The sequence below is a fragment of the Ensifer sp. GW101-20A05 genome, assembly GCF_059424735.1.
In genome coordinates this window covers 286,022-341,052 of sequence record NZ_JBWKZT010000005.1, presented here as the reverse complement: position 1 = coordinate 341,052, position 55,031 = coordinate 286,022, and the positions used below count along the sequence as shown (strand labels likewise).

Sequence of the window (55,031 nt, the reverse complement as noted above, 5' to 3'; positions counted from 1 at the left end):
CGCATCGCTGCGGGGTTTTTTGTTGCCTACTCGTCGTCGTCCATCAGCCCCGTCAGCCGCATGCCATCGATCCAGGTGGCGCTGTCCTTGCGGATCACCCGGCGCGGACGGATGCCGCAACGCTGGCGCACTTCCTCCGCCAACCGCTCAGAATGAGTGACGATCCAGATCTGGCTTTCGCGCGAAGCGCTGGCGACCATGTCGGCGAGCGCCGGCAGCATGTCCGGATGCAGGCTCGTCTCCGGCTCGTTCAGCGCAATGAACCGGGGCCGGCGATAGGAAAGCAGCGCCGCCGCCAGCGCCAGGAACCGCATCTGCCCATCCGACAGCTCGCGCGGCGAAAACGGCCGGTTGGGGAAATCCGGAAAGACCAGCGAAAACTCGGCAAACTGTCCCGGTTCGGGAACGTCGAGATAGGCGCCGCCGAAGGCGTCGGCGACCGCTCGATCGAGATCAACCGTATCCTCACGTGTGTGCCTGAGCGTCGCAAACACCGCAGCCATGTTGACACCCGTCTCGTCAAGCATCGGCGCCGTCACGGCGAGGCAAGGCAACCGCAACGGCGAATCGCGATCGGTGCGGAAGCCATGGAAGAACCGCCATTGGTCGACCGCGCGGCGAAAGGTGCCGACCTCCGGATAGTGGCCGGCATCGCCGAGCAGCGAGATCGCCGTTTCCGAGGTCAGAGCCGTTTCCGGATAGTCCTCCATCCGCCCGCGGTCGCCGCGCACGAAGATGCCGGGGCCGGACCGCTTCATCATCGTCACGGGACGGCGGCCGGTTTCAACGGTCAGTTCCTCTTCCTTGACCTGGGGCTCATAGGCAAACCCTGCGGCCGCCAAAGGCGGACGCAGCCCGGCCTCGATGCGGTAGCGAAAGGTGATCGCCCGCTCCTCATCCAGCAACTCGGTCTCGAGCCTTATGCGCGCCGGCTTGTCGGCGCGGCGGCGGCCACTCCAGAGCGCCGACGACATCCCGCCCTCCTCCGCGATCTCGCGCGCCAGAGTGCCGCGCGTCGCCGACTGCACGAGTTGAAGCGCACGATAGAGATTGGACTTGCCGACGCCGTTCTCGCCGATGAACAGGTTGACGCCCGTCAGATCCATGCGGATCGACTTCAACGAACGGTAGTTTTCGGCAAACATGGATTGAAGCTGCATGCCCAAGACCTAGCCGATCCGCCGCACGGCGTGAAGCCCGGCAGGCATGGCGCGGCTGATCGCTAGAGCGCGACCTCTGCTTGCAACCGGGGCTGGAACGCCACGTCCGCGTCCATGGCCAGATCGAACACCGTGTGCCGCTCGAGCGCCTTCGTCACCTCGCCAGGCTCACCTTCCAGCGCCTCCGGCGGGATCAGGTTGCCGATGCGGAAATCGAAGAAGTCGCCCTTCTTGTTGAGCAGCTCGTGGAACACGGTCATGTCGCGCAGTTCCGTCGACCATTTGGCGAACCAGTAGAACAGGCCGGAATTGCGGGCGCTCATGTGCACCGGCAGGATCGGCAGGCCGTATTTGCGCGCAAAGCCCACCGCAGACGTCTTCCACGGCCGCTCGTTGAGGCAGCCGTCCGCCCAATAGGCGATGCGCCCGGAAGGGAAGAGCACCGTCGCCTTGCCCTCGCCGATCGCCCGGTTGGTCACCTGCAGCGTCTCGCGGGCCTTCAGCTTGCTCTTGTGCTCCTCGCGCCATTCGACCGGGATGACCATCTCGACAAAGCGTGGATTGACGCGGATGGCGTCGCGATTGGCGAAGAACATCATGTCCGGCCGCCGTGTCTTGAGCAGGTCGAAAACAGCGATACCGTCGGCAATGCCGGTCGGATGGTTGCTGACGAGCAGGAAGCCGCCCTTGGCCGGAATGCGCTCGGCCCGGTCGACCCGCACCTCCAGCGAGAGAAGCGAACTCAGATGTTCGAAGGCCTGGAAGCCGGGCATGTTGGCGACCGCATCGGCGAACTCGTGCGCCTTGCGGTAGTTCAGCAACGCGTAGAGAAAAGGTCGCATCAACGGCCACATCGGGCTCTTGACGATGCGCTGCCCGCGCTCGGCAATCAGGGTGTCAACGATGTGACCAGGTTTTCCCTGTGAGACCAGGGCGAGTACTTCAGCAAAATGCGCGAATCCGTTCACCGAATCCCGTCCCACCATAGTCCGATCCGATTCTTTCCGGCTGACCATCGCAATTCTATATGATCGAAGAATGACAGATTCCAAGGGCGCATTAGCAAAAACATAAGATGCGTCAGGGCATTGTCGCCGATGGACCAACTTGGGAAGCGACAATGAACGAGCTCCTCGTCATCGGCCATCCGGAACTCCTTGCCGAACGCCAACGTTGGCTCAATGGGCTCATGCGGGAGCGGCGCCTCTCCGACAACACCGTCGAGGCCTATGAGCGCGACACCCGTCAATTCCTGACATTCCTGACCGGCCATCTGGCCGGGCCGCCGCGCCTTTCCGACATCCGGACGCTGCGGCCGGCGGATCTGCGCGGCTTCCTCGCCCAGCGCCGCAAGGGTGGCGCCGGTGCACGCACGCTCGGCCGTGGCCTCGCCGGTTTGCGCTCCTTCCTGCGCTTTCTCGAACGCAATGGCCTTGCGAACGCAGCAGGTGCCGCCGCCGTGCGCTCGCCGAAGCAGCCGAAATCCCTGCCGAAGCCGCTGACCGACCGAGAGGCGCTGAACGTCGTGACCTCGGAGGCGCAGCTTGCCGAGGAGCCCTGGATCGCCGCGCGCAATGCCGCGGTGCTGACCCTGCTCTATGGCTGCGGCCTGCGCATTTCCGAAGCGCTCGGGCTGACATCGGGCGATTTCGCCGACTCGCCCTCGTCGCTGCGCATCATCGGCAAAGGCGGCAAGACGCGGCTCGTGCCATTGATTCAGGCTGCGCGTGAAGCCGTCGCAGCCTATATCAAACTCTGCCCCTATCAGCCGCCTGCTGATGAACCGTTGTTTCGTGGTGCCCGTGGCGCCAAGCTGCAGCCGGCAATCATCCAGCGGGAAATGCAGAAGCTGCGCGGGGCCCTCGGCCTGCCGGACACGGCAACGCCGCATGCGCTGCGACACTCCTTCGCCACCCATCTGCTGGCCGGCGGCGGCGATCTGCGAACCATCCAGGAACTGCTCGGCCACGCCAGCCTGTCGACCACGCAGGTCTATACCGGTGTCGATTCCGCGCGGCTTCTGGAAATCTACGATCGCGCCCATCCGCGCGCCTGATTTTCGGCGAAACGATGGATTAACCATGCCCTTTAAGGAAGCCGTGACCGGCCCGGCCCTAGGGTTCAGCAACGACCGTCCGACCGTCGGGGAACAATGATGACCGCCTTTGCGAGACCTGATCGAAACCTGCCCCGCAACCTGCTTGCGCGGGTCGCTGACGATACGCTTTGGCTCATTGCCCTCTTGCATGTTGTTCTTGCCGCCAGCCTCGTCGTTGCACTCTTCTTCGTTGCGGAAGCCGATGCGCAGGAAGCCGAATGCGGCGGCTCGAATGTGCTCACCGCCCTTGCCAAGTCGGATCCGACCAAATTCGCCGCACTCGAAGCGGAAGCCGCCGCCGTGCCGAACGGCAAAGGCATCTTCTGGAAGATCGAGAAGGACGGCATCGCGGCCTCCTGGCTGCTCGGCACCATGCACGTGACCGATCCGCGCGTACTGGCGTTGCCTGCCGAGGCGCCGGCCGCTTTCGAAGCAGCCTCAACCGTCATCGTCGAATCGGACGAGATCGTCGACGAGAAGAAATCGGCCGCCGCGATCCTGATGCGGCCCGACCTCACCATGTTTCCGGACAACAAGACGATCGCCGATTTCCTGGAGCCCGGCGATCGCGAACAGCTCGAAGCGGGCCTCAAAGCCCGCGGCATTCCGCTGACGCTCGTTGCGCGCATGAAACCCTGGATGATCGCGAGCTTCGTCGCGTTGCCCGCCTGCGAGATCAGCCGCAAGGCGACCGGCGCCTCCTTCCTCGACAAGAAGATTGCCGAGGATGCGGTCAGCCAGGGCAAAACGCTCAAGGGCCTGGAGACGCTGATCGAACAGCTCGCAGCGATGGATTCGCTTCCGACAGAACTGCACCTGCGCGCGCTGATCGAGACGCTGGCGCTCGGCAAGACGATCGACGACGTCTTCGCGACAATGACCGATCTCTACCTTTCCGGCGACACCGGCATGATCATGCCGATGATGAGATCCGTTTCCGACAAGGGCTCCGCCGAGGATTTCGGCTATGCCGATTTCGAGCAGCGCATCATCGTCGACCGCAACAAGACGATGGCGACACGTGCCGAACCGATCCTGAAGGACGGCGGCGCTTTCATGGCGGTCGGAGCGCTGCACCTTCCGGGCAAGGAAGGTCTTGTCGAACTGCTCCGCGCCCAGGGCTTCACGGTCACGCGCGCCAACTGACTGGCGGGCGTTCAAGCCGGAGACTGATCAGCCAATCTGACCGCCCGGACCCGCCACCCGGGCCAGAAGCGTCGGCACGATCACCTTGTGAAACGGTGTGACCGCCGCCAGGTAAACCCGCCCGAGCGTATTGTGCCTGCGGACGAGCGTGGTGACGCCGACGATCTGGTTGACCGCGGATCCCGCCCTGACATCCACGACGATGCGAAAATCGAGATGCTTGTCGTCGAAACCGAGCACCACTTCGTCGTCGCTTTTCGACAGCACTGGAAACGCCCCGACCAGCCCGAAGCGACCCGGTTTCGGCGCTGCCGATTTCAGGCCAATGAGCGAGACCACGCGGTTGCGCAGGCGCAGCAGTTCGCGAATCCATCGCGGCGAACGGCCAAGCGAACGTTCGGCCGCTTCCGCAGCGGTCACGCCCTTGCCGTCGAGCGCGAGCTCGAATCGGTCGGCCCAATCGGCGTCGGGTAGATGCCGGTTCGGCAACGAGGTGGCCACGGCTCTCGGATTCATGTTTCCTCCTGACGCCACGGCGTCGCTTGTCCTTTGAGACATGATTGCGCCCTCCGTCGTGCCTGGACAGGAGACCGCTTGTCGCAGCCCTCGGTCCAATCGTCACACCCAGTCTGCCGCCGGGGCCGTCATTCGCCGATGCGGTGAGGCCCCTTCCCTTCGCGCCGACAAGCTGCATAACTCAAGCTGAGCGTTGCAAATTCTGGAGATGGACAATGGAAACCAGCCACGACACACGCGAACTCGAAATGGTCGTGCTGATGACGCCGGACATGGCGAATTTCAGCGGCAAGGTCCATGGCGGCGCGCTGCTCAATCTCCTGGATCGCGTGGCGTTCTCATGCGCCTCGCGCTATTCGCAGCAATATGCGGTGACGCTTTCGGTCGACCAGGTGACCTTCCGCCAGCCCATCCACGTCGGCGAGCTCGTCACCTTCCGTGCCGCGGTCAACAATGCCGGCCGCACCTCGATGGAAATCGGCATCCGCGTCGAGGCCGAGAACATCAGGAGTGGCGAGCGGCGACACACCAACTCCTGTTACTTCACGATGGTCGCGGTCGACGCCGACGGCGCGCCGACGCCCGTACCTCCGCTGAACACTGACACCGCCGACCGCAAGCGCCGGCAGCGCGCGGCCGAAGCACGACGCAGCCTCAGGCGGGAGTTCGAGGAGCGCTTCCACGCGCTCCGATCTGCTTCTGAAGAATGAGAGATAGTCGCCATCCGCCACGAAATCTCCGGGGGGGATGTCAGCGAACGCTGACGCGGCACTGGTGAAAGCGCCGCAACAACAGCCGGCGTGTTGAAGCGCGCGGCTGGAACAAGGGGGCCGCTTGCTGCAGCCCCCTCGCTGGATCATTACATGTGGATCGGCTTGAAGAAGGTCGAAAGAGCCGCTTCCTTGACCGCTTCCGACATGGTCGGATGCGCGTGGCAGGTGCGGCCGAGGTCTTCCGACGAACCGCCGAACTCCATCAGCACGGCGATTTCGTGGATCATCTCGCCGGCGCCGAAGCCGACGATGTGGCCGCCGAGAACCCGGTCGGTTTCCTTGTCGGCGAGGATCTTCACGAAGCCGTCGGTGGCAAGCATGGCGCGCGCGCGGCCATTGGCGGTGAAGGGGAACTTGCCGACCTTGTAGGCGACGCCCGCAGCCTTCAGCTCTTCCTCGGTCTTGCCGACGGAGGCGACTTCCGGCTGGGTGTAGACGACGCTCGGGATGACGTCATAGTTCACGTGGCCGGCCTGTCCGGCGAGAATCTCGGCAACCGCGACGCCTTCGTCTTCCGCCTTGTGGGCGAGCATCGGGCCGCGCACGACGTCACCGATCGCGTAGATGCCGGTAACGCTCGTCTGGTAGTGATGGTCGATCTCGACACGACCGCGCTGGTCCATGACGACGCCGGCCTTATCGAGGCCAAGACCATCGGTGTAAGGCTTGCGGCCGGTGGCAATCAGCACCACGTCGGCATCGAGCGTCACGGCGTCGCCGCCCTTGACCGGCTCGAAGGTCACCTTGGCGCCCTTGCCGTCCTTGACGACGCCGGTCACCTTGGCGCCCAGCTTGAAGTCCATGCCCTGCTTCGCGAGCATGCGCTGGAACTGCTTGGCAACTTCGCCGTCCATGCCGCCGAGGATGGTATCGAGATATTCGACAACCGTAACCTTGGCGCCGAGGCGCGCCCAGACCGAGCCGAGCTCGAGGCCGATGACGCCGCCGCCGACGACGATCATGTTGGCCGGGACCTTTTCGAGCGCGATGCCGCCGGTCGAGGAGATGATCACCTTCTCGTCGATATCGACCTGAACGCCCGGAATGCCGGCGACGTCGGAGCCGGTGGCGATCACGATGTTCTTGGTTTCGAGGATCTGCTCCTCGCCCTTGTCGTTGGTGACCGAAACCTTGCCCTGACCGAGAACCTTGCCGGTGCCCTGGATGCCGTCGATCTTGTTCTTCTTGAACAGGAACGAGACGCCCTCGACGTTGGACTTAACGGTCGCGTCCTTGTGGGCCAACATCTTTTCGAGGTTCAGCTTCGGTGCTGCGACTTCGACGCCAAGCGCGTCGACGCCATGGGCGACCTGATGGAACACCTCCGAAGCATGCAGTAGCGCCTTCGACGGGATGCAGCCGATGTTGAGGCAGGTGCCGCCATAGGTGGCGCGCTTCTCGACGACGGCCACCTTCAGGCCGAGCTGAGCCGCCTTGATGGCGCAGACATAGCCGCCGGGGCCGCTGCCGATAACGATGAGATCATAAGCCATTAGAATATCCTTCCTTCAGGGCGGTTACCGCCCGCCGCTGACATTGAGAATTGCCCCCGTCACATAAGTCGCCTTGTCTGACAGGAGGTAGAGAACCGCGTCAGCGACTTCCTCGGCGGTGCCGGGTCGCTGAACGGGAATGGTGGGAGCAAGATCGCGCGCCCGGTCCGGCAGGCCGCCGGAGGCATGGATCTCGGTATCGATGACGCCGGGACGGATCGCATTGACGCGAATGCCCTCGGTCGCAACCTCGCGCGCAAGGCCGATGGTGAAGGTGTCGATCGCACCCTTCGAGGCGGCGTAGTCGACATATTGTGCCGGCGAGCCGAGCACGGCTGCGGCCGAGGAGATGTTGACGATGGCGCCACCCTTGCCGCCGTAGCGCGTCGACATGCGCCGAACCGCTTCCGCCGCGCAGCGAATGGAGCCGGTGACGTTAATGCGGAACATCCGCTCCAGCCGCTCGACCGACATCTCGTCGATCCGCGCGGTCGGCCCAACGATGCCGGCATTGTTGACGAGGCCATCCAGCCGGCCGAAGGCCGCATCGACGGCAGCGAACATCGCCTGGATATCCGCCTCCGAGCCGACATCGCCCTGAACCGCAATCGCCGAGCCGCCGGCCGCTTCGATCGCGCCGACAACCGCATCTGCCGCATCACGGTTCGTCGCGTAGTTGACTGCGACACGCCAGCCGGCTTTCGCCGCGGCGACACAAACCGCCGCGCCGATACCGCGGCTACCGCCTGTCACGAGAAGAACGGGGCCTGCGCTCATGCGGCGCATCCCTTGAGGGTGAAAGAATCCCAGCTGTCGGCCTCGGCCTTGCCCTTGCCCCAGGCGCTCGATGCTCTGAGGGAAGGCCCGAAATCGGGAAGCAGCAACTGCTCGGCCGCCTGTTCGGCTTCACCAGGGATCTCGCTGATCGCACCGGCCTTGTCGAGCGCATAGACGACGCCCTGCCATACCGTGCAGGCGCGCAGTTCCTCGCCGGTCGCGTCACCCTCCGGGCAATTGTGCATGATCAGCCCCGTGGCGCGTTCCGGCTCTCCCGCCGGCATCACGACGCCGTCGAGCAGAAGCCCGGGTTTGAGCACCGCCACCTTGAAGTGGTTGCTGGTCGCCGCACTTGCCGAGCCGACCGGCTCGAAGCGCAGCTCATAGCCGCCGTCACGATCGGCGTAGATCGCGTGCGACTGCTTGCAATCGGCAGCGGCAGCCGGCGCTGCAAGCGCGGTGCAGAACAGCATCAAGATGAAGCGACCGGAGATCATGATCAGGCTGCCTTCTCCGTCGCGAGCCTGAGACCAAGCGCAATGAAGACCACGCCGCTGGCGCGGTCGATCCACTTGCTGGCGCGGGTGAAGGCGGCGCGCATCCGCGGCGTCGTCATGAACAGGCTGACGCCGACGAACCAGAGGATCAGGCAGGTGGCCATGACCAGCCCATAGCCGAACTTGACGAGGATCGGCGTGTGGGCGCTGACGACGGTCGAGAAGATCGACAGGAAGAAGAATACCGGCTTCGGATTGAGCGCATTGGCGGCAAAGCCGAGGCCGAAAGCCTTGGCGGTCGACTGGCCCTTGGCCGGCTCATTGCCTTCCGCGCGCTCGACCTTGATCTCCGTCTGGCCGGCACGGAGCGCCTTGATGCCGATATAGATCAGGTAAGCGACGCCGCACCATTTGACGATGTTGAAGAGGTAGATCGACTGCGAAATGATCAGCCCCAGACCGAGGATCGTGTAAGTCACATGGAACATCAGCGAGGTGCCGATGCCGAAGGACGTGATGATGGCCGGGCGCCGGCCATGCACGATCGACTGGCGCATGACCATGGCCAGATCGGCGCCGGGAGAGACGATCGCAAAGGCGAAGATCGCCATCAGCGATGCGAGTTCTAGGAGATATTGGCTCATGGTTGTGCGACCGGTGCGTTGAAGGCCCAGACGTGGCCGAAGGGATCCTGGATGCGCGCGTAACGTGCGTGCCAGAAGGTATCCTGCGGCTCCAGAACTGTCGATGCCCCGGCGGCGATCGCCCGGTCATAGGCTGCATCGACGTCGGCGGCATCAGGCAGATTGATGTTGATGGCGACGCTCGCACCACCGACCGTCTTCGGCGAAAGAACGTTCGAGCCGAATTCGGGAAATTCGTCGTGCAGCATGATCTCGCCGCCGAAGAGCGCGAGATTGGAATGCATCACGCGCTTGCGATCCTCCGCCAGCTGGCAAAAGGTGTGTTGGGCACCAAAGGCCTTCTCGTAAAAGGCGATCGCCGCGATGCCGTCCTTGACGCAGAGAGGCACCTGGATCGGCGGAACGTTTGGTTCGGATGCCATGCGAGTTCCTCCGTTCAGATCAGAATACCCGCAATCATCAGCAGGAGCCCGACCGCCGAAACGGTCCAGACGGCGGAGCGAACCAATCCGAGGCCGCCAATATAAATCGGCAGGTAGGCGGCTCTTGCCCAGAACCAGATCCCCACGCCCCATTGGGTGAGCGGTCCGCTCCGTCCGGAGAATTCTATCACGACCGCAAGGGCGATGAAGACCGGATAGGTCTCGTGAAAATTGCGCAGCGCCCGTCCCGCCCGCCCGGTAAAGACATTGGGCTCCGGCACGACGTCGCGATTGGTATCAGCTTCGATGACGCCGTGCTGCAGGCGATAGGCGCCCGCCTGCGCCATCATATAGGCGAAGGCGAGAACGGCACTCCAGAGCAGGTAGGTCAGTTCGAACGACATCGATGCGATCCGGAGAAGCGCGGCGCAGAAAGAAGCGGGGGCTGCAATCGCCCCCGCCCAACTCTTAGAGATCGAGAACCAGACGCTCCGGATCCTCGAGGCTTTCCTTGACGCGGACGAGGAAGGTCACGGCTTCCTTGCCGTCGACGATGCGGTGATCGTACGAGAGCGCGAGGTACATCATCGGGCGGATGACGACCTGGCCGCCGATGGCGACCGGACGGTCCTGGATCTTGTGCATGCCGAGAATGCCCGACTGCGGCGCGTTGAGGATCGGCGAGGACATCAGCGAACCGTAGACGCCGCCGTTGGAGATGGTGAAGGTACCGCCCTGCATGTCGGCCATCGACAGCGCGCCATCACGCGCAGCCTTGCCGAGACGGCCGATGTCCTTCTCGATCTCGGCGATCGACATCTGGTCGGCATCGCGCACGATCGGAACGACAAGGCCCTTGTCGGTGCCGACGGCGACGCCGATGTGGCAGTAGTTCTTGTAGATGATGTCGGTGCCGTCGATCTCGGCGTTAACAGCCGGGATTTCCTTCAGCGCGTGGGTCACGGCCTTGGTGAAAAAGCCCATGAAGCCGAGCTTCACGCCATGCTTCTTCTCGAAGATGTCCTTGTACTTGTTGCGCAGCGACATGACGGCGCTCATGTCCACCTCGTTGTAGGTGGTGAGCATGGCGGCGGTGTTCTGCGCATCCTTGAGGCGCTTGGCGATCGTCTGGCGCAGGCGGGTCATCTTGACGCGCTCTTCGCGCACGACATCTTCTGCCGTCGACGGCGCACGGGCCTGGACCTTTGCGGGCTCTGCGACAGCAGGGGTCGAGATGCCCTTGGCGACGGCTGCAAGCACGTCACCCTTCAGCACCTGGCCACGCTTGCCGGAGCCATCGAGCTGATCGGCCGACAGGTTGTTTTCGGCGAGCAGCTTCGCGGCAGCCGGTGCCGGCGGCATCGACGAGGCAGCGGGTGCTGCAGCGGCAGCCGGGGCAGCCGGAGCGGCAGCGGCCGGCTCGGCCTTCTTTTCGGCAGCAGCCGCCGGAGCGGCAGCAGCAGCGCCGGCAGCGATCTGGCCGAGCAGCGCGCCGAGACCGACGGTCTCGCCGGCCTGCGCAACGATTTCGGAAAGCGTGCCAGCGGCTGGCGCCGGCACTTCGATCGTCACCTTGTCGGTTTCGAGTTCGAGCAGGGGCTCATCGGCCTTGATGGCATCGCCGACCTTCTTGAACCAGGTGCCGACGGTCGCTTCGCTGACGGATTCGCCGAGGGTGGGAACGCGGATTTCTGTTGCCATGATTTTTGTTCCGTTGATCAGATATCTGTTTCTATTGGCTCAGAGCGTGGGGAGCGTCAGCCCCCCAGCGCGTCCTCGAGGAAGGCGGCAAGCTGCGCCTGGTGCTTCGACATCAGGCCCGTTGCCGGCGAGGCGGCAGCCGGACGGCCGGTGTAGCGCACGCGCTGATACTTGGCGTCGATATGGGCGAGAACCCATTCGAGATAGGGGTCGATGAACGACCAGGCGCCCATGTTCTTCGGCTCTTCCTGGCACCAGACCATCTCCGCGTTGCGGAAGCGGCTGAGCTCGTTGATCAGCGCCTTGGCCGGGAACGGATAGAGCTGTTCGACGCGCAGCAGGTAGACGTCGTCGATGCCGCGCTTCTCGCGCTCTTCGAGCAGGTCGTAGTAGACCTTGCCCGAGCAGAGCACGACGCGACGGATCTTCGAGTCCTTCTGCAGCTTGATCGGACCATCCTTGATCACCTCGGCATCGTCCCACAGCAGGCGGTGGAACGAGCTCTCGCCGGCCATTTCCGACAGACTCGAAACCGCCCGCTTGTGGCGCAGCAGCGACTTCGGCGTCATCAGGACCAGCGGCTTGCGGAAGTCGCGCTTCACCTGCCGGCGCAGGATGTGGAAGTAGTTCGCCGGCGTCGTGACGTTGGCGACCTGCATGTTGTCTTCGGCGCAGAGCTGCAGGAAGCGTTCGAGGCGGGCGGACGAGTGCTCCGGACCCTGGCCCTCATAACCGTGCGGCAGCAGGCAGACGAGACCAGACATGCGCAGCCACTTGCGTTCGCCCGACGAGATGAACTGGTCGAAGACGACCTGTGCACCGTTGGCGAAGTCGCCGAACTGGGCTTCCCAAAGCGTCAACGCGTTCGGACGGGCGAGCGAGTAACCGTATTCGAAGCCGAGGACCGCTTCTTCCGAGAGCATCGAGTTGATGACTTCGTAGCGGGCCTGGGTCGGCGACAGGTTCGCAAGCGGAATGTAGCGCTCTTCGCTCTGCTGATCGTAGAGCACGGAATGACGCTGCGAGAAGGTGCCGCGTTCGCAATCCTGGCCCGAAAGGCGGATCTTGGTGCCTTCGGTGACGAGCGTGCCGAAGGCGAGTGCCTCGGCCATGGCCCAGTCGACGCCTTCGCCGGTCTGGATCATCTGAGCGCGGTTTTCCATGAAGCGCTGGATCGTGCGGTGTGCATTGAAACCGGCCGGGATCTCCGAGATCTTGCGACCGACTTCCTTGAGCTGCTTCATCGGCACCGAGGTCTTGCCGCGGCGCTGTTCGTCCTGGTTGTCGGCCGAGCGCAAGCCCGACCAGACACCATCCAGCCAGTCGGCCTTGTTCGGCTTGTAGGACTGGCCAGCCTCGAACTCCTGCTCGAGGTGAGCGCGCCAGTCGGCCTTCATCTTCTCGACTTCGCCTTCGGACATCAGGCCCTCGGCGACCAGACGGTCGGAGTAGAGCTGGACGACGGTCTTATGGGCGCGGATGACCTTGTACATCTTCGGCTGCGTGAACGCAGGCTCGTCGCCTTCGTTGTGGCCGAAGCGGCGGTAGCAGAACATGTCGATGACGACAGGCTTGTGGAACTTCATCCGGAATTCGGTGGCGATCTTGGCCGCGTAGACGACCGCTTCCGGATCGTCGCCGTTGACGTGGAAGATCGGCGCCTCGATCATCTTGGCGACGTCGGACGGATAGGGCGACGAACGCGAGAAGGCCGGATTGGTGGTGAAGCCAATCTGGTTGTTGATGATGAAATGGACGGTACCGGCAACGCGGTGGCCGCGCAGGCCGGAAAGGCCGAGGATTTCAGCAATCACGCCCTGGCCGGCAAAGGCGGCGTCGCCATGCAGCAAGAGCGGCATGACCTTCGAGCGTTCGCGCAACGGAATGATGTCGCCTTCAAACACGGTCGCCATCTGGTCCTGCTTGGCACGGGCCTTGCCCATGACGACAGGGTTGACGATTTCGAGGTGCGAGGGGTTCGCCGTCAGCGACAGGTGAACCTTGTTGCCATCGAATTCGCGGTCCGAGGAAGCGCCGAGGTGGTACTTCACGTCGCCCGAACCTTCGACGTCGTCAGGCGCGTAGGAGCCGCCCTTGAACTCGTGGAAGATGGCGCGATGCGGCTTGGCCATCACCTGAGACAGCACGTTCAAGCGGCCGCGGTGGGCCATGCCGAGCACGATTTCCTTGAGGCCTTCCTGGCCGCCGCGCTTGATGATCTGCTCGAGTGCCGGGATCAGCGATTCGCCACCGTCGAGACCAAAGCGCTTGGTGCCCTTGTACTTGACGTCGATGAACTGCTCGAAGCCTTCCGACTCGATCAGCTTCTGGAGGATCGCCTTCTTGCCCTCGGGCGTGAACTCGACGCCCTTGTCCGGTCCTTCGATGCGCTCCTGGATCCAGGCCTTCTCTTCCGGGTTGGACATGTGCATGAATTCGACGCCGATCGTCGAGCAGTAGGTGCGCTCGAGGATTTCGACCATTTCGCGAATGCTCGCGTATTCGAGGCCGAGCACGTTGTCGATGAAGATCTTGCGGTCGAGATCCTTCTCCTCAAACCCGTAGTTCGAGGGCGAAAGCTCGTTGTAGTCCTCGACCGGGGCAGCAAGGCCGAGCGGATCGAGCTTGGCATGCAGGTGGCCACGGGCACGATAGGCGCGGATCATCATGATGGCGCGGACGGAATCGCGCGTCGCCTGAAGGATATCTGCCTCGCTCACGGCAGTGCCGGTGGCGACGGCGGCTTCCTCAGCCTTCGCCTTGACCTTCTTCTCGATGACCTTTTCGACCGTGCCCCAATCGCCGTCGAGCGCAGAGACGAGTTCGCCATTGGCCGCGATCGGCCAGTTGTTCTTTTTCCAGGAGGCGCCCTTGGCTGCCTTCACCACATCTTCCGGCCGGTCGGCGAGCGCCTTGAAGAAGGCCTGCCATTCGGCCGAGACGGACGCCGGGTCCGTTTCATAGCGTGCTTGGAGCTGCTCGATATAGGCGGCGTTGGCGCCGTCCAGAAACGAAGTGAGCTGGAATTGCTCGTTGGCCTCTTGCCTTGTCATGGTCTCACGCGGACTGTTCTGTCCGCCTCCTGACTGAAGTTGGGTTGCCGGGTATCCCGGTCGTTCATGTTCGTTCGGCGCGGTTGGCGCCTGGCCTTTCCTACGGCGCCGCGCATCAAAGGGACGCGCCGGGATCGCCGTGGCAGTAGATTGCCGCATATCCTGATCTTCAATCAGCCAAGGAAACACGCGGCAGGCACGCTGTCCGGACCGGAATGGTCCGGCCCGGACAGAAGTCTTGCGATCAGCCCTTGAGGACTTCGACGAGCGTCTTGCCGAGACGGGCCGGCGACGGCGACACGCGGATGCCTGCCTGCTCCATCGCAGCGATCTTGGATTCCGCATCGCCCTTGCCGCCGGAAACGACGGCGCCGGCGTGACCCATTGTGCGGCCCTTCGGCGCGGTACGGCCCGCGATGAAGCCGGCCATCGGCTTCTTGCGGCCCTTCTTGGCTTCGTCGATGAGGAACTGCGCCGCATCCTCTTCGGCCGAGCCGCCGATTTCGCCGATCATGATGATCGAGGTCGTGGCCTCGTCCGCCAGGAACATCTCCAGCACGTCGATGAACTCGGTGCCCTTGACCGGGTCGCCGCCGATGCCGACGGCCGTCGTCTGGCCGAGGCCTTCGTTGGAGGTCTGGAACACGGCTTCATAGGTCAGCGTACCGGAGCGCGAAACGATGCCGACCGAACCCTTGCGGAAGATCGAGCCCGGCATGATGCCGATCTTGCATTCTTCCGGCGTCAGGATACCGGGGCAGTTCGGGCCGAGCAGGCGCGACTTGGAGCGGTCGAGACGAGCCTTGACGCGCACCATGTCGGCAACCGGGATGCCTTCGGTAATGCAGGTGATGAACGGGATTTCCGCATCGATCGCCTCGATGATCGCGTCCGCGGCGCCTGCCGGCGGAACATAGATCACGGATGCGTCCGCACCGGTCTTTTCACGGCCTTCGGCAACCGACGCGAAGATCGGCAGGGTTTCGCCCTTGGAGCCGGTCCAGGTTTCGCCGCCCTTCTTCGGGTGAATGCCGCCGACCATCTGCGTGCCGTAATAGGCAAGCGCCTGTTCGGTATGGAAGGTGCCGGTCTTGCCGGTCAGGCCCTGAACGAGGACCTTGGTGTTCTTATTGACGAGAATCGACATGAGGTCTGGTCCTTCAGTTAGCCGTTGATCGCGGCGACGATCTTCTTGGCAGCGTCATCCAGATCGTCGGCGGCGGTGATCGCCAGGCCGGATTCGTTCAGGATCTTCTTGCCAAGCTCGACATTCGTGCCTTCGAGACGAACGACCAGCGGAACCTTGAGGCCGACTTCCTGCACGGCCGCAACGACACCTTCAGCGATGACATCGCACTTCATGATGCCGCCGAAGATGTTGACGAGGATACCCTCGACCTTCGGGTCGGCGGTGATGATCTTGAAGGCTGCCGCAACCTTCTCCTTGCCGGCGCCGCCGCCGACGTCACAGAAGTTCGCCGGCTCCTTGCCGTAGAGCTTGATGATGTCCATCGTCGCCATCGCAAGGCCGGCGCCGTTGACCATGCAGCCGATGTTGCCGTCGAGCGCGACATAGGCGAGGTCCCACTTGGAGGCCTCGATTTCCTTGGCGTCTTCTTCGGTTTCGTCGCGCAGTGCCTTGATGTCGTCGTGGCGGAAGAGCGCGTTGCCGTCGAACGAGACCTTGGCGTCGAGAACGCGCACGCGGCCGTTCTTCATGACGATCAGCGGGTTGATCTCGAGCAGGCTCATGTCCTTCTCGACAAAGGCCTTGTAGAGGATCGGGAAGAGCTTTTCGGCATCAGCCTTGGCTTCGCCTTCGAGCTTCAGGGCCGAGGTGAGCTTGGCGAGATCAGCGGCGGTGACGCCGGCTTCCGGGTTGATCGCGACGTTGACGATCTTTTCCGGCGTGTCGTGCGCAACAGCCTCGATGTCCATGCCGCCTTCGGTCGAAACGACGAAGGCAACCTGGCCGACCGAGCGGTCGACGAGCAGCGACAGATAGAGTTCGCGGTCGATGTCGGCGCCATCCTCGATATAGAGGCGGTTCACCTGCTTGCCGGCAGGGCCGGTCTGCGCAGTGACGAGCGTGTTGCCGAGCATGTCCTTGGCATGAGCCTTGGCTTCATCGATCGAGAAGGCAAGACGAACGCCGCCCTTGGCGTCGGCGGAAAGTTCCTTGAACTTGCCCTTGCCGCGGCCGCCAGCATGGATCTGGCTCTTGACCACGTAGAGCGGGCCCGGGAGCTTCTTGGCAGCGGCTTCTGCCTCTTCTGCGGAGAAGATCGCGACACCTTCCGCGACCGGCGCGCCATAGCTCTTCAGGAGAGCCTTGGCCTGATATTCATGAATGTTCATGGTGTTTTTCCTGTCTGGAGCATTCTGCAGACAGGTGAAACACCTGCCGTCGCACAAATGCGGCAAAAACAAAGAGGTTGAGCGGATGCCAGCATCCGCTCAACGCGACGCGATTACTGCTTCAGGCTCGGCGCAATGCCGATGCAGGCTTCGCAAAGGCCAGCGACCGAAGCGACCGACTTGTCGAACGCTTCCTTCTCGGCCTTGTTGAGATCGATCTCGATGATGCGCTCGACGCCGCCGGCGCCGATGACCGTCGGAACGCCGACATACATGTCCTTGACGCCGTACTGGCCGGTCAGATGCGCGGCGCAGGGCAGCACGCGCTTCTTGTCCTTGAGGTAGGCTTCCGCCATCTCGATCGCCGAAGCGGCCGGAGCGTAGTAGGCCGAGCCGGTCTTGAGCAGGCCGACGATTTCAGCGCCGCCGTCACGGGTGCGCTGGACGATTTCTTCGAGGCGCTCCTTGGTGAGCCAGCCCATCTGCACGAGGTCGGTCAGCGGGATGCCGGCAACGGTCGAGTAGCGGGCGAGCGGCACCATGGTGTCGCCGTGGCCGCCGAGAACGAAGGCGGTGACGTCCTGGACCGAAACGTTGAATTCCTGGGAAAGGAACAGGCGGAAGCGCGCGCTGTCGAGAACGCCGGCCATGCCGACGACCTTGTTCTTCGGCAGGCCCGAGAACTTCTGCAGCGCCCAGACCATGGCGTCGAGCGGGTTGGTGATGCAGATGACGAAGGCGTTCGGAGCGTACTTTTTGATGCCGGCTCCGACCTGTTCCATGACCTTGAGGTTGATGCCGAGCAGATCGTCGCGGCTCATGCCGGGCTTGCGGGCAACGCCGGCGGTGACGATGCAGACATCGGCGCCTTCGATGGCGGCGTAGTCGCTGGCACCCGTCAGGTTCGCGTCGAAACCTTCGACCGGGGAGGACTGGCCGATGTCGAGACCCTTGCCCTGGGGGATGCCGTCGGCAATGTCGAAGAGGACGATGTCGCCCAGCTCCTTCAGGCCGGCGAGATGCGCCAGCGTGCCACCAATCATCCCTGAACCGATAAGTGCGATCTTGTTGCGAGCCATGAAAGTGCTTCCTTTGTGATCCCAATATGATCAAGGCCTGAAACGCGGCAAACGCCAAACCTTCGCCGAAAGCCATTAAACGGCAAATGGTAAAATATCAAACGATACTTTTGGATGAAGCAATTTCAATCGGTTAGATCATAAAAGTCTTACGTAAACGTAAGACTTTCCGTCACAACCGCGTCACGAAACGGTCCGATTGGCGGGGTGTTCGGCGGCATATTCCTCACTTTGCATCTCGATCAGACGCGAAACCGTGCGGTCGAACTCGAAGCCTTCCGTACCCTTCTTCTGGGTCAGGAGATCCTGTGGCTCGGCCGCGGCCGACGCGAACAATCGGGCGCCATTGTCGTAGAGCGTGTCGACCAGAAGGATGAAGCGCTTGGTCTCGTTGCGCATATGGGGTCCCAGATGCGGCACGTGGTCGACGAAGATCGTCGAGTAACGCTCGAGGATCGCTAGATAATCGGCAGCACCCAGTGGCTGCTGGCAGAGATCGGCGAACGCAAAGCGGGCGCTCTGCCCGGCGGCGGCCGGCACATGGATCTTGCGGCCCTTGCGCGGCACTTCGGCCGGAGCAACAGCCTCGTTGCGGGTTTCCCGCATCCAGGCGCGCGCCATCGCCGCATCCGCCTCCGGGCCGAGCGGCGAAAGCCACACCGGACTTCCGTCCGTCTTCGTGAGGCGATAGTCGGTATCCGTGTCCAAGGAAATGACCTCGGCATTCGCCTTGAGCAGATCGATGAAGGGCAGGAACAGGCCGCGATTGAGGCCGTCGCGATAGAGATCGTCAGGCGCCACGTTCGACGTCGCGATCAGCACGCAGCCCTTTGCGAAAAGCTCGCCGAAGAGCCGCCCAAGGATCATCGCGTCGGCAATATCGGTCACCGAAAACTCGTCGAAACAGAGCAGCCGGGCCTCGCCGAAAAGCTCCGAGGCGACAGGCGGGATCGGATCGGCCTGTTTCGTCTCGCCGTTCTTCAGCTTCTGGCGGTGCTTGTAGATGCGCTCGTGCACATCGGCCATGAACTCGTGGAAGTGCGCCCGACGCTTGCGCTGGATCGGCACGGTATCGAAGAACAGGTCCATCAGCATGGTCTTGCCACGCCCGACGCCGCCATGGATGTAGAGGCCCTTTACCGGCGGATGGTCCTTCTTGCGCGAGGCGAACAGCCAGCCGAGCGCATTGGTCTTGCGCGACGGGCGGCTGGCGAGCAGCTCGGCGGAAAGATGATCGAAACGCCGCGCAATCGTAAACTGTGCGGGGTCGCGCTTACGCTCGCCACTCGTAACGAGCGCTTCGAGCTTGCGGTAGATACTGTCGTCAGGATTGAGCACGTCTCACCCGAGAGGAGCCGGAAAACAAAAGCCCGGCGCGAGACCGGGCTGGAAAAGCGTCAGCGGCTGAGGCTGACCGGCTGGCCGCCATTGGTCGAGCCGTCGAACCGGGCGTCGGCCGTCTTGTAGAGACGGGCGATGGCGTTGCCGCTGCGGTCTTTCAGAACCACCTGCTTGCCGGCCACTTCCCAGGAGCCCATGGTCGTCAGCTCGCCGGCGCAGCCGCGGGTGCCGCCGCGCGAGCCGGAGCCGAGATTGGTAAGCGTCAGGAACATGTCACAGGAGGAGCCGGCGCTCGATACGCGCCAGTTGCCGACCATCGATTCCTTGGTGACGTCAAGCCCGCCGCCCGCCGCCGCGGCGACCTGCGTGCCGGGCTGCTGAACACCGCCGCCGGCGATCGCCGTGCCGCTCGCCGGTGCAGCCGGGAATTGCGAGGTGTTGCCGCTCGGCGCCGGAAGCTGGTTCGACGAAACCGAGGGAACCGGTGCGGCCTGGATGGGAGCGGGTGAAACATCCTGGGAACCGAAACCGCCCATCGATGTTCTTTGGCATCCGGTCAGCGCAAGCACAACTGCCAGCCCCGCCGCCGCATGAATAACCCGCATATCCCTACTCCTGTTCGTGTCCGCGAACCATGATGCAACGCGACAATATAGGCCGAAATACAGCAAATCCACCTGACAAATCAAGCGACGACGATTCCTTGCGACCTGTTGCAGGATTGAAACGTCCTGACAGCCCGGCTGCAAGACGCATGCTCGGCGCGGTTATCGCCACATTGCCAACTGCCTATCCCCTGTCGCCGCGGCACAATCACGAATTGTCGATCGCCGTTTCACCGATGACATCAAAAAGAAAACGGCGAGCCAAGGCTCGCCGTCTCCTGAACTTCGTTTCCAATCCGGCCGGTCAGACGCGGCGCTCGACCAGCATCTTCTTGATTTCGCCGATCGCCTTCGCCGGGTTCAGGCCCTTCGGACAGGCCTGGGCGCAGTTCATGATCGTGTGGCAGCGGTAGAGGCGGAAGGGGTCCTCGAGATTGTCGAGACGCTCGCCGGTCGCTTCGTCGCGGCTGTCGATCAGCCAGCGATAGGCCTGCAGCAGCACGGCCGGACCGAGGTAGCGGTCGCCGTTCCACCAATAGCTCGGACAGGAGGTCGAGCAGCAGGCGCACAGAATGCACTCGTAGAGGCCGTCGAGTTTCAGGCGGTCCTCGTGGCTCTGCTTCCATTCCTTGGCCGGCGTCGGCGACACCGTCTTCAGCCAGGGCTCGATCGAGCGGTGCTGGGCGTAGAAGTTGGTGAGGTCCGGCACAAGGTCCTTGACGACAGGCATGTGCGGCAGCGGATAAACCTTCACCGTGCCCTTCACCTCGTCCATGCCCTTGGTGCAGGCGAGCGTGTTGGTGCCGTCGATGTTCATGGCGCAGGAGCCGCAGATGCCTTCGCGGCAGGAGCGGCGCAACGTCAGCGTCGGGTCGATCTTGTTCTTGATGTAGAGCAGACCGTCGAGCACCATCGGGCCGCAATCGTCGACATCAATGTAGAAGGTGTCGATGCGCGGATTGGCGCCGTCATCCGGGTTCCAGCGGTAGATGCGGTATTCGCGAACGTTGGTCGCGCCCTGCGGCTTCGGCCAGACCTTGCCTTCCGTCATCTGCGAGTTCTTGGGGAGAGCGAGTTCAACCATGTGGCTTATTCCTCAAGATCAGTAGACGCGCGCCTTCGGCTCGATCTTCTTGGGATCGATGCCGTCGGCAATCAGGTCGGTATGAACGGGGCGGTAGTCGAGCTTGACGTCGCCGGCTTCGTTGACCCAGGCAAGCGTGTGCTTGCGCCAGTTGACGTCGTCGCGGCCGCCGAGAGCGCCTTCGGTGAAGTCCTCGCGGGCGTGCGACCCACGGCTCTCCTTGCGCGCTTCGGCGCCGTAGATCGTCGTGATGGCGTTGGCCATGAGGTTTTCGAGTTCCAGCGTCTCGACCAGGTCGGAGTTCCAGATCATCGAGCGGTCGGTGACCTTGATATCAGGCAGCTCCTTCCAGATCGCCGAGATGCGCTTGCAGCCCGATTCCAGCGATTCCTGGGTGCGGAACACGGCCGCATCTTCCTGCATGGCGCGCTGCATCTTTTCGCGCAGCACCGCCGTCGGCGTGCTGCCATTGGCGTTACGCAGGCGGTCGAAGCGGTCCATGATCCGGTCGCAGGCGGCCTTGTTGAGCTCCGGCACCGCCTCGTTGCGGTCGATCACCTGGCCGGCGCGGATGGCAGCGGCGCGGCCGAAGACCACGAGGTCGATCAGCGAGTTGGAACCGAGACGGTTGGCGCCGTGCACCGAGGCGCAGCCGGCTTCGCCCACCGCCATCAGGCCGGGCGCGATGCGCTCCGGGTTTTGGGCATCGGCGTTCAGGACTTCGCCCCAGTAGTTGGTCGGCACGCCGCCCATGTTGTAGTGCACCGTCGGCAGAACCGGGATCGGCTCGCGCGTCACATCGACGCCGGCAAAGATCTTCGCCGATTCCGAGATGCCCGGCAGGCGCTCGTGCAGGACCGCCGGATCCAGGTGGTCGAGGTGCAGGAAGATGTGGTCCTTGTTCTTGCCGACGCCGCGGCCTTCGCGGATTTCCATCGTCATGCAGCGCGATACGACGTCACGCGAGGCAAGGTCCTTGGCCGAGGGCGCGTAGCGCTCCATGAAGCGCTCGCCTTCGGAGTTGACGAGGTAACCGCCTTCGCCGCGTGCGCCTTCGGTGATCAGGCAGCCCGCGCCGTAGATGCCGGTCGGGTGGAACTGGACGAATTCCATGTCCTGCAGCGGCAGGCCGGCGCGCGCGATCATACCGCCGCCGTCGCCGGTGCAGGTGTGCGCAGAGGTCGCCGAGAAATAGGCGCGGCCGTAGCCGCCGGTCGCCAGCACCACCATCTTGGCGGAAAAGCGATGGATCGTACCGTCATCGAGGTTCCAGGCGACGACGCCGGTGCAGCGGCCGTCATCCGACATGATCAGGTCGAGCGCGAAATACTCGATGAAGAACTCGGCATTGTTCTTGAGCGACTGGCCATAGAGCGTGTGCAGGATCGCGTGGCCGGTACGGTCGGCAGCAGCACAGGTGCGCTGAACCGGCGGGCCTTCGCCGTAGTTCTGCATGTGGCCGCCGAAGGGCCGCTGGTAGATCTTGCCTTCGGCATTGCGCGAAAAGGGCACGCCGTAGTGCTCGAGCTCATAGACCGCCTTCGGCGCTTCCATGGCGAGATACTGCATGGCGTCGACGTCGCCGAGCCAGTCGGAACCCTTGACGGTGTCGTAGAGGTGCCACTGCCAGCTGTCCGGCGTCATGTTCTGCAGCGAGGCAGCGATGCCGCCCTGGGCGGCAACCGTGTGCGAGCGGGTCGGGAAGACCTTGGTGATGCAGGCGGTCTTCAGACCCTGCTCTGCCATGCCGAGGGTGGCACGCAGACCGGCGCCGCCGGCGCCGACGACGACGACGTCGAAGGCGTGATCGACATATTCATAGGCCTTGCCGTTTGCAGCGGGTGAACTGTTCGATGCCATGGCGAAATTACCCTGCAAAAGCGATCTTCAGGATGGCGAAGAGACAGAGCCCACCAACCGCGATCGTGAAAAATGTATTGAGCATGAGAAGGACGATCTTCATGCCTTCGCCATGCACGTAGTCTTCGATGATCACCTGCATGCCGAGCCGCATGTGGATGAGGCCCGAGAGCACGACAAGAGCCATGACGACGGCGACGAAGGGGTTCGCAAGCGCGGCGACGACGTCCGCGTGGGGCGCACCGGCGTAGCGAACGAGGAAGATGACGAAGAAGATCAACAGCGGAACGTTGGCGACCGCCGTCAGGCGCTGGCGCCAGAAGTGATCGGTGCCTTCCTTGGCCGAACCGAGGCCGCGGACCTTGCCGAGAGGTGTGCGCATATCCATGGGTGTCTTTCCTCTTAGCGGACGAGATAGCCGACAACCCAGATCAGCAGCGTCAGAGCCACCGAACCGATGATCGTCGCCTTGGCCATCTTGGTGGCGAAGTGCTTCTCGTAACCGTAGCCGAGATCCCAGGCAAAGTGGCGCAAGCCTCCGAGCATGTGGTGCACCAACGCCCAGGTGTAGCCGAAGAGCACCAGCTTGCCGATCAGCGTGCCGAACAGCCAGCTGACCCAGTCGTAGTAGGCCGCACCCGACGCGGCGGCGATCAGCCACCAGGCAACGAGGATGGTGCCGAAGTAGAGCGCGCCGCCGGTGATGCGGTGCACGATGGACATGACCATCGTCGGGATCGGCTTATAGATTTGAAGATGCGGCGAGAGTGGCCGGCTTCTTGTGACATTCGTCATCGGAACCTCACGGAATGCCCGGATTTTCGCCCAAAAAACTGGACGAATTTAGTCCGGTATCGCACCTGATTGTGCGCAATTCAGTCATTCGGACCTTTAATCACCATAATGCTTAACGACAAGTGTGTTTGCGGTGCAAAATCAATTTAATCGATTAGACGAATTGCGCCATTTTCCAGCCTGCCGGAGACATGGGCATCCGTTAACGATAGCCGCAAAAAGCCAAGCAATTCCGTGACTTTCCCGCGAAAGTGGGCGAGAGTGATCTTAACCAATTGTTAAGTGTCCTCCGGAGGGCGAACAGAATGACTCTGTTCAAGGCAATCCATGCGACCAAAGTGCTAGCGCTCGCCGGCCTGGTCATCGTCACCACCTGCATCCCCTTGGAGGCCCGCGACTGGGGCGGAGCACGCGGCGTTCAGACACGAACCAACCATGTCCGCATGTATCAAGGTCGCCCCGGTCCGCGCTACGAGTTTGGCGGCATGGGCTACCGCAACGGCTGGAACCGCAATCGCATGCACCGTCGCGACTGGATGGCCAACGATGGGTTGCCGGACGTGAACACCCGCACCCGGCACGTTCGCCTTCCCCGATATCGCCCCTATCCCGGCCCCTACACCGGGCGCTGGGAGCATCGCGGCGGATGGGTTCGTGACAGGGCAGGCAACGACATCTGGACGTCCGGAGGCCGTCGCCACGATGGTCGACCACGCATCGCCAATGGACTGCCGGAAGTCGAGACACGCACGCGGCATGTTCGCCTCCCGCAGTATCGCCCATATCCCGGCCGCTATGCCGAGCACTGGGGAAGCGGCGGCGGATGGGTTCGCGACAGGGCCGGCCGCGAGATCTGGACGTCCGGTGGCCAGCGCCGCGACTATCGCCAGGGCTACTATGGCGGCGATGAATATCCAGACACCATCCCGGGCATCGGCACCTATGTCGGCGGCATTTCCGCCTATGTGGATCTCGGCAACGGCATCTATTTCAACCAGGAAGGCGACTATGGCTATGCCGACGACGGGCAGTCCGAATCGCCGCCGCAGACCAGACGCGGCAAGATCATCAATGTCACGCCGCAGACGATGAACGGCTCCTGCGCCTATGAACACGGCGTCTGTGTGATCCGGCGTTAGTTCATGTCACGGATTCGCGGGAAACCGCGGCTATGAGCCCGTCTGGAGCCATTTCGTCCAAATGCCTGTAGCAAACCCCGTCGCTGATGCCGTGTCGTCGCTGTTGAAGCCACTTGGCTTCAGGAGAAAGTCATCAAGCTGGTATCTCGAAAATGACGAAACCGTTCTGATCGTAAACGTCCAAAGGTCGCAGTTCGGCCCCCAGTATTACCTCAACTTTTCTGTGGTCATCCGAGCGATCTCGACAGTGCCACAACCCAAAGAATACCATGGAGACACCGCTTCAGGCTCGAAGAGACTCTGCCCGCCCACTCGCGCGAACTGTGCAAGAAGCTGCTGAACCTTGAATACCCGCTCTCTGACGATGAACGGTCGTTGCGTCTGGTGGAATTGATCAAGCGCCACGGCTTGCGGCTATTGCTGACATGCAATTCGGAGGCCGGCTTAAAAGAGGCGCTTGAAAGCAAATCACTTCCGGACTGGACATTCTCAAGTGCCGCGCGGGCGCATCTTGTCGAGCGCGTCACACGCGCCTCGATCTAGCAGAGGTCGGATAACGCTCGTCAGCGTGTTGGCGTTCTCCTCATGCGAGCGGCCGCCCGCGAGGCGAAGTCACCGACCGGCTCAGCATCACACGCCCATGGCGCCGATGATCGCGCCCATTGCCAGAAGCACCAGCAGCCAGTGTCCGCCGTCGATCAGCGACAGGTCCCAACCGAAGCCCTGGTAGCGATGGTTGACGATGAGGGTCGTCGCGACGAAGCCGAGCCAAAGGAAGAAGGCCGAGACGACGCCGTTGACGAGCGTGACCTCGCCCGGCCCGAGGTGGCCGACGACGCCGGCGACCATGGTCGCCATCACCAGTTCCGAGACGAAGGAAATGGCAAAGAGAACCGGCGACATTTGCGCAGCCGCGGGATCGATGCGCGCCGCCTTCATCCAGGGTTTGCCGAGAACGCCGTAGTAGATCGCGCCGATGACGAAGGCCGCAATGGCGGCGATCAGCACCGCCAGATAGTTCATGCCCGCAAATACCATGTTCGTTCCCCCGTTTTTGCGGGGATTGGAATCGAAGGCCTTTGGGCTGTCAACTGTCCGTGTTCGCAGTGCCCCCGAAGCGCCAGACCGTCGTGCACTTGACCTCGCTGTCCTCCAGCGCGCGGGTCACGGGAACCTCGTAGGTGGCAAGGGCCGTCATCATCTCGCGCGGGCAATAGGAACGGCCGGGGTCGCCGACGATCACTGTCGCCCCTTTCGCCGTCAGATCCGAAAACCACGGTTTCAGCCGGTCGGCAAAAGCCTTGTCGTAGAAGACGTCGCCGGCGAGGTAGACATCGGCCCCAAGTTCGCGACCGGTCACGTCCTCGTCCGTATAGGAAAGGGCGACGCCGTTGAGTTCGGCATTGAGCCGGACCGCCGTTTTCGCCCAGGGATCGATATCGGCGGCAAGAACCGATGCCGCCCCCGCCTTCATCGCGGCGATTGCTACCAAGCCCGAACCGGAGGCGAAGTCGACGACCTGCCTGCCGCGCACCGTTTCGGGATGATCAAGGATGTAGCGGGCAAGCCCCTGCCCGCCGGCCCAGGCAAAGGCCCAGAACGGCGGCGGCAGGCCGATTTCCTGCAATTCCTCCTCGGTCTTCAGCCAGAGCTCATGCGCCTCGGTTGCCAGATGCAGGCGCACCTCCGGCACGTGAGGCGGCGAAAGCACGCCGGTATTGGCGAGGATGAAACTTTCCGGATCGGTCTTCACGAAAACTCTCCGAGCCTATCCGAAAGGCGAAAGCGGTTTCAGGATAGGCGGAAAAACAAGATTACCGCGGAGGATTGTCGAGCCCGCCCATGCGGCAGACCTCGATCCATTCGTCCTCGGTCACCGGCTGCACCGACAGGCGCATGGAAGTGACGAGCGACATCTTGGCGAGCTTCGGATTGTCCTTGATCTCTTTCAATGTCACCGGACGCGGCATGTCGGTGACAGCGCGGATATCGACGCAATCCCAGCGGGCGTCACCCTCGGCAGTCGAATCCGGATGCGAAAGCGCGCAGACCTCGGTAATGCCGACGATCTCCAGACCCTCGTTCGAGTGGTAGAAGAAGCCTTTGTCGCCGATCTGCATCGCCCGCATGTTGTTGCGCGCCAGATAGTTGCGCACGCCGGTCCATTCGGTGCCCTTGGCGCCTGCATCCTTCTGCATCTGCCAGGACCACTTGACCGGTTCGGATTTGTAGAGCCAATGCGCCATCGCGTCTCAGGCCTCCGGATTGTTGAAGACCCAGTTGAAGGCCTTGATCTCGACATCGGAGAAGAGGCCCGCCTTGGCATAGGGATCCGCTTCGGCAATGGCGCGGGCTTCCGCGATGGTCTCGGCCTTGACGATCACCAGGCTGCCGGTCGGCTTGCCGTCGTCACCCAGGAACGGGCCCGCGATCTTCAGAATGCCCTTGGCGTTGAGATCGTTGAGATAGGCGACATGATCGGGGCGGGTATCGAGCCGAAGCTGCAGCGCGCCGGGTTTGTCGGTGCAATGAAGTGCGAAGAGCATGCTTCCTCCTGAAGTTGTCGTTTGGCGCGGGATGCGAGCGGAAAACCGCTTTACACTTTTGCGCACCCCGCTACCGGATTATTCCTGGGTGATCGGGCGTGTCATCAATTGTTCGAGTGCGGTGCGGACATCGAGCTTGCCGTCGATAATCGCCGCCACCGCTTCGGTGATCGGCATCTCGACGCCGAGATCATGGGCGACGCGCGCGGCGACCGACGCGGCAAAGGCGCCTTCGACCAGCTCGCCCTTGCCCCCATCGGCGCGGCCGTTCTGGCCGAGCGCGATGCCGAAGCGCAAATTGCGCGACTGGTGGCTGGTGGCCGTCAACACGAGATCGCCGAGACCCGAGAGGCCGCGCACCGTGTCGGCCTCACCACCCTCGGCGGCAATGAAGCGCGACATCTCGGCAAGGCCGCGCGAGATCAGCGCTGCGCGGGCGGAATCGCCGAGACCCGCACCCTCGACGATGCCGCAGGCAATCGCCAGCACGTTCTTGAGCGCGCCGCCGAGCTGCACCCCGATGCGATCCTGCGACGGGTAGAGCCGGAAGGTCGGGCCTGAAAGCACCTCTGCCAGCATCGTCGCCGTTTGAGCATCGGCGGCAGCGATTACCATCGCAGTCGGCAGGCCCTTGGCGATATCTGCGGCGAAACCGGGACCCGAGAGCACGCCGATCGAACGACCGGGCAATTCCTCCGCCAGAACGTCGGTCAGCAACCGGCCGGTCGCTTGCTCCATGCCCTTGGCACAGGTGACGATCGTAGCGGCTGCATTGATCTGCGGGCCATATTGCCGCGCCGCATCACGGTGCGCCTGAGACGGCATGGCGAACAGCACGACTTCGGCTTCGGCGAGAACGGAGACATCCGCCGTATGTTTCAGCGCCGGCGGCAGATCGATGCCCGGCAGGGCATCCTCGTTGCGACCGGTATTGCGGCACGCTTCAGCAATCTCCTGCCGACGGGCGAGCAACGTCACGTCGCTGCCTGCCGCCGAGGCCGCAACCGCAGCCAAGGCAGTGCCAAAGGCGCCAGCGCCAACCACGACGATTTTCGGCCCGATCTTGGAGGTTTCGCTCATTCTTTATCCGTCACATTCTGGCATCATGCCTTGGCGCCGCGTTTGCCGGAGCCGAGCAGTGCCTGCGCTTGGGCGTCGAGCGGCCAGCGCGAGCGCGGCGCAACGTCGAGGCCATCGGCCACCATGCCCGCCGCCAGGCGCTCCGCACCGGCCCAGGCGATCATCGCGGCATTGTCAGTGCAAAGCGAAAGCGGCGGCGCGATAAAGTCGAAACCGGATTGAGCGCACAGGGTCTGCAGCGTCGAACGCAGCATCTGGTTCGCGGCAACGCCGCCGGCAACCACCAGGGCCGGACGCGCCACGCCCGCGTGTTCCGCCTTGAAGCGCTTCAGCCCGCGCCCGACGCGATCCTTCAGCGTGCGCGAGATCGCACGCTGGAAGGAAGCGCAGATATCCGCGATGTCCTGCTCCGTCACGGGCTCCAGCGATTGCGCCGCCTGGCGCACCGCCGTTTTCAGTCCCGAGAAGGAGAAATCGAGCCGGGCGTCACCGACGAGCGGGCGCGGAAAATCGAAACGCTGGGGATTGCCGGCGAGCGCCGCACGCTCGACCGCCGGACCACCCGGATAGGCAAGACCGAGCAGTTTCGCCGTCTTGTCGAAGGCCTCGCCAAGCGCATCGTCGATCGTCGTGCCCCAGCGCTCGTATTCGCCGACGCCCTTGACGAGGATAAGCTGCGTATGGCCGCCGGAGACGAGCAACATCAGATAGGGAAAGGAAAGTCCGTCCGTCAGCCGCGCCGTCAGCGCGTGGCCTTCGAGATGGTTGACGGCGTAGAGCGGCTTGCCGGTCGCGCGCGCGATCGCCTTGCCGGTCATCAGCCCGACGATCAGGCCGCCAATCAGACCGGGACCACTTGTCGCAGCGATCGCATCGATGTCGGCAAGCGTGACGCTGGCGCGCAGCAGCGCCTCCTCGATCAGCGTGTCGAGCGCTTCCACATGGGCGCGCGCGGCGATCTCCGGAACCACGCCGCCATAGGCGCTATGCTCTTCCAGCTGGCTCAGAACGACGTCGCCGAGAATGTGACCCTTGCCGTCGGAATCGCGCAAAATAACGGAAGCGGCGGTTTCGTCGCAGCTTGTTTCTATGCCGAGGATGCGCAGGGGCGGAGACATCAGAGTATACTCAAAGATTGCGGTCGCACCGAAAGGTGGGTACACGGAACTCCGGTAACAATGGATAGCCTTTGATGCAAACAAAACCTTTCCGGATCGGCACGCGCGGCAGTCCGCTGGCGCTCGCACAAGCCCATGAAACGCGCGATCGCCTCGCAGCGGCGCATGGTCTGGCGCCGGAAATGTTCGAGGTCGTCATTCTCTCGACCAAGGGCGACCGGATCACCGACCGCTCGCTCGCCGAGATCGGCGGCAAGGGCCTGTTCACCGAGGAGATCGAGCAGCAATTGCTGTCGGGCGAACTCGATTTCGCCGTGCATTCGTCCAAGGACATGCCGACGAAGCTGCCGGACGGGCTCTGTCTTTCCGCCTTCCTGCCGCGCGAGGACATTCGCGACGCCTTCATCGGCCGCACGGCACCGAAACTGATGGAACTGCCTGAAGGCTCCACTGTCGGTTCCTCGTCGCTGCGCCGCCAGGCGCTGATCCGCCGGCTGCGGCCGGATCTCCACGTCATCACCTATCGCGGCCAGGTGGAAACGCGGCTGAGAAAACTCGCCGAGGGCCAGGTCGATGCAACGCTGCTCGCCTATGCCGGGCTGAAGCGGCTCGGCATGACCGACGTTCCAACCGAACTGCTGGACCCGGCCGATTTCCCGCCGGCCCCGGCGCAAGGCGCGATCTGCATCGAAAGCCGGGTCGGCGACAGCCGCATCAACGACCTGCTCGCCGCCGTCGACGATCCGCGCACCCATGAGGCGGTTACCTGCGAGCGCGGCTTCCTCGCGACGCTCGACGGTTCCTGCCGCACGCCGATCGCCGGCCTCGCCACCTCGGATGGCACCCATCTCAGTTTTTCCGGCATGATCCTCACGCCCGATGGCCAGACCCATCATCGCGTCACGATCGAAGGCAAGGCCACCGACGCCGAAGCGCTCGGCAAAAAGGCGGGCGAGGAAATCCGCGCCAAGGCCGGCCCGGGCTTCTTTGCAAGCTGGACCTGAGCCGATGCGCGTGCTCGTCACCCGGCCGCTTCCCGCCGCCGAGGCGACTGCGCGTCGGCTGGAGGCTGCCGGCCACCAGCCGATCCTCCTGCCATTGATGCGGGCCATGCATCTGACCGCCGTTGCCGAAGCAGCGCTAGACATACCGTTTGCAGCCATTGTCTTGACCAGCGCCGAAGCGGTTCGGGTCCTCGCCGCTCTGGGCGGCGAAATGGAAAAGCATCTGAAAACCCCATGCTTCTGCGTCGGCGAGGCGACTGCGCGGGCAGCACGAGAACTTGGCTTCACCGATCTCCGCATCGGCGATGGCACCGGCGAAGCGCTGGCCGGGCTGATTGTTTCGGCCGTCGGCACCTTGCCGAAACAGCCGCTGCTCTACCTGACCGGCTCTCCGCGCTCCGATGGTCTCGAGGCCGCCCTCAGGCATCATGGCATCACTCATAGAACGGTAGAATGCTACCGCATGGAACCGATCGCACACCCGCCTGACACGCTACGGGATCTCGTGCAAACCGGCCGGCCCGACGCCGTTCTGCTCTATTCCCGCGAGACGGCTCGACGCCTGGCGGCATTGCTGCTGGAGGGCTGTCTGGACGCTGCGTCCTTCAGCCCGCGCTATCTCTGCCTGAGCGCTGCCGTCGCCGAGGCGCTGCCAAGCAACGTCATGGCGCAGATTGCCGCAAAGCCCGACGAAGAAAACCTTTTTAGTTTGATCTAAAATGGGATGAAGAAAAATGTTGGCGGTTTTCCGCCCGCATTCCACGTCACTCCAGGGCCGATTCAGCCAAAATCGAAACGGAGGGGCTTTCCCTCACCGTTCGGGCTGACTAGGTTTGGGAGAAGAGCCGACAGGAACCAACGGTAAGAGGTCACCATGGTATCGGAAAACCCGCCGCGCCGCTCGAAGTCCGAGAAGGAACCGCTGACGATCGACCTCGAAGCGGAAAAAACCGTTGCGGAACCGGCTGAGGCCGAAACAACCCGCGAGACGGTGACGGACGTGGCAAGCGAAAGTCCGACAAGCGACGCCAAGGCGGATGAGACGGCAACGGACAGCAGCGATGACAGCGCCGCCGGATCGCGCCTGGAAGAAGAGATCGAGGAGCAGCGTGCCGACGCGGCCGCAGCCGTCTTCGCCGAAGAACCGCCGCACGCGGCACAGGAGACGGAACCGGCGCCTCGACAGAAACCGGTGTCGAACTCCGGCGCGCTCGCCGCCGGTATCCTCGGTGGCCTTGTGACGCTGCTCGGCTTTGGCGGCCTGCAATATGCCGGCATCGTCCCCGGACTTGGCCCTGAGCGTGGCGTCGAGCAGAACATCTCCAGCGAACTGCAGGCACTGCGCGATCAGGTCGCAGCACTGCCCACGACCGCCGCAGTCGTCGACAACACGGCGCTCGAAGGCCGCATCGCCGCCCTCGAACAATCAGCCGCCCAACCCGGCACGAACGGCGCGCCGAGTGCCGAGGTCGAAACGCTGAAGGCGGAGATCGACAACCTTACCAAGGAACTAGCAGGGCTGAAGACGACACTCGCCGACGCCCAGCAGACGGCGACAACGGAGAAGGCGGAACTGACGAGCCGCATCGAATCCGCAGAGCAGAAACTCAACGAGCCGGTCAACGACATCCAGATGGCCAAGGCGGTCGCGGTCACCGCGCTGAAGTCGGCAATCGATCGCGGCGGCCCCTTCCTCGCCGAACTCGACGCGCTGCGCAGCATCGCACCGGACGAACAGGCCGTCGCCGCTCTGGCCCAGGACGCTCAGGTCGGCGTGCCGACCCGCTCCGATCTACGGCGCGAGTTCCCGAAGACGGCCGACGCCATGCTCGACGCCCTCAATCAACCCGATCCGAACGAGGGCATCTTCGACCGGCTGGTGTCCAGCGCCATGTCCGGCATTCGCGTACGCCCTGTCGGCAGCGTCGAGGGTGAAACGCCCGAAGCCGTCATTGCCCGCATCGAGGACAAGCTGAACAATGGCGATCTCAAGGGCGCTGCCCTGGAGTGGGATGGCCTGCCGGATGCCGCCAAACCGGCGGGCGAGGCCTTCAAGGCCAAGCTCGACCAGCGTCTGCGTGTCGAAGCCGCGATCGATGCCGCCGTCGCCGCGACGATGGCAAAGCCGGGCACAGAGGGCTAGAGCGGATGAGGAAAAGTGTATGCGGTTTTCCGCCCGCATCCCGCTCTAACTTATGGAAAACGATCATGTCTATGACTTTGGGTCGGCGACCCAAAATCATCGTGATCTGAGGGAACCAGATATGATCCGCATTCTGATTTTCATCCTGATCGTGCTTGGTCTCGGCCTCGGCTTCGCGTGGCTCGCGGACCGACCGGGTGAACTTTCGCTGGTCTGGCAAGGTCAGCTCATCGAGATGAGCCTGATGCGCGCCGCATCACTGCTGATTTCGCTGATCGCGGCCGTGCTGATCGCCGTCTGGCTGGTACGCACCATCTGGCTCTCGCCCCACACCGTCACCCGGTATTTCCGCGCCCGCAAGCGCGACCGTGGCTACCAGGCGCTTTCGACCGGCCTGATCGCTGCCGGCGCCGGCGACGCCAATCTTGCCCGCAAGATGACCGCCCGCACCCGCGGATTGATCAGCGCCGACCAGGAGCCGTTGATCCACCTGCTCGAAGCGCAAACCGCCCTCATCGAAGGCAAGTACGACGACGCGCGCCGCAAGTTCGAGCTGATGGCCGACGATCCGGAGACCCGCGAACTCGGGCTTCGCGGCCTCTACCTCGAAGCCAAGCGCCTCGGTGCCCACGAGGCCGCCCGGCAATATGCCGAACGCGCCGCCGAGAAAGCACCGCATCTGCCATGGGCGGCTCTCGCGACGCTCGACAGCCAGAGCCAGGCTGGGGAGTGGGACGATGCTCTGCGTCTTCTCGACAAGAGCCGCGCCGCCCATGTGGTCGAACGCAAGGAGGCCGACCGTAAGAGGGCGGTGCTCTTGACCGCCCGGGCGATCACAAAGCTCGACGGCGACGTGAAGGGTGCCCGCGACGATGCGCTTGCGGCACTGAAGCTCGACGAACATCTGGTGCCGGCGGCGCTGACGGCCGCCAAGGCGCTGTTTCGCGAGGACAACCTGCGCAAGGGGACCTCGATCCTGGAGAAAAACTGGAAGCACGAGCCTCACCCGGACGTGGCGCGGCTTTACGTGCGTGCCCGCGGCGGCGACACCGCCGTCGACCGGTTGAAGCGGGCGCGCAAACTTGAAGCCCTCAGGCCCAACAATGCCGTGGCGATGGCAGCTGTCGCCGAGGCCGCGCTCGAAGCGCGCGAACTGCTTCTGGCCCGCACCAAGGCGGAAGCCGCCGCCAGGCTCGATCCGACCGAGAGCGTCTTCCTGTTGCTCGCCGACATAGAAGAAGCCGACACCGGCGACGAGGGCCGCATCCGCCACTGGATGGCGCAGGCCCTGCGCAGCCCACGGGATCCGGCCTGGACTGCCGACGGCGTGACGTCGCCGACCTGGCTGCCGGTCTCGCCCGTCAGCGGACGGCTCGATGCGTTCGAATGGAAAGCGCCGCCGCATACGCTTTCGGCGACCGTCGACCACGACCAATCGAATGCCGACGAAGCGATCCGCAGTCTGCCGCCGGTGGCCGCGGAGCCGCGTGCGCATGAACCGGCCCCCGTAGCCCGCCGCAGCGAAGCGCCCGTCATCCTCGAGGCCGAACGGGAACCGCAACCGATCAAGGTCACGGAGCGCAAACCGTCCGAGCCGATCGCCGACAAGACTCCGGTCAAGAAGACGGAGAAGGAAGAGGTTACCAACGGCGAGCACATGCCTGATCCCTTCTTCGGCCGTCCGCCGGATGATCCCGGCGTGCGCGATCCAGCTACCGGCGAGAAGGCGCCGGAAAAGGCTAGTTTCCGACTGTTCTGAACTCTCAAGGGGCTGTGGCAGAATACATGTTTGAACGCTTACGGACGTTTCTCGACGGCCTGACCGGCCCGGCGACGCGGATAGAGCACGGCGATCCACGCGTGGCGGTCATCGCCCTCTGTTTCCAGGTCATGGAAGCCGACGGCCGGATCCTTGCGTCCGAACGGCGCAAGATGCGATCGGTCATCAAGCAACACTACAAGCTCGACGATGCCTCGCTTGCCGCGCTGATCGAAGCGGGCAAGACTGCCGAAAGCGAGGCGATCGATTACTACCAGTTCACCGCCGAGCTCAAGCGCCACCTCTCGGAGGAACAGCGCATCGAACTCGTCGGCATGCTCTGGGATATCGTCTATGCCGACGGCAAACGCAGCGAAATGGAAGACCACGTGATCTGGCGCATCGCCGATCTGCTCGCCGTCTCCGGGCGCGACCGGGTGTTGCAGCGGCAGGAGGCCGCAGCGAGAAGCGACACCGTCGAGGACGCCGAGCCGCAACAGGAAACCTGAAATGCCGATGCCGGACACAAGCGCGCGAAAACCAGTCTTGATCATCCTGCATCAGGAGCGGTCGAGTGCCGGCCGTGTCGGCCAGATTCTGGAGCAGAAGGGCTTTCGGCTCGACATCCGCCGGCCGGCCCTTGGCGATGACCTGCCGCCGACCCTGGAGCATCATAGCGGCACGATCATTTTTGGCGGTCCGATGAGCGCCAATGACGAGGAAGAGTTTGTCCGCCGCGAGATCGACTGGCTGTCCGTGCCGCTCAAGGAGAACAAGCCCTATCTCGGCATCTGCCTCGGCGCGCAGATGCTGGCGCGCAATCTCGGCGGCTCCGTGGCGCCGCATCACGAGGGCATGACCGAGATCGGCTGGTATCCGCTGATCGCAACCGATGCCGGCAAGGCGCTGATGGATTGGCCTGATATGGTTTACCATTTCCACCGCGAGGGTTTCGACCTACCTGCCGGAGCCGAGCTGCTCGCAACCGGTAACACCTACCCCAACCAAGCCTTCCGCTATGGCGACAATGCCTGGGGCATTCAGTTCCACGGCGAGCTGACACGCGCGATGATGCACCGCTGGGTCGTGCACGGCGCGCACCGCTTCGAGATGCCCGGTGCCCAGGTGGGCAAGGCGCATCTCGATGGCCGCATGCAGCATGACGGTCCACTGCGCACCTGGATGGAAAACTTCCTGGAACTGATCTTCCTGCGCGATGAGCGGCCGGAAGCAATTCCAGGAAGACCGTAAGACCCCATAGGAGCCCCCCTGGGGCGTGCGCCCTTACTTGTGGTGGTCGGGCACGTCGAGCGTGTCGATCTTGCGCAGTTGCGGGAAGCCGAGCGCCCAGAGCCCGGACACGAGCAGCGTGCCCATGCCGCCGAAGACCACCGCAAAGACGGCGCCGAAGCCGGATGCCATCATGCCGGCACGGAACTCGCCAAGCTCGTTCGACGCGCCGATGAACACCATGTTGACGGCGTTGACCCGGCCGCGCAGCTCGTCCGGCGTCCAGAGCGTGATCAGGATTTCGCGCACATAAACCGAGATCATATCGGCAGCGCCCATGACGATGAGCGCGGCGATCGATATCCAGGGCGTCGCCGAAAGACCGAAGACAACGGTACCGAGCCCGAAGAGTGCGACACCGGTGAACATGTAGAAACCGGCACGGTGGCGGATCGGATGCGCCGCGAGCCAGACCGCCATACTGACGGCACCGATACCCGGAGCGGCGCGCAAGAGGCCGAGACCCCAGGGACCGAGATCGAGGATGTCGCGGGCAAAGACCGGCATCAGCGCCACCGCACCGCCGAGCAGGACCGCGAAGAGATCGAGCGATATCGCGCCCAGAACCACCTTTTCGGCCTTGATGTAGCGGAAACCGGCGGTGATCGTCTCCCAGCTCTGGGCGGAGGCTTGCGTGCGGGTCGCGGGCCTCGGGATGGCAAAGACCATGAGCGCGGATGCCAGGAAGAAGCAGACGCCGACGGCATAGGGAACGACGGCGCCGAGCGCATAGATCAAGCCGCCGGCAACGGGGCCGACGATCATCGCCGTCTGCCAGGACGTGGAATTCCAGGCGATCGCATTGGGTAGGTCTTCGGGCGGCACAAGGTTGGGCGCCAGTGACTGGGACGCGGGCGCCAGGAAGGCGCGTTCGATGCCGAAGACGACTAGGATTGCATAGACCGGCCAGGGCGAAAACAATCCGGATACCGTCAGCAGCAGCAATGCCGTCGCGCAGAGCGTGCTGATGACCATGCAGATCCCCATGATCATGCGCCGGTTGTAGCGGTCTGCAGCCGCGCCAGTGACGAGGATCAGCACCAGTGACGGCAGAAACTGGAAGAGGCCGATCAGGCCGAGATCGAACGGGTCACGCGTAAGGTCATAGATCTGCCAGCCGACGGCGACCGAAATGATCTGGATCGCGAAGTACGCCAGGAAGCGCGAGAAGAAATAGCGGCGATAGCCGACATGCCGAAAGGCGGCAAAACGATGCGAGGCATGAACGGCGGACATGCGGAAGGGGCTCCTGCTGAGGCTCGGTTATCGTGCGGTCCCATGTTAAACATGATCGCGCCCGATAAACCGGCGTACTTGCTCGTTTAGGTCTCAATGTCTACATGTCTGTCAATAACGATTTGGAGACCGGCATGCTTGCTGTCATCGGCACCTTGAACTTCATCATCAACATCGCGTGGTTTCTGGTTATCGCGTCGGCCATCTTTTCCTGGCTCTACGCGTTCAACGTCATCAACGTGAACAACCAGGCGATCAACATGATCGGCCGCTCGCTCTATCAGCTGACGGAGCCGCTCTATCGCCCGATCCGCCGCGTGCTGCCCGACATGGGCGGCGTGGACCTGTCGCCCCTGGTGGTGCTGGTGATCCTCTATTTCATCCAGCTCTTCCTGAACACGACGGTCGCGCAGGCGCTGCTTGGCTGACGATGGCCAATCCGGCCTTCACCGCGCATGGCGACCACGTTCGCCTGACGGTACGCTTGACGCCGAACGGCGGCCGCGATGCCATTGATGGCTTGGAAGCGGCTGCCGACGGGGAAGAACATTTGAAAGTGCGCGTCAGCGCGGTTCCGGAAAAAGGCAAGGCCAACCAGGCGCTGATTGCCTTTCTTTCGAAGAAGCTCGGGCTTGCCAAGAGCAAGCTTTCCCTCATCTCAGGCGAAACGCAGCGCAAAAAAATCCTCCGGATCGATGGCGACCCGGAGGATTTGATAGAGCGACTTGCACAGTTGGTCGGCAAGTAAACTTACTTGGCGCCCTTGGCGCGCTCGACGGCTTCCTTGATCAGCTGCCTTGCGACGGAAGCATCCTTCCAACCAAAAATCTTCACCCACTTGCCGGGCTCCAGATCCTTGTAGTGCTCGAAGAAGTGCTCGATCTGCTTGAGCGTGATTTCCGGCAGGTCGGTGTATTCGTGCACCTTGTCGTAGCGCTGCGTCAGGTGAGCCGACGGAACCGCGATGATCTTTTCGTCCTGGCCGGAATTGTCTTCCATCATCATCACGCCGATCGGGCGGACATTGATGACGCAGCCCGGAACGAGAGGGCGGGTGTTGCAGATCAGAACGTCGATCGGATCGCCGTCGTCCGAGAGCGTGTGCGGCACAAAGCCGTAGTTACCCGGATAGGTCATCGGCGTGTAGAGGAAGCGGTCGACGACCAGCGTGCCGGCTTCCTTGTCCATCTCGTACTTGATCGGATGGCCGCCGACGGGAACTTCAACGATGACGTTGACATCTTCTGGTGGATTCTTTCCGATGGAAATCGCGTCGATGCGCATGGATCTACTCCAGGGTCAGTTTGAGAAGTTTGCCCCGTCGGATAAAGGGAAACATGCCGCGATGCAACATAACTTTCGTCCGAAATGCAGATTCAACCGGTCGTTTTGTCATCACCGAACGACCCGCATGATCGTCAAAATCTCGTTCGAGGGAGATCACGATGAACGGAAAGGTTGCATGCCTGTCGCTGGTCCTGTTGTCCGCCGGACCCGCGGTGGCCAATGAGAGCGTCTATGTCAACGTCAGCCGCGAAAAGTGCAAGACGATTAAAGAGGAGCCGGGCAGGTACTCCCTGATGACCTGCCCGGGCCATGGCGATTATCCGGCTCATTTCAAGGAGATGGATATCCGCCAGAGCTTCTCCTTCGGTCACCTCAACGAGCGCTACCGCAACGAGGCGTTCGAAACCTTCATCCCCTTCAACCACGCCGGCGCCACAGTGGAATGGCGCATCGTCAAAGGCGGCACCCCGGTCGCGACGATCCTGCGCTGGTTCATCGAGAACCCCGACCCGGCGACGGGAGCATCGGCACCTGCGCTTGAAGGGCAGGTTCTCGTCGTCTCCACGGTAGCCCAGAAGGACGACGGCAAGGGCTGCGTCGCCGGCTATGTCGATGCGCTCGCCAATCCCGATCCCAACGCGCTCGCCCGCAAGATCGCCGACGAGGTGGCGCCGACCTTCCGCTGTGGCGTCGACAAGGCGGTCTACCATGGCACGCAAGGCGACAAGGCAAGCGCACCACGCAACGAACTGCCGGAATAGCGGCTGATCTCAACCGGAAGCGGGAAAGCCTAGAGCGCCGTGCGTTCAAATGAACGCACAAAGGATGCTCTAGCACTTTGATTCTAGAGCATCTTTCCGCCTCCAGTGATTCCACTTGAGAGCGGGATGCTCTAGTTCCAGGCGAAGCCGACCTTCTTCAGATGCTTGTCGCCGAAATCTTCCATGCCTTCGGCGATGTCCGTGCCACCGGCGCCCTGGAAGAACTGGTAGGCGTGCTCACTATCCTCGAGGCACCAGACGACGAGGCCGCGGCAGCCGAGCGAACGCAGCAGGCTCTTGGCTTCGCCGAAGAGAATGCGCCCGAGACCGATGCCCTGATATTCCGGCCGGAGATAGATCTCGTAGATCTCGCCTTCCTGCGGCAGGGCCTTGGCGCGGCTGAGGCCGAGCGTGGCGTAGCCGGCAATGGTTCCGGCCACGTCGACGACGAGCAGCGTAGCAGGCCCGCGTGTCGCCTTGCGCCACCAGACCTCGTCGCGGCGGTTGACCATCTGAACCAGGGGACGGTGGGGGATGAGACCGCCATAGGCTTGCAGCCACGAAACGCGGTGCACATCGGCAATTGCCGACGCTTCCTGCGGCTCTCCGGGCCGAATCTCTATCGAAACAGTCTTCATGACTCGCGACTCTAAACGCACACAAGGCGAACAGGAATCCCGCCCGGTTGCCGGCCAGCGTTAACCCACAGGCAACTTTAACGGCACCCTATGGAAGGTTAACGCCTTTTTAACTTTATCCGCAAGTCGCCCATCCGTGGCACACACAGCAAAAAACCCCGGATCGCTCCGGGGTTTTTTCAGGCTCGGTAATGTCAGAAGCTTAAGCCGCGCCGGCGGTGCGGGCCTTCTCGAAGCGCTTGCGATCGTTCGGGTCGAGATGCAGCTTGCGCAGACGGATCGACTTCGGCGTGACTTCGACGAGTTCGTCGTCCTGGATCCAGGAGAGCGCGCGCTCCAGCGTCATGCGGATCGGCGGCGTCAGGCGAACAGCTTCGTCCTTGCCGGCAGCGCGCATGTTGGTGAGCTTCTTGCCCTTGAGAACGTTCACTTCCAGATCGTTGTCGCGGGTGTGGATGCCGATGATCATGCCGGCATAGACCTTCTCGCCGGCCTCGATGATCATCGGGCCGCGGTCTTCCAGGTTGAACATCGCATAGGCAACCGATTCACCGGCATCGTTCGACAGGAGAACGCCGTTGACGCGACCACCGATCTCGCCCTTGTAAGGCTGGTAGGCGTGGAACAGGCGGTTCATGATCGCCGTGCCGCGCGTGTCGGTCAGTAGTTCCGACTGGTAACCGATGAGGCCGCGGGTCGGAGCGAAGAACACCAGACGGACGCGGTTGCCGCCGGACGGACGCAGTTCGACCATCTCGGCCTTGCGCTCCGACATCTTCTGAACGACGACGCCGGAGTGCTCCTCGTCAACGTCGATGACGACTTCCTCGATCGGCTCGAGCAGCTGGCCATTGTCGTCCTTGTGCATGACGACGCGCGGACGCGACACGGCAAGCTCGAAGCCTTCGCGGCGCATGGTTTCGATCAGAACCGCGAGCTGCAATTCGCCGCGACCGGAGACGAAGAACGAATCCTTTTCCGAAGATTCCTCGATCTTCAGCGCAACGTTGCCTTCGGCTTCCTTGAACAGACGGTCGCGGATGACGCGGCTCGTGACCTTGTCGCCTTCGGTGCCGGCAAGCGGGCTGTCGTTGACGATGAACGACATGGTAACGGTCGGCGGGTCGATCGGCTGTGCCGTCAGCGCTTCCGTGACCGACGGATCGCAGAAGGTGTCGGCGACGGTGCCCTTGGTCAGGCCGGCGATCGCGACGATGTCGCCCGCCTGTGCTTCTTCGATCGGCTGACGCTCGATGCCGCGGAAGGCGAGGATCTTGGAGATACGGCCGGTTTCAAGCAGCTTGCCATCCTGGCCGAGAACCTTGACGGCCTGGTTCGGCTTGACGGAGCCGGAATAAACGCGGCCGGTGATGATGCGGCCAAGGAAGGGGTTGGCTTCGAGAATCGTGCCGATCATGCGGAACGGGCCTTCGGCAACCGTCGGCTCCGGTACGTGCTGCAGCACGAGGTCGAGAAGCGGCGCCATGCCCTGGTCCTTCGGACCTTCCGGGTTGACGTTCATCCAGCCATCGCGGCCCGAACCGTAGAGGATCGGGAAGTCGAGCTGCTCGTCGGAGGCGTCGAGGTTGGCAAAGAGGTCGAAGACTTCGTTGATGACTTCTTCGTGGCGACCGTCCGGACGGTCGATCTTGTTGATCGCGACGATCGGCTTCAGGCCGACCTTCAGCGCCTTGCCGACGACGAACTTCGTCTGCGGCATCGGACCTTCGGAAGCGTCGACGAGAACGATGGCACCGTCCACCATCGACAGGATGCGCTCGACTTCACCGCCGAAGTCGGCGTGGCCGGGGGTGTCGACGATGTTGATGCGCACGCCCTTCCACTCGACCGAGGTCGCCTTGGCGAGAATGGTGATGCCGCGCTCTTTTTCGATGTCGTTGGAGTCCATGACGCGTTCGGCAACGCGCTGGTTTTCGCGGAACGAGCCCGACTGCTTCAGGAGCTCGTCAACAAGGGTCGTTTTCCCATGGTCAACGTGCGCGATAATCGCGATGTTACGAATGCTCATTTTTCGTCTCGGAGGTTCAGGGCAAGCCCCGATGGGCCACGCCGCTTTTTCAATGGTCGCGCTCATACAGGTTTTTTTGCGATTGCGAAAGGGGGCGCGCGCATCAGTGCCGCGGTCAAATGCCGGTAGGCCATGGGTTTGCAACCGCCAGGGGTCTCGCGTGAGGGGTTTGGAAAGCTGTTGGCCGCGACCAGATTCGTCATGCAATCGCGGCCGGATCGAGCGTCACGCGCCACAGTTCCTGGTCCTGCCGGTCCATCAGCCGCACGGTCATCTGCTGCGTCTGACCGTTGATATCGACGATGCCGAAGAACTGTAAGCCGGCCGATGGCGGCAGGTTACTGTCGATGCCGCCGCCCGACGCCTTGATGAAGCGGACCTCCGGCCCGAAGGTCATGTCGAGTTCCTTCGGCCCATAGGTGCCGGAATGAAGCGGCCCCGACACGAACTCCCAGAAAGGCGTGAATTCCTTGAACGCGGCACGCGTGGGATCGTAGTGATGCGCGGCGGTATAATGTACGTCCGCCGTCAGCCAGACGAGGTTGTCGATGCCGTTGTCGCGGATGAAGCGCAGGAGATCGGCAAACTCCGGCTCGCGCCCCGAAGGTAGGCCGTTGTCGCCATTGGCGATGGCGTCGGAGCCGCGCTTATTCGTGTAGTCGTCCCAGACCACGAGCCCGATCGGCATGTCGCAGGCAATCACCTTCCAGACCGCGCGCGAAGCGGCAAGCTCGCGCTTCAGCCAATCCGCCTGCCGCCAGCCGAACAGCGCGCCGCCGCCGTCTTCGCCCTGGTTGGCGCCGCGATAGGAGCGCAGGTCGACGAAGAACACATCTAGCAGCGGCCCATAGCCGACCTTGCGGAAGATGCGGCCGGGCTGCGTCGCGACGTTGCGTATCGGCGTCATCTCGTGGAACGCGCGGGCTGCCCGTTCCGCGTAGACGGCGACGTCCTTTTCCGGATAGCGGGCATCGTCGCGAAGGTCGGTCGAAGCCGACCAGTTGTTCAAGACCTCATGATCGTCCCATTGATAAAAGGTGGGACAGACGGCATTCAGCTGCCGCACATGATCGTCGAGCAGATTGTATTTCCATTGCCCGCGATATTCCTCGAGCGTTCGCGCCACGTCACGCTTTTCATGGGTCACCACCCGGTTCTTCCAGACGCCGCCGTCGCGCAGCTGGATCTCGTCAGGAATAGGATTGTCGGCATAGATCGTATCGCCGGAATGGATGAAAAAATCCGGCTCATGCAGCCGCATGGTCGAATAGGTCTTCATGCCGACATCATCGATTCCCCAGCCCTGGCCGGCGGTATCGCCGGACCAGACGAAGCGGACCGAGCGCTTGCGCAAGGGTGCTGTGCGAAACCGGCCGGTGACCGGTTCGGAGACCCGGTTGACATCATAAAGATCGGTGGCGGTGAACCGGTAGAAGATGTCCTGGTCCGGCAGCAATCCGTCGAGCGAACACTTGATCGCACAATCCGTCTGCGGCGTCGCTGTGAGATCGGCAAGGCGAACCGGATTGGAGAAGCTCTCGGTGGTCGAATACTCGACCGACACCTTCGACGGTCGATCCACCCGCGTCCAGATCATGCCGGAGGACGTATCGACATCGCCCGATTGCACGCCATGTATGAACTCCGGCCGGCCGTAGCCTCTCGCATAGAAGGGTGTCGCAAGACCGGACGAAGCCACGAAGCCCGCGGCACCAGCGGAAAGCAGAAAAGAACGCCGGGAAAGCGTCTTGAGGATATCGGCCAAACAGACCTCCGATTCGGCAGCGCGACCGCGCGTACCGGACCTTTGGTCATACCGATGTCAGCGGCGTAACAACGGCATGAAACTATTTGAACGGTTTGGCGACAGTTCAGTGAAGGTAGGGGCACTTCGCTCTGCATCGGAGCAATGGCTTTCGCTGCCAATGCTGCTATCAAAGTAGATAGCTCGGCAGCTTTCGCGAATCCGGGCAATGATCCCGCCTCATGCCGCCGCGCGGCGACACCGAAATCGACAGGTCATCATCGTGTCTCACTTTGCCAACACGCCCGCCCGCGATCGACTGGAACAGATCCTGAGCCGGCTCAACGATCGCCGGCACGAAGAAAAAGCCTTCGTGCGCCTCTATGCGGAACGTGCCCGCGCGGAAGCTGATGCCGCCGACCGCCGGCGGCAAGGCGGCGCGAGCCTTGGTGCGCTCGACGGCAAGATCGTTTCGATCAAGGATCTCTTCGACGTGGCGGGCGAGCAAACGCTTGCCGGTTCCATCATCCGTCGCGATGCGGCACCGGCCCAAAGAGACGCGCTCGTCGTCCAGCGGCTGCGCGCCGCGGGTGCCGTAATCATCGGCAAGACCCACATGACCGAGTTCGCCTTCACCGCGGTCGGCCTCAACCCGCACTATCCGGTGCCCGGAAACGCCACCGACCAGCGGCTCATCCCCGGCGGCTCGTCTTCCGGTGCCGGGGTTTCGGCGGCCGAAGGCACCTGCGACATCGCCATCGGTTCCGACACCGGCGGCTCGATACGAATCCCCGCAGCGCTCAACGGCATCGTCGGCTTCAAACCGACGGCCAGCCGCGTTCCGCTCGATGGTTCCTTTCCGCTGTCGCCGAGCCTCGATTCGCTCGGGCCGCTCGCCCGAACCGTTGCCGATTGCGCGATAACAGACGCCGTGATGGCCGGTGAGCAACCGATACCGCCTGTCGCCCGCCCGATTGCAGGACTTCGCATCGGTATTCCCCGGGGAAGGCTGCTCGAAGAGCTCTCGCCCGAAATCGCCAATGCCTTTGCCGCAAGCCTCGACCGGCTGGCCAAGGCGGGCGCCGAGATCGTCGACTGTACACTCGATGACTTGATTGAGCGGCTTGCCGAAGCAACGCGAATCGGCTCGATCGCCGGCCTGGAAGCAAGCCGCATCCATGCCGGCTGGCTAAATGACGATGGTGCTCCCGTCGATGACAGGGTCAAGCTCCCGCTTCGCCGCCGCCTCACCGTACCGGATGCAGCCATCTCGGCCCTGTTGGAAACTCGGCGCGCACTCGCCGCCGCCATGGACGAGCGGCTTTCGCCCTTCGATCTCATCGCACTGCCGACGACACCGATCGCCGCCGTGCCGATCGCCAGCGTCGAAACGGACGTGGCGGAATACAACCGCGTCGAGGGACTGCTCCTACGCAATTGCCAGGTTGCCAACCAGTTCGATCTCAACGCCATCACCCTGCCGATGCCGGGTCTCGTGCGGCCGGCCGGACTGATGCTGGTTGGGCGAAACGGAACCGATGCGACCGTACTGGCCTCAGCCCTTTCGGCCGAGGCGCTGCTTCAGGAAAATTGAGCGTCGCCCGATGGTCATCGAATGAAACACCGGCCTGTAAACAGGCCGGTTCAGCAGTCGCTGTCGATAAGGACATCGAGCGGGCACGAATCCCGTCGAAATCGGACCCCGCAACGCCCTGTTCTCTACGGCCGATCGCTCGCGCCTTGATGCGCCAAGCATGCCGAGTGAAGTGCGCGCCGATTTTGCGACAGCGATATGCGATGAAGCAGAATTGATCGCGGCGCGCTTTAGCGTGAGCGCTTCAAGGCCCGAAGGATCAGCCAGACGGGTACGCCGATGATCAGCAGCGCCATGACCATATGCCAGATAGAAAATGTCATGCTCATACGCCTCCCCTAGCGCTGGCGATAAGCGGCCGCGAACTCTCCCGAAATCCGACGCGTCGCCGATTGGAACCCGGCCAGAATAGGATATCCATGATTCGATTCGCAACCGATGGTGGATTACGTTCCAAGAATTTCGTGGAGGAGACACGCTCCGCTCAATGCATCGTTTCGCCGGAGATCTCGTCGCGGAGGATGCGGAACGCATCTTCAAGCGCGGCGACCAGGACATCGGTCAGTTCGTCGCCGTCATTGTTCGCGAGATAGAGGGCAACCATCGAATCGGATGGGTCGCGGTAATGCTCGATATCGTTTGACATATCATTGTCCTTCATTCGCCGTGTCACATCCCGGCCATTGAGGTGACGATAGGCAAAGGGACTTGCGTAAAGCTGGACGCATGATGTGCGAGGAAGGGCACTCTGCACGCAGCTGCGCGTTATACTCATGTGCTCCCTAACGGGATCGACCTCCAAAGGATAGAGGATAGCGACCTATTTCGCTCGCGCCCGGCGCGCGAGCGCGCTAGAGCATGTCGCGGACGAACGACGCGGGAACGAGCATGTCGAAAAAAATCAAGCGCGACGAAACCGTTGACGTGCAGCGCCTGAAGCTCGATTTCCCTGATATTCATGCGGACCTGCTGGCCGGCCGCATCCCATCGCTGCGCAAGGCGCTTGTTGCGGCAGGGCTCAAGGACGAGCGCACCCGCCTCGACAAACTCAAGAATTCCTGGACCAAGGCAAGCCCCGCCGAGCGTGAGACTTTCCTGAAGTGGCTGAGCAGCAATGGCGCCGTGGAAATGGCCTCCGCACAAGCAGAAAACGATCCGCCGCTCGTGGCGCACCAAGCCGCGGCGATTGCCAGCGGTCGCTATCTCCTTCCTGAAACGATCGCCGAAATCCGCACCATCATGAACCGCCGCCGGATGCGCGCGAACGACATCATGGCCCAGATGGGTTTTGCAGGCGACGACATGTCCCTCACCCGCGCTTTGTCCAAGGGCGCAAGCCTGCGACTGTCCGTCATCGCCGCGCTGGAAACCTGGCTCCGCAACAACGCAGCGGATTGAGTCCGCCGGGCGATTTCGCACCTCCGGCGTCACCCTCCTCCGCCGGTCCCGACCCGCTTTTCGAGCGCAACGGTCGTGGCCGCGTTCAATGTAAGAAAATTACAACCTAAAACTGAGCCGATCCTTGAAAGCACAAAAGCGGTGCTTTATGTAATTACTCATGGCTCAGAGCAACCACACGTCGATCTTGTGCTACGACCTCGCGCCTGACGAGGAGGCCAGACACGCGCTGGAGGAAACCTTCGTCGCCTACGCCAATATGCTCGCAATGCTCGATGAACTGGCCGGTGAAAAGGCGGGGGCCAACCTCGTAACCCTGCACGAGCTTGCCTACGAAACGGTCCGCGAGCGTACGGGGCTTCCGGCACGGATGGTCACGCTCGGACTGCGCGACTTCGCGGCGAACCGGGGACAGGCGGCCAACGCCGAAAGGCTGCCGCTGGACGACAAGCTTTTTGCAATCAAGGGACCGTCGGATCTGACCGTCGCCACCGTGCGCGGTCGCGTCGCCATCCCCTACGATGTCGCCGGCTATTCGCCCGGCACCTTGAATATCTTCGCCGCCCAGCTCGTTGCACAAGACGGCGGCTATCAGATCCACATCGGCGTCACCACGCATTCCGACCGAACGGAGAAGAAAATGATGACGAATGAAGGCATCCTATCGCGCATGGGCCGCTTGATCGCCGGTCTCGCCAATGCCGCCGTCGACAAGGCGGAAGGCAGCAACAAGATCGTGATCGTCGAACAGGCGCTCCGCGAAATCGACGCCGCCGCCGAAGAAGCCCGGGTCGATATCGGACAGGCGCGTGCCGAGGAATACCGCATCCTCAGCCGCCGCGACGAAATCGGCGCTGATCTCACGAAACTGGACGAAAAGATCCGGACCGCGATCTCCGCCGCCCGAGAGGACCTCGCCAAGGCCGGCGTCGCACGCCAGATCGATCTGGAATCGCAGCTTGCCGCTCTGGACAAGGCGCTGGCCGGCGCCCGCACCGATCTCGAAGAGGGCCAGCAGGCGCTCCAGGCGGTCCTCGCCACCCGCCGCGAAGCCGAAGCGCGGCTCGCCGATCTCAAGCGCAGCATCGCCCAGTTCCCCGAGAGCAAGGCATCCAGCCTGGCCAAGCCGAGCCCGGTGGAAGGCGCGGCCCGCGCCGCCGCCGCCGTCTCCCGCGCTACGGGCGTGCCGGGTGGAGAACAAGGAAGCAGCGCCGAGCTGGACGAACTCGACCGCCTGCATCGCGACCGGGCGATCGAGGCGAGGCTGGCCGCGCTCAAGGCAAGGCAGCACTGACGCCCATGCTGTTTTTCCTCGCCCCGGAATCCCTGCCATTCGCGGTTGCGGCGGTGATGCTGGCCGCCTTCACCGGCATCGAGATCCTCTGCCTGCTGCTCGGCTTTTCGCTGGGCGAGGCGATCGACAAGGCCTGGCTGGACGACCACAACGCGCTGGGCGGACTGATGTCCTGGTTCAATGTCGGCGGCGTGCCGCTGCTTGTTCTGCTGATGCTTTTCCTCGGCCTCTTCGCCATGTCCGGGTTTGTCATTCAGGCGGTGGCAGGAGCCCTGTGGGCGCCGCTGCCGGCGCTTGCCGCGGCCCTGCCGGCGCTCGCCTTCTCGCTACCCGCAGTTCGCGCGTCGAGCCGGTGGGTGGCGAAGATCGTCCCGCGTGACGAAAGCTATGTCGTCGACCTCGGCGATTTCGTCGGCCGCAGCGGCGAAGTCACTGTCGGTCCGCTGGACCAGGGCCTGCCGGGACGCATCCGCCTCAAGGATCGCCACGGCAACTGGCACGTACTGCGCGCGCGGGCCGCCCGCAACGAGCAGCCGATCGCCATCGGCGCGCAGGTGCTGATCGTTGATCGCGCATCAGACATTTTTATTGCGATATCCGCGCCGTCGGACCTGCTGACGCCGCCAAACCCTTAATCCTTCCTCATCGGAGCAACCATGTTTTACGAACTCTTGGTGCCGGCCGGCATCGGCATCGTCCTGATCCTCGGCATCGGCTTTGTTCTTGCATCGCTCTATACCCGCTCGAGCCGCGATGAAGCCTATGTGCGCACCGGCCTCGGCGGCCAGAAGGTGGTCCTCGACGGAGGCTCCATCGTGCTGCCGATCTTCCACTCGATCGCCCGCGTCAACTTGAAAACGCTCCGCCTCGAGGTCCGCCGCGGCGAAGGCGACGCGCTGATCACCAAGGATCGTATGCGCGTCGATATCGGCGCGGAATTCTATGTCCGCGTCAAACCCGATGCCTCCTCGATCGCGCTTGCGGCCCAGACGCTCGGCGACCGCACCAATGACGCGGAGCAACTGCGCGTGCTGATCGAGGCGAAGTTCGTCGACGGCCTGCGCTCGGTTGCCGCCACCATGAGCCTCGACGCGCTGCAGGAGCAGCGCATGGATTTCGTCAAGGCGGTGCAGGAGGCGGTCGGCGCCGACCTGCAGTCGAACGGTCTCGAGCTCGAATCCGTTTCGCTGACCCGCCTCGACCAGACGGATATCAAGCATTTCAACGCCAACAACTTCTTCGACGCCCATGGCCTGGCGGCGCTGACCCGCATCACCGAGGGCCGCAAGAAGGAGCGCAACGAGATCGTCCGCGACACCGAAGTCGCCATCGCCCAGAAGGACCTGGAAGCCCGCCAGCAGTCGCTGGCGATCGAGCGCACCAAGCGCGAGGCGGAACTGAACCAGGAGCGCGACATCGCCAACAAGTCGGCCGCCACCCGGGCCGAAACCGCGCAGCAGGAGCAGGCCGCCAAGCGCGCGGAAGAAGAAGCCCGCATTGCCACCGAACAGGCGATTGCCGAGCGCGAGGCGACCGCCAAGCAGGTTCGTGAAAGCGCCAACATCGACGCGACCCGGTCTGTCCAGCAGCGCGACACGGAAGCCAAGCGCGATCTGCAGATCGTCTCTCAGGAAAGCGCCATCGCCGTCGCCAACAAGAGCCGCGAGGAATCGGAAGCCAAGGCCAAGGCCGAAAACGCCCGTGCCCTAGCGATTGCCGCAGAAGAAAAGGTCGAAACCGCAAAGGCCGTGGAAATCGCCGAACGCGAACGCCAGATCGCCGTCATCGACGCCCGCAAGAACGCCGAAACCGAAGCAACGGCCGTGACCGTTGGCGCCGAAGCCGAAAAGCAGGCGGCCCTCGACCAGGCCGATGCGATCAAGACGCTCGCCACCGCCGAAGCCGAAGCGGCCATCATCAAGGCCAAGGGCGTGCTCGAAACCGGCAAGGCCGCGGCCGAAAGCGAGGCCCTGCTCAACGAAGCCCGCAACAAGCTGAGCTCCGCCATCATCGAGTTCGAGATCCTACGCGAGCGCATCCGCATCATTCCCGAAGCGCTGGCTGAAGCGGTCAAGCCGATCGAGAAGATCTCCGACATCCGCATCTTCGACACCGGCGGCATGCTCGGCCGCGGTGCAGGCGGCGAAGGCGCCAAGAACGGCATCGGCCTCGGCGACGGCCTTGCGGGCCAGCTACTCGCCTATCAGGCCAACAAACCGGTCCTCGACCAGCTGCTGAAGGAGGCCGGCTTCAACGGCGAAAACGCCATTTCCTCGCTGCTCGGCGACCTACAGGCCCCGGCACCTGCGGAGAAAGCACCGAAGAAGTAAGGCAAGACTGACAAGATCCCTGACCCCTTGTGGGGCCGGGGATCCGACTGTGAGCAGTCACCGACGCTGCCGCTCCGACCGGGAAATCCGGCCTACGAGCTGGAGAACGTCCGCCCGCCTCGCTCCCTTTTTGGCGACAGGCCATGGGTCGGTCAAAATGCGGGCGCACCGTGGCGCGTGTTGCTTGCCCCGAGCGCCGCCGTTTCCGCAAGTTGCCGTGAACTGGGCAAATACACCCACAAGTGCTAATATTTTCGCGCCGAGGGTTCCAGACGAACCGGTCTCGCAGACGATAATCAAAACGCGAATTGTTTGCAGCCAATTGCCGCGCCGTCGGGCGACCGCTCCATGAGTGCTGTCGATGTCCGACGACATCAACGTGGAGGAAAAGCCAATGGCCTGGAGGAGATCTCAGGCGGGTTCGACAAGGTAAGCAGCACGGCCGGGCAACTGTCTGACGAGCAAAAGGCAGCCCTTTCGGCACTGGTCGGGCCGATGATGCCGACGCTCAACGGGCTGTTCGACAAGGTGTTGGCCATCCCCGGCGTTTCAGACACCCTAAAGCCGACGATCGACGCATTGAAGGCCAAGCTCGCCGGCCTGTCGGCCTGACAGAGCGGCTAGAGAGAGAGAGAGAGAGAGAGAGAGAGAGAGAGAGAGACCGCCGGCCTTTTGCGCGCTGCGCGGACTGGCGGCAATTGTCATCGACAAAATCGAACGAAGGAGGATCAGCCATGGCTGACAAATCGACATTCACCTCGGAAGAATGGACGCTGCTCTTGGAGAGCGTGATGATGGCCGGCATTGCCGTGACGGCGGCAGAGCCGAGCGGCCTCTGGGGTATGCTGAAGGAGGGCATCGCCAATAGCAGCGCGCTTCTGCAGGCAAAATCGGATGCCGCAAATCCCCTTGTCAAAGCGCTTGTCGCCGACTTCGAAACCTCGGAAGGACGGACCGCCGCCCGCGACGGCCTGCAGGCAAAACTCAAAGGTGCCAAGCCCCAAGAAATGAAGACTCGTTGCATTGAAACGCTGCGGCAGGCCCGAACCACCGTCGAGACCAAGGCGCCCGGCGACGCCGGGGCATTCGCCGCATGGCTGTACCAGATCAGCCAACGGGTGGCAGAGGCCGCCAAGGAAGGTGGCTTCATGGGCTTTGGCGGCGTTGCGGTGAGCGACGCGGAGAAAGCTACCTTGTCGGAAATATCGGCAGCTCTGAAAGTCGCCTGACGCAGGCCCTGCCGGAGCAGGTCACGTCGTGCAACGGGCCTTTGACGGAACTACGAGATTCGCGCCGCCATCTCTGGCCGTTTGACGAACTGCGGCATGATTGCGACGATTGAGTCGAAGAAAATATGGCGGAGAGGGTGGGATTCGAACCCACGGTACGGTTGCCCGTACGCCGCATTTCGAGTGCGGTGCTTTCGACCACTCAGCCACCTCTCCGCTTTGCTGGTCGGCGCTTGGTTAGCGCGGTCGGGTTCATAGCGGCAGATTCGGGTGCTGGCAAGGGCCTGTTTGAAGAATATGTAACGGCCCCGTTGCTTTCGCCTTGACACACACGCGCGATTCCTTGTAATCCGCGCAATGAAGTGGTGTGGCCTGGCCATTCCGCATCGGGTGTGATTTGCGCCCTTTCACCGGTGGATATCCTTTTGGGCATTCCACTCAACTGTCGACTGACAAAAAGACGGCCTTGTCCTCGGGCAGAGAGCCGGATCGAACATGAAAGGATAAAAAATGTTCGCAGTCATCAAGACCGGCGGTAAGCAGTACCGCGTGGCCGCCAACGACGTCCTCACCATCGAAAAGCTGGAAGGCGTTGCAGGCGACAAGATCGAATTCACCGAGATCCTGATGGTCGGCGTTGGCGCCGATGCAACCATCGGTGCTCCGTTTGTCGAAGGCGCCGTTGTCAGCGCTGAAGTTGTGGAACAGGGCCGCGCCAAGAAGGTCATCGCCTTCAAGAAGCGTCGCCGCCAGAACTCCAAGCGTTCGCGCGGTCACCGCCAGCACCAGACGACCGTCCGCATCCTGGACATCGCTGCTGCTGGTGGCAAGGCGAAGAAGGCTTCGAAAAAGACCGAAGCCGCCGCTGAAGCCGCTGCAAACTGAGTTCAGGGATCTAAGGTTTAAAGGAGAACACCAATGGCACACAAAAAAGCTGGCGGTTCGTCGCGTAACGGTCGCGATTCTGAGTCCAAGCGCCTTGGCGTGAAGAAGTTCGGCGGCGAAAACGTCGTTGCAGGCAACATCATCGTGCGCCAGCGCGGCACGAAGTGGCATCCGGGCGCCAATGTCGGCCTCGGTAAGGACCACACGATTTTTGCACTTACGGCCGGCAACGTGGACTTCCGTACGAAGGCCAATGGCCGCGTGTACGTGTCTGTAATGCCGAAAGCCGAAGCAGCGGAATAAGCCGGTAGCGCTCTAAAACAGCCGGCGTCTCATCGACCCGGCTGACGCACCTGATGGTTCCAAGCCAGACTTCAAAGGGGAGATGGGGCAATACCCAACTCCCCTTTTTCGTTTCTGGAGGAAACCATGCAAACCGAGTTGTTGAGGGAAGACCAATCCCGGTCTCCCGAGCAGAGGCTGAGGCCCCAACGGTCAAGGACCGATTGCCCGATATTGTTGTCACCCCGGCTCGTTCTGCGCGCGCCCCATGAAGACGATATCGACGCCCTTGCCCATCTTGCCAACAATGCCAATGTCGCGACCATGGTCTCGCGCATGCCGCACCCGTATACGACGGCCGATGCCGCCGACTTCGTGCGACGCGCGAAAGCCGGCACGATTGGCAAGTGCGTCTACGCGATTACCAAGGCGGACAATGGCGCATTTCTCGGTTGCTGCGGTATCGAGCCGCATCCCGACGGCAAGACGGCGGAACTTGGCTATTGGCTGGGCGAACCATACTGGAACCAGGGCTATGCCACCGAGGCGGCCCAGGTCCTGACCGACATGGCCTTCCGCACCCGCGATATCGACCAGATCGATGCGCGCTGCCGGGTCATGAACCTCGCATCCCGCCGGGTCATCCAGAAGTGCGGCTTCCAGTTCCAGGGAAGCGGCATGGTCGGCAGCCTGGCGCTCGGCGGCTCGATCGCTGTCGAATGGTACCGGCTCGACCGCAAGACCTGGGTCTCCTTGAGAAGCTGGGGAGGCATGCGATGAACGCGCTCGTTTCCGAACGCCAGCGGGTCGTCGCCCGCCCCGGTCCCGGGCCCTGCCCGGTCATCGAGACGAAGCGTCTTGTCCTGCGCCCGCACCGGCGAAATGACGCCGAGGCGATCGCCCAGTCGCTCGGCGATTTCCAGGTGGCGCGCATGCTTGCGCGCGTTCCGGCGCCCTACGACCTGCAGGACGCGCTCGACTGGCTGACGGCGCAGACCTCAGGCCTGACGCCCGACTGGACATTCGCCGTCACCACTGGCGACGACGTGCATATCGGTTGCGTCGGCATCGAGCTCCGCCATGGCCAATGGCATGTCGGCTACTGGCTGAACCGCTTCTACTGGGGCAAGGGTTTTGCCTCCGAGGCGGTCTATGCCGCGGTCGAGCGCTTCTTCCGCCGCATGCCGGAAACGATGCTGCATTCCGGCGTCTTTGCCGACAATCCGGGCTCGCTGAAGGTGCAGGAAAAGATCGGCTTTCAGATCACCGGCTGCACCCAGGTCTATGCGCTCGCCCGCAACGCCATGGTCGCGCATATCGAAACCCGGCTGACCGCTGCCGATCTGCACCGACCGCATTGAACGACATCCCCCGCGAAGCTCGCCTTTGCGGGGGATTTTTCATGAAAGCGTGAAGCCGACTGGCAGGTGATCGGAGCCCTTGGCGTCATATTCCGTCCAGGCGTCCGTCAACCGCGGAACGAGGCCGGCGCTTAAGAAACAATAGTCGAGGTGCATGCGTTTTTCGGGGTTTTCGGGATGAATCCAGCTATAGCTTTCCGGCGTCAGTCGACCGAGATGGGCAAGCACGTCGACCGGATTCTCAAGCCGCAGCGAACGGCCATAGTAGGCATCGCGCGCACCCACCATGGCACAATATTCCGGCGTCTCCGGCTCCATGTTGAAATCGCCCATGACGACGAAGTCCTCCGGATGCGGCGGCTCGGCAAGGCCGAAATCGACCGCCCCGGTGATCGCGCCACCTTCGAGCGGATAGCCGAGCAACCGGTCCTTCAGGTAGCGGATCTGGGCGATGCGCTCGGCGGGAAGCACATGATCGAGATGCACGGAATAGACCCGGAGCGGACCGCCGGGCGTCGCGATCAACGCTTCGGTCGCACCGCGCTGCAGGTTCATCGGGCTGATCGTGCGGGTGCGTGGCAGGGGGATCAGCCGCGTCGCAAGGATCGGCCAGCGCGACAGGATCATGTTGCCGAACTGGAAGCGGCGGCTGACGGCGCGGCCATCTTCGATCGTCGAGCCGACGTCGATATCGCAGGGCGCGTGAAAGGCCGCGAAATGACCCGGGAACAACTTTTCGAAGCGGGCGACGAGATCGACGTGATCGTTGCGATGAAAACCGCGCGTTACTTCCTGCAACGCAATGATGTCGGCGTCCCCGACCGAGGCCGCGATGCGTTCGGGGTCGAAGCGGCCGTCGAGACCGATACCGTATTGGATGTTGTAGCTGACGAACCGCACGATATTCTTTGACCTCCGAATAAACCGCCTATATCGATGGCGGCAAATTAAGACCGCGCACCTACACCGAACAGATGGCAGCCCAATGAAATTTCTCGACGAAACGAAAGTCTATATCCGCTCCGGCGACGGCGGCGCAGGCGCCGTCTCGTTCCGGCGCGAGAAGTTCATCGAGTTCGGCGGACCGGACGGCGGCGATGGCGGTCGCGGCGGCGATGTCTGGGTGGAGGCCGTCAACGGTCTCAACACCCTGATCGACTTCCGCTACCAGCAGCACTTCAAGGCCAAGACCGGCCAGCACGGCATGGGCCGCAACCGCACCGGCGCCGGTGGCGACGACGTGACGCTGAAGGTGCCGGTCGGCACCCAGATCTTCGAGGAAGACAACGAGACGCTGATCGTCGACATGGTGGCCGAGGGCCAGCGCTACCGGCTGGCCGCCGGCGGCAATGGCGGCTTCGGCAACGCCCGCTTCAAGTCGTCCACCAACCAGGCGCCGAACTGGGCCAATCCAGGCCTCGAAGGCGATGAGAAGACCCTCTGGCTGCGGCTGAAGCTGATCGCCGACGCCGGCCTCGTCGG

The 55,031-nt window shown here is 63.0% G+C and carries 59 protein-coding genes and 1 tRNA gene (1 of these 60 cut by a window edge); 26 read left to right on the top strand and 34 right to left on the bottom strand.

Going from position 1 to position 55,031, the window contains the following annotated elements:
• Positions 1–26: 26 nt before the first annotated feature.
• Entirely contained in the window at positions 27–1,160 is a 1,134-nt protein-coding gene (locus AC070A_RS16050; RefSeq protein WP_112995696.1) for an AAA family ATPase, read from the bottom strand.
• A gap of 62 nt (positions 1,161–1,222) precedes the next feature.
• Positions 1,223–2,146, bottom strand: coding sequence for a GNAT family N-acetyltransferase (locus AC070A_RS16045; protein WP_057255014.1), 924 nt, complete (start codon positions 2,144–2,146; stop codon positions 1,223–1,225).
• Positions 2,147–2,280: 134 nt separating this feature from the next.
• Here AC070A_RS16045 and AC070A_RS16040 point away from each other — a divergent pair, with 134 nt between their 5' ends.
• Both AC070A_RS16040 and AC070A_RS16035 read left to right on the top strand, forming a co-directional pair.
• Positions 2,281–3,216, top strand: a complete 936-nt coding sequence (locus tag AC070A_RS16040; protein ID WP_112995695.1) for a tyrosine recombinase XerC — start codon at positions 2,281–2,283, stop codon at positions 3,214–3,216.
• A gap of 99 nt (positions 3,217–3,315) precedes the next feature.
• Positions 3,316–4,404, top strand: a complete 1,089-nt coding sequence (locus tag AC070A_RS16035; RefSeq protein ID WP_113736639.1) for a TraB/GumN family protein — start codon at positions 3,316–3,318, stop codon at positions 4,402–4,404.
• 27 nt (positions 4,405–4,431) lie between these two features.
• On the opposite strand, the gene AC070A_RS16030 is transcribed toward AC070A_RS16035, so the two are convergent.
• Positions 4,432–4,920 carry a DUF2867 domain-containing protein gene (locus AC070A_RS16030; RefSeq protein WP_112995693.1) on the bottom strand — a complete coding sequence of 163 codons (489 nt, stop codon included), beginning with the start codon at positions 4,918–4,920 and terminating at the stop codon, positions 4,432–4,434.
• Between the two features lie 215 nt (positions 4,921–5,135).
• On the opposite strand from AC070A_RS16030, the gene AC070A_RS16025 reads away from it, so the two are divergent.
• Positions 5,136–5,630 (top strand): acyl-CoA thioesterase, encoded by a 495-nt coding sequence (locus tag AC070A_RS16025; protein ID WP_057255010.1) that lies wholly within the window; start codon positions 5,136–5,138, stop codon positions 5,628–5,630.
• A 149-nt stretch (positions 5,631–5,779) separates the two neighbouring features.
• On the opposite strand, the gene lpdA is transcribed toward AC070A_RS16025, so the two are convergent.
• From lpdA to sdhC, 17 genes are all read right to left on the bottom strand, one after another.
• A complete protein-coding gene (gene lpdA / locus AC070A_RS16020) occupies positions 5,780–7,186 on the bottom strand; it encodes a dihydrolipoyl dehydrogenase (RefSeq protein WP_058325694.1) in 1,407 nt (468 codons plus the stop codon).
• Between the two features lie 24 nt (positions 7,187–7,210).
• A complete protein-coding gene (locus AC070A_RS16015) occupies positions 7,211–7,963 on the bottom strand; it encodes an SDR family oxidoreductase (protein ID WP_057255101.1) in 753 nt (250 codons plus the stop codon).
• The gene (locus AC070A_RS16010) at positions 7,960–8,460 is read right to left on the bottom strand and encodes a hypothetical protein (protein WP_057255100.1); all 501 of its coding nucleotides are present in this window, start codon (positions 8,458–8,460) and stop codon (positions 7,960–7,962) included. Before AC070A_RS16010 ends, AC070A_RS16015 begins: the two co-directional genes overlap by 4 nt.
• 2 nt (positions 8,461–8,462) lie before the next feature.
• Complete coding sequence (locus tag AC070A_RS16005; protein WP_057255008.1) at positions 8,463–9,104, bottom strand: LysE family translocator; 642 nt, start codon at positions 9,102–9,104, stop codon at positions 8,463–8,465.
• Positions 9,101–9,526, bottom strand: a complete 426-nt coding sequence (locus AC070A_RS16000) for a VOC family protein (protein ID WP_492384751.1) — start codon at positions 9,524–9,526, stop codon at positions 9,101–9,103. Before AC070A_RS16000 ends, AC070A_RS16005 begins: the two co-directional genes overlap by 4 nt.
• 14 nt (positions 9,527–9,540) lie before the next feature.
• Positions 9,541–9,930, bottom strand: a complete 390-nt coding sequence (locus AC070A_RS15995) for an MAPEG family protein (protein ID WP_057255006.1) — start codon at positions 9,928–9,930, stop codon at positions 9,541–9,543.
• A 64-nt stretch (positions 9,931–9,994) separates the two neighbouring features.
• Complete coding sequence (gene odhB / locus AC070A_RS15990) at positions 9,995–11,227, bottom strand: 2-oxoglutarate dehydrogenase complex dihydrolipoyllysine-residue succinyltransferase (protein ID WP_057255005.1); 1,233 nt, start codon at positions 11,225–11,227, stop codon at positions 9,995–9,997.
• Between the two features lie 56 nt (positions 11,228–11,283).
• Positions 11,284–14,280 carry a 2-oxoglutarate dehydrogenase E1 component gene (locus AC070A_RS15985; RefSeq protein WP_057255004.1) on the bottom strand — a complete coding sequence of 999 codons (2,997 nt, stop codon included), beginning with the start codon at positions 14,278–14,280 and terminating at the stop codon, positions 11,284–11,286.
• Positions 14,281–14,524: 244 nt separating this feature from the next.
• The gene (gene sucD / locus AC070A_RS15980; RefSeq protein WP_058321727.1) at positions 14,525–15,427 is read right to left on the bottom strand and encodes a succinate--CoA ligase subunit alpha; all 903 of its coding nucleotides are present in this window, start codon (positions 15,425–15,427) and stop codon (positions 14,525–14,527) included.
• A gap of 17 nt (positions 15,428–15,444) precedes the next feature.
• The gene (gene sucC, locus AC070A_RS15975) at positions 15,445–16,638 is read right to left on the bottom strand and encodes an ADP-forming succinate--CoA ligase subunit beta (RefSeq protein ID WP_057255002.1); all 1,194 of its coding nucleotides are present in this window, start codon (positions 16,636–16,638) and stop codon (positions 15,445–15,447) included.
• A gap of 113 nt (positions 16,639–16,751) precedes the next feature.
• Positions 16,752–17,717 (bottom strand): malate dehydrogenase, encoded by a 966-nt coding sequence (gene mdh, locus AC070A_RS15970; RefSeq protein ID WP_057255001.1) that lies wholly within the window; start codon positions 17,715–17,717, stop codon positions 16,752–16,754.
• 183 nt (positions 17,718–17,900) lie between these two features.
• Entirely contained in the window at positions 17,901–19,055 is a 1,155-nt protein-coding gene (zapE, locus tag AC070A_RS15965; RefSeq protein WP_057255000.1) for a cell division protein ZapE, read from the bottom strand.
• Positions 19,056–19,114: 59 nt separating this feature from the next.
• Positions 19,115–19,663 (bottom strand): protease inhibitor Inh/omp19 family protein, encoded by a 549-nt coding sequence (locus AC070A_RS15960; protein ID WP_057254999.1) that lies wholly within the window; start codon positions 19,661–19,663, stop codon positions 19,115–19,117.
• A gap of 304 nt (positions 19,664–19,967) precedes the next feature.
• Positions 19,968–20,747 carry a succinate dehydrogenase iron-sulfur subunit gene (locus AC070A_RS15955; protein WP_057254998.1) on the bottom strand — a complete coding sequence of 260 codons (780 nt, stop codon included), beginning with the start codon at positions 20,745–20,747 and terminating at the stop codon, positions 19,968–19,970.
• A gap of 18 nt (positions 20,748–20,765) precedes the next feature.
• Complete coding sequence (gene sdhA, locus AC070A_RS15950; RefSeq protein WP_057254997.1) at positions 20,766–22,607, bottom strand: succinate dehydrogenase flavoprotein subunit; 1,842 nt, start codon at positions 22,605–22,607, stop codon at positions 20,766–20,768.
• Between the two features lie 7 nt (positions 22,608–22,614).
• Positions 22,615–22,995 (bottom strand): succinate dehydrogenase, hydrophobic membrane anchor protein, encoded by a 381-nt coding sequence (sdhD, locus tag AC070A_RS15945; RefSeq protein WP_058321723.1) that lies wholly within the window; start codon positions 22,993–22,995, stop codon positions 22,615–22,617.
• Between the two features lie 14 nt (positions 22,996–23,009).
• Positions 23,010–23,402, bottom strand: coding sequence for a succinate dehydrogenase, cytochrome b556 subunit (gene sdhC / locus AC070A_RS15940; RefSeq protein WP_034802580.1), 393 nt, complete (start codon positions 23,400–23,402; stop codon positions 23,010–23,012).
• 305 nt (positions 23,403–23,707) lie between these two features.
• Between sdhC and AC070A_RS15935 the strand changes: the two genes are divergently transcribed.
• A complete protein-coding gene (locus AC070A_RS15935; protein WP_057254995.1) occupies positions 23,708–24,541 on the top strand; it encodes a hypothetical protein in 834 nt (277 codons plus the stop codon).
• Positions 24,542–24,602: 61 nt separating this feature from the next.
• The gene (locus AC070A_RS15930; RefSeq protein WP_112995691.1) at positions 24,603–24,881 is read left to right on the top strand and encodes a DUF4304 domain-containing protein; all 279 of its coding nucleotides are present in this window, start codon (positions 24,603–24,605) and stop codon (positions 24,879–24,881) included.
• 290 nt (positions 24,882–25,171) lie between these two features.
• Here the strand turns inward: AC070A_RS15930 and AC070A_RS15925 are convergent, their stop codons facing one another.
• The 6 genes from AC070A_RS15925 to tsaD all read right to left on the bottom strand — a co-directional run bounded on the left by AC070A_RS15925 (position 25,172) and on the right by tsaD (position 29,285).
• Positions 25,172–25,579, bottom strand: a complete 408-nt coding sequence (locus AC070A_RS15925) for a DUF1761 domain-containing protein (RefSeq protein WP_093233124.1) — start codon at positions 25,577–25,579, stop codon at positions 25,172–25,174.
• A gap of 49 nt (positions 25,580–25,628) precedes the next feature.
• Positions 25,629–26,294 carry a class I SAM-dependent methyltransferase gene (locus AC070A_RS15920; RefSeq protein ID WP_057254993.1) on the bottom strand — a complete coding sequence of 222 codons (666 nt, stop codon included), beginning with the start codon at positions 26,292–26,294 and terminating at the stop codon, positions 25,629–25,631.
• A 61-nt stretch (positions 26,295–26,355) separates the two neighbouring features.
• On the bottom strand, positions 26,356–26,787 hold the full coding sequence (locus AC070A_RS15915; protein ID WP_058325701.1) for an EVE domain-containing protein: 432 nt from the start codon (positions 26,785–26,787) through the stop codon (positions 26,356–26,358).
• 6 nt (positions 26,788–26,793) lie between these two features.
• On the bottom strand, positions 26,794–27,087 hold the full coding sequence (locus tag AC070A_RS15910) for a YciI-like protein (RefSeq protein ID WP_058325702.1): 294 nt from the start codon (positions 27,085–27,087) through the stop codon (positions 26,794–26,796).
• A gap of 78 nt (positions 27,088–27,165) precedes the next feature.
• Positions 27,166–28,167, bottom strand: coding sequence for an NAD(P)H-dependent glycerol-3-phosphate dehydrogenase (locus AC070A_RS15905; RefSeq protein ID WP_112995690.1), 1,002 nt, complete (start codon positions 28,165–28,167; stop codon positions 27,166–27,168).
• A 23-nt stretch (positions 28,168–28,190) separates the two neighbouring features.
• A complete protein-coding gene (gene tsaD, locus AC070A_RS15900) occupies positions 28,191–29,285 on the bottom strand; it encodes a tRNA (adenosine(37)-N6)-threonylcarbamoyltransferase complex transferase subunit TsaD (RefSeq protein WP_112995689.1) in 1,095 nt (364 codons plus the stop codon).
• 74 nt (positions 29,286–29,359) lie between these two features.
• Here tsaD and hemC point away from each other — a divergent pair, with 74 nt between their 5' ends.
• The 6 genes from hemC (at position 29,360) to AC070A_RS15870 (ending at position 35,442) form a co-directional block, all read left to right on the top strand.
• A complete protein-coding gene (hemC, locus tag AC070A_RS15895) occupies positions 29,360–30,289 on the top strand; it encodes a hydroxymethylbilane synthase (protein ID WP_113736949.1) in 930 nt (309 codons plus the stop codon).
• A gap of 4 nt (positions 30,290–30,293) precedes the next feature.
• Complete coding sequence (locus AC070A_RS15890; protein WP_113132358.1) at positions 30,294–31,007, top strand: uroporphyrinogen-III synthase; 714 nt, start codon at positions 30,294–30,296, stop codon at positions 31,005–31,007.
• A gap of 156 nt (positions 31,008–31,163) precedes the next feature.
• Positions 31,164–32,432, top strand: coding sequence for a COG4223 family protein (locus AC070A_RS15885; protein ID WP_112995686.1), 1,269 nt, complete (start codon positions 31,164–31,166; stop codon positions 32,430–32,432).
• Positions 32,433–32,553: 121 nt separating this feature from the next.
• Positions 32,554–34,191: a heme biosynthesis protein HemY gene (locus AC070A_RS15880; RefSeq protein WP_112995685.1), complete on the top strand. Its 1,638-nt coding sequence runs from the start codon at positions 32,554–32,556 to the stop codon at positions 34,189–34,191.
• Between the two features lie 26 nt (positions 34,192–34,217).
• A complete protein-coding gene (locus AC070A_RS15875) occupies positions 34,218–34,700 on the top strand; it encodes a tellurite resistance TerB family protein (RefSeq protein WP_057254984.1) in 483 nt (160 codons plus the stop codon).
• A gap of 1 nt (position 34,701) precedes the next feature.
• Positions 34,702–35,442: a glutamine amidotransferase gene (locus AC070A_RS15870; RefSeq protein ID WP_058321716.1), complete on the top strand. Its 741-nt coding sequence runs from the start codon at positions 34,702–34,704 to the stop codon at positions 35,440–35,442.
• A gap of 33 nt (positions 35,443–35,475) precedes the next feature.
• Here the strand turns inward: AC070A_RS15870 and AC070A_RS15865 are convergent, their stop codons facing one another.
• Positions 35,476–36,717: an MFS transporter gene (locus tag AC070A_RS15865; RefSeq protein WP_058325708.1), complete on the bottom strand. Its 1,242-nt coding sequence runs from the start codon at positions 36,715–36,717 to the stop codon at positions 35,476–35,478.
• 134 nt (positions 36,718–36,851) lie between these two features.
• Here AC070A_RS15865 and AC070A_RS15860 point away from each other — a divergent pair, with 134 nt between their 5' ends.
• On the top strand, positions 36,852–37,145 hold the full coding sequence (locus tag AC070A_RS15860) for a YggT family protein (protein WP_093233116.1): 294 nt from the start codon (positions 36,852–36,854) through the stop codon (positions 37,143–37,145).
• A 2-nt stretch (positions 37,146–37,147) separates the two neighbouring features.
• Entirely contained in the window at positions 37,148–37,465 is a 318-nt protein-coding gene (locus AC070A_RS15855) for a DUF167 domain-containing protein (protein ID WP_057254980.1), read from the top strand.
• A gap of 2 nt (positions 37,466–37,467) precedes the next feature.
• Here AC070A_RS15855 and ppa read toward each other — a convergent pair whose 3' ends face one another.
• Positions 37,468–38,001, bottom strand: a complete 534-nt coding sequence (ppa, locus tag AC070A_RS15850) for an inorganic diphosphatase (protein WP_057254979.1) — start codon at positions 37,999–38,001, stop codon at positions 37,468–37,470.
• Positions 38,002–38,162: 161 nt separating this feature from the next.
• Here ppa and AC070A_RS15845 point away from each other — a divergent pair, with 161 nt between their 5' ends.
• Positions 38,163–38,765: a hypothetical protein gene (locus tag AC070A_RS15845; RefSeq protein ID WP_057254978.1), complete on the top strand. Its 603-nt coding sequence runs from the start codon at positions 38,163–38,165 to the stop codon at positions 38,763–38,765.
• Positions 38,766–38,896: 131 nt separating this feature from the next.
• On the opposite strand, the gene AC070A_RS15840 is transcribed toward AC070A_RS15845, so the two are convergent.
• The 3 genes from AC070A_RS15840 to AC070A_RS15830 all read right to left on the bottom strand — a co-directional run bounded on the left by AC070A_RS15840 (position 38,897) and on the right by AC070A_RS15830 (position 43,197).
• Positions 38,897–39,403, bottom strand: a complete 507-nt coding sequence (locus AC070A_RS15840; RefSeq protein WP_057254977.1) for a GNAT family N-acetyltransferase — start codon at positions 39,401–39,403, stop codon at positions 38,897–38,899.
• A 202-nt stretch (positions 39,404–39,605) separates the two neighbouring features.
• On the bottom strand, positions 39,606–41,432 hold the full coding sequence (gene typA / locus AC070A_RS15835) for a translational GTPase TypA (protein ID WP_058325711.1): 1,827 nt from the start codon (positions 41,430–41,432) through the stop codon (positions 39,606–39,608).
• 199 nt (positions 41,433–41,631) lie between these two features.
• Positions 41,632–43,197 carry an alkaline phosphatase D family protein gene (locus tag AC070A_RS15830; RefSeq protein WP_112995683.1) on the bottom strand — a complete coding sequence of 522 codons (1,566 nt, stop codon included), beginning with the start codon at positions 43,195–43,197 and terminating at the stop codon, positions 41,632–41,634.
• Between the two features lie 262 nt (positions 43,198–43,459).
• Between AC070A_RS15830 and AC070A_RS15825 the strand changes: the two genes are divergently transcribed.
• Positions 43,460–44,770 carry an amidase gene (locus AC070A_RS15825; protein ID WP_058325751.1) on the top strand — a complete coding sequence of 437 codons (1,311 nt, stop codon included), beginning with the start codon at positions 43,460–43,462 and terminating at the stop codon, positions 44,768–44,770.
• Between the two features lie 484 nt (positions 44,771–45,254).
• On the opposite strand, the gene AC070A_RS15820 is transcribed toward AC070A_RS15825, so the two are convergent.
• The gene (locus AC070A_RS15820) at positions 45,255–45,416 is read right to left on the bottom strand and encodes a hypothetical protein (RefSeq protein ID WP_192495158.1); all 162 of its coding nucleotides are present in this window, start codon (positions 45,414–45,416) and stop codon (positions 45,255–45,257) included.
• 242 nt (positions 45,417–45,658) lie between these two features.
• Here AC070A_RS15820 and AC070A_RS15815 point away from each other — a divergent pair, with 242 nt between their 5' ends.
• The 6 genes from AC070A_RS15815 to AC070A_RS15790 all read left to right on the top strand — a co-directional run bounded on the left by AC070A_RS15815 (position 45,659) and on the right by AC070A_RS15790 (position 51,021).
• Positions 45,659–46,168 (top strand): hypothetical protein, encoded by a 510-nt coding sequence (locus AC070A_RS15815; RefSeq protein ID WP_112995682.1) that lies wholly within the window; start codon positions 45,659–45,661, stop codon positions 46,166–46,168.
• A 160-nt stretch (positions 46,169–46,328) separates the two neighbouring features.
• The gene (locus tag AC070A_RS15810; protein ID WP_112995681.1) at positions 46,329–47,462 is read left to right on the top strand and encodes a PspA/IM30 family protein; all 1,134 of its coding nucleotides are present in this window, start codon (positions 46,329–46,331) and stop codon (positions 47,460–47,462) included.
• A gap of 5 nt (positions 47,463–47,467) precedes the next feature.
• Positions 47,468–48,097 (top strand): OB-fold-containig protein, encoded by a 630-nt coding sequence (locus AC070A_RS15805; RefSeq protein ID WP_112995680.1) that lies wholly within the window; start codon positions 47,468–47,470, stop codon positions 48,095–48,097.
• Positions 48,098–48,118: 21 nt separating this feature from the next.
• The gene (locus AC070A_RS15800) at positions 48,119–49,792 is read left to right on the top strand and encodes a flotillin family protein (protein WP_113132356.1); all 1,674 of its coding nucleotides are present in this window, start codon (positions 48,119–48,121) and stop codon (positions 49,790–49,792) included.
• A 312-nt stretch (positions 49,793–50,104) separates the two neighbouring features.
• Entirely contained in the window at positions 50,105–50,404 is a 300-nt protein-coding gene (locus AC070A_RS15795; protein ID WP_494773566.1) for a hypothetical protein, read from the top strand.
• Positions 50,405–50,583: 179 nt separating this feature from the next.
• Positions 50,584–51,021 (top strand): hypothetical protein, encoded by a 438-nt coding sequence (locus tag AC070A_RS15790; protein WP_309239058.1) that lies wholly within the window; start codon positions 50,584–50,586, stop codon positions 51,019–51,021.
• A 126-nt stretch (positions 51,022–51,147) separates the two neighbouring features.
• Here AC070A_RS15790 and AC070A_RS15785 read toward each other — a convergent pair.
• A tRNA-Ser gene (locus AC070A_RS15785) sits at positions 51,148–51,237 on the bottom strand.
• 294 nt (positions 51,238–51,531) lie between these two features.
• Here AC070A_RS15785 and rplU point away from each other — a divergent pair.
• The 4 genes from rplU to AC070A_RS15765 all read left to right on the top strand — a co-directional run bounded on the left by rplU (position 51,532) and on the right by AC070A_RS15765 (position 53,549).
• On the top strand, positions 51,532–51,906 hold the full coding sequence (rplU, locus tag AC070A_RS15780; RefSeq protein WP_057254969.1) for a 50S ribosomal protein L21: 375 nt from the start codon (positions 51,532–51,534) through the stop codon (positions 51,904–51,906).
• 33 nt (positions 51,907–51,939) lie between these two features.
• Complete coding sequence (rpmA, locus tag AC070A_RS15775) at positions 51,940–52,209, top strand: 50S ribosomal protein L27 (RefSeq protein ID WP_037470908.1); 270 nt, start codon at positions 51,940–51,942, stop codon at positions 52,207–52,209.
• Positions 52,210–52,335: 126 nt separating this feature from the next.
• Positions 52,336–52,968 carry a GNAT family N-acetyltransferase gene (locus AC070A_RS15770; protein WP_034802649.1) on the top strand — a complete coding sequence of 211 codons (633 nt, stop codon included), beginning with the start codon at positions 52,336–52,338 and terminating at the stop codon, positions 52,966–52,968.
• On the top strand, positions 52,965–53,549 hold the full coding sequence (locus tag AC070A_RS15765) for a GNAT family N-acetyltransferase (RefSeq protein WP_093233098.1): 585 nt from the start codon (positions 52,965–52,967) through the stop codon (positions 53,547–53,549). Before AC070A_RS15770 ends, AC070A_RS15765 begins: the two co-directional genes overlap by 4 nt.
• 39 nt (positions 53,550–53,588) lie before the next feature.
• Here AC070A_RS15765 and AC070A_RS15760 read toward each other — a convergent pair whose 3' ends face one another.
• Positions 53,589–54,449 (bottom strand): endonuclease/exonuclease/phosphatase family protein, encoded by an 861-nt coding sequence (locus AC070A_RS15760; RefSeq protein WP_112995677.1) that lies wholly within the window; start codon positions 54,447–54,449, stop codon positions 53,589–53,591.
• An 85-nt stretch (positions 54,450–54,534) separates the two neighbouring features.
• Here AC070A_RS15760 and obgE point away from each other — a divergent pair, with 85 nt between their 5' ends.
• On the top strand, positions 54,535–55,031 hold the 5' end (the start) of the coding sequence (obgE, locus tag AC070A_RS15755) for a GTPase ObgE (protein WP_057254966.1). The gene runs 526 nt beyond the window's last position; only the first 497 of its 1,023 coding nucleotides appear in the window; it begins with the start codon at positions 54,535–54,537; its stop codon lies off the right edge, out of view.

Bases quoted from the DNA above. Each gene is read 5' to 3' on its own strand.
- AC070A_RS16050 (WP_112995696.1), bottom strand. From the start codon at position 1,160: ATGCAGCTTCAATCCATGTTTGCCGAAAACTACCGTTCGTTGAAGTCG.
- AC070A_RS16045 (WP_057255014.1), bottom strand. From the start codon at position 2,146: ATGGTGGGACGGGATTCGGTGAACGGATTCGCGCATTTTGCTGAAGTA.
- AC070A_RS16040 (WP_112995695.1), top strand. From the start codon at position 2,281: ATGAACGAGCTCCTCGTCATCGGCCATCCGGAACTCCTTGCCGAACGC.
- AC070A_RS16035 (WP_113736639.1), top strand. From the start codon at position 3,316: ATGACCGCCTTTGCGAGACCTGATCGAAACCTGCCCCGCAACCTGCTT.
- AC070A_RS16030 (WP_112995693.1), bottom strand. From the start codon at position 4,920: ATGAATCCGAGAGCCGTGGCCACCTCGTTGCCGAACCGGCATCTACCC.
- AC070A_RS16025 (WP_057255010.1), top strand. From the start codon at position 5,136: ATGGAAACCAGCCACGACACACGCGAACTCGAAATGGTCGTGCTGATG.
- lpdA (WP_058325694.1), bottom strand. From the start codon at position 7,186: ATGGCTTATGATCTCATCGTTATCGGCAGCGGCCCCGGCGGCTATGTC.
- AC070A_RS16015 (WP_057255101.1), bottom strand. From the start codon at position 7,963: ATGAGCGCAGGCCCCGTTCTTCTCGTGACAGGCGGTAGCCGCGGTATC.
- AC070A_RS16010 (WP_057255100.1), bottom strand. From the start codon at position 8,460: ATGATCTCCGGTCGCTTCATCTTGATGCTGTTCTGCACCGCGCTTGCA.
- AC070A_RS16005 (WP_057255008.1), bottom strand. From the start codon at position 9,104: ATGAGCCAATATCTCCTAGAACTCGCATCGCTGATGGCGATCTTCGCC.
- AC070A_RS16000 (WP_492384751.1), bottom strand. From the start codon at position 9,526: ATGGCATCCGAACCAAACGTTCCGCCGATCCAGGTGCCTCTCTGCGTC.
- AC070A_RS15995 (WP_057255006.1), bottom strand. From the start codon at position 9,930: ATGTCGTTCGAACTGACCTACCTGCTCTGGAGTGCCGTTCTCGCCTTC.
- odhB (WP_057255005.1), bottom strand. From the start codon at position 11,227: ATGGCAACAGAAATCCGCGTTCCCACCCTCGGCGAATCCGTCAGCGAA.
- AC070A_RS15985 (WP_057255004.1), bottom strand. From the start codon at position 14,280: ATGACAAGGCAAGAGGCCAACGAGCAATTCCAGCTCACTTCGTTTCTG.
- sucD (WP_058321727.1), bottom strand. From the start codon at position 15,427: ATGTCGATTCTCGTCAATAAGAACACCAAGGTCCTCGTTCAGGGCCTG.
- sucC (WP_057255002.1), bottom strand. From the start codon at position 16,638: ATGAACATTCATGAATATCAGGCCAAGGCTCTCCTGAAGAGCTATGGC.
- mdh (WP_057255001.1), bottom strand. From the start codon at position 17,717: ATGGCTCGCAACAAGATCGCACTTATCGGTTCAGGGATGATTGGTGGC.
- AC070A_RS15960 (WP_057254999.1), bottom strand. From the start codon at position 19,663: ATGCGGGTTATTCATGCGGCGGCGGGGCTGGCAGTTGTGCTTGCGCTG.
- AC070A_RS15955 (WP_057254998.1), bottom strand. From the start codon at position 20,747: ATGGTTGAACTCGCTCTCCCCAAGAACTCGCAGATGACGGAAGGCAAG.
- sdhA (WP_057254997.1), bottom strand. From the start codon at position 22,607: ATGGCATCGAACAGTTCACCCGCTGCAAACGGCAAGGCCTATGAATAT.
- sdhD (WP_058321723.1), bottom strand. From the start codon at position 22,995: ATGGATATGCGCACACCTCTCGGCAAGGTCCGCGGCCTCGGTTCGGCC.
- sdhC (WP_034802580.1), bottom strand. From the start codon at position 23,402: ATGACGAATGTCACAAGAAGCCGGCCACTCTCGCCGCATCTTCAAATC.
- AC070A_RS15935 (WP_057254995.1), top strand. From the start codon at position 23,708: ATGACTCTGTTCAAGGCAATCCATGCGACCAAAGTGCTAGCGCTCGCC.
- AC070A_RS15930 (WP_112995691.1), top strand. From the start codon at position 24,603: ATGCCTGTAGCAAACCCCGTCGCTGATGCCGTGTCGTCGCTGTTGAAG.
- AC070A_RS15925 (WP_093233124.1), bottom strand. From the start codon at position 25,579: ATGGTATTTGCGGGCATGAACTATCTGGCGGTGCTGATCGCCGCCATT.
- AC070A_RS15915 (WP_058325701.1), bottom strand. From the start codon at position 26,787: ATGGCGCATTGGCTCTACAAATCCGAACCGGTCAAGTGGTCCTGGCAG.
- AC070A_RS15910 (WP_058325702.1), bottom strand. From the start codon at position 27,087: ATGCTCTTCGCACTTCATTGCACCGACAAACCCGGCGCGCTGCAGCTT.
- AC070A_RS15905 (WP_112995690.1), bottom strand. From the start codon at position 28,167: ATGAGCGAAACCTCCAAGATCGGGCCGAAAATCGTCGTGGTTGGCGCT.
- tsaD (WP_112995689.1), bottom strand. From the start codon at position 29,285: ATGTCTCCGCCCCTGCGCATCCTCGGCATAGAAACAAGCTGCGACGAA.
- hemC (WP_113736949.1), top strand. From the start codon at position 29,360: ATGCAAACAAAACCTTTCCGGATCGGCACGCGCGGCAGTCCGCTGGCG.
- AC070A_RS15890 (WP_113132358.1), top strand. From the start codon at position 30,294: ATGCGCGTGCTCGTCACCCGGCCGCTTCCCGCCGCCGAGGCGACTGCG.
- AC070A_RS15885 (WP_112995686.1), top strand. From the start codon at position 31,164: ATGGTATCGGAAAACCCGCCGCGCCGCTCGAAGTCCGAGAAGGAACCG.
- AC070A_RS15880 (WP_112995685.1), top strand. From the start codon at position 32,554: ATGATCCGCATTCTGATTTTCATCCTGATCGTGCTTGGTCTCGGCCTC.
- AC070A_RS15875 (WP_057254984.1), top strand. From the start codon at position 34,218: ATGTTTGAACGCTTACGGACGTTTCTCGACGGCCTGACCGGCCCGGCG.
- AC070A_RS15870 (WP_058321716.1), top strand. From the start codon at position 34,702: ATGCCGATGCCGGACACAAGCGCGCGAAAACCAGTCTTGATCATCCTG.
- AC070A_RS15865 (WP_058325708.1), bottom strand. From the start codon at position 36,717: ATGTCCGCCGTTCATGCCTCGCATCGTTTTGCCGCCTTTCGGCATGTC.
- AC070A_RS15860 (WP_093233116.1), top strand. From the start codon at position 36,852: ATGCTTGCTGTCATCGGCACCTTGAACTTCATCATCAACATCGCGTGG.
- AC070A_RS15855 (WP_057254980.1), top strand. From the start codon at position 37,148: ATGGCCAATCCGGCCTTCACCGCGCATGGCGACCACGTTCGCCTGACG.
- ppa (WP_057254979.1), bottom strand. From the start codon at position 38,001: ATGCGCATCGACGCGATTTCCATCGGAAAGAATCCACCAGAAGATGTC.
- AC070A_RS15845 (WP_057254978.1), top strand. From the start codon at position 38,163: ATGAACGGAAAGGTTGCATGCCTGTCGCTGGTCCTGTTGTCCGCCGGA.
- AC070A_RS15840 (WP_057254977.1), bottom strand. From the start codon at position 39,403: ATGAAGACTGTTTCGATAGAGATTCGGCCCGGAGAGCCGCAGGAAGCG.
- typA (WP_058325711.1), bottom strand. From the start codon at position 41,432: ATGAGCATTCGTAACATCGCGATTATCGCGCACGTTGACCATGGGAAA.
- AC070A_RS15820 (WP_192495158.1), bottom strand. From the start codon at position 45,416: ATGTCAAACGATATCGAGCATTACCGCGACCCATCCGATTCGATGGTT.
- AC070A_RS15815 (WP_112995682.1), top strand. From the start codon at position 45,659: ATGTCGAAAAAAATCAAGCGCGACGAAACCGTTGACGTGCAGCGCCTG.
- AC070A_RS15810 (WP_112995681.1), top strand. From the start codon at position 46,329: ATGGCTCAGAGCAACCACACGTCGATCTTGTGCTACGACCTCGCGCCT.
- AC070A_RS15805 (WP_112995680.1), top strand. From the start codon at position 47,468: ATGCTGTTTTTCCTCGCCCCGGAATCCCTGCCATTCGCGGTTGCGGCG.
- AC070A_RS15800 (WP_113132356.1), top strand. From the start codon at position 48,119: ATGTTTTACGAACTCTTGGTGCCGGCCGGCATCGGCATCGTCCTGATC.
- AC070A_RS15790 (WP_309239058.1), top strand. From the start codon at position 50,584: ATGATGGCCGGCATTGCCGTGACGGCGGCAGAGCCGAGCGGCCTCTGG.
- rplU (WP_057254969.1), top strand. From the start codon at position 51,532: ATGTTCGCAGTCATCAAGACCGGCGGTAAGCAGTACCGCGTGGCCGCC.
- rpmA (WP_037470908.1), top strand. From the start codon at position 51,940: ATGGCACACAAAAAAGCTGGCGGTTCGTCGCGTAACGGTCGCGATTCT.
- AC070A_RS15770 (WP_034802649.1), top strand. From the start codon at position 52,336: ATGCAAACCGAGTTGTTGAGGGAAGACCAATCCCGGTCTCCCGAGCAG.
- AC070A_RS15765 (WP_093233098.1), top strand. From the start codon at position 52,965: ATGAACGCGCTCGTTTCCGAACGCCAGCGGGTCGTCGCCCGCCCCGGT.